Annotated in this window: 62 protein-coding genes, 1 tRNA gene and 1 pseudogene (2 of these 64 cut by a window edge); 31 read left to right on the top strand and 33 right to left on the bottom strand. The window is 64.1% G+C overall.

The genetic code is table 11. From position 1 onward, the window contains the following. The 6 genes from phoU to DPM33_RS28975 form a co-directional block, all read right to left on the bottom strand. A protein-coding gene (gene phoU / locus DPM33_RS28950; RefSeq protein ID WP_112100814.1) for a phosphate signaling complex protein PhoU crosses the window boundary here: on the bottom strand, nt 1–687 show its 5' portion. Its footprint begins 21 nt before the window's first position; 687 of the gene's 708 nt are visible here — the first part of the coding sequence; the start codon lies at nt 685–687; its stop codon lies off the left edge, out of view. A gap of 20 nt (nt 688–707) precedes the next feature. Next, entirely contained in the window at nt 708–1,511 is an 804-nt protein-coding gene (gene pstB, locus DPM33_RS28955) for a phosphate ABC transporter ATP-binding protein PstB (protein WP_112100815.1), read from the bottom strand. Then, nucleotides 1,508–2,359, bottom strand: a complete 852-nt coding sequence (gene pstA, locus DPM33_RS28960) for a phosphate ABC transporter permease PstA (protein WP_112100816.1) — start codon at nt 2,357–2,359, stop codon at nt 1,508–1,510. Before pstA ends, pstB begins: the two co-directional genes overlap by 4 nt. A 3-nt stretch (nt 2,360–2,362) precedes the next feature. Beyond that, nucleotides 2,363–3,346 carry a phosphate ABC transporter permease subunit PstC gene (gene pstC, locus DPM33_RS28965; protein ID WP_112100817.1) on the bottom strand — a complete coding sequence of 328 codons (984 nt, stop codon included), beginning with the start codon at nt 3,344–3,346 and terminating at the stop codon, nt 2,363–2,365. A gap of 65 nt (nt 3,347–3,411) precedes the next feature. Beyond that, a complete protein-coding gene (pstS, locus tag DPM33_RS28970) occupies nt 3,412–4,467 on the bottom strand; it encodes a phosphate ABC transporter substrate-binding protein PstS (RefSeq protein WP_112100818.1) in 1,056 nt (351 codons plus the stop codon). 495 nt (nt 4,468–4,962) lie between these two features. Continuing rightward, a complete protein-coding gene (locus tag DPM33_RS28975) occupies nt 4,963–8,319 on the bottom strand; it encodes a response regulator (protein WP_245442450.1) in 3,357 nt (1,118 codons plus the stop codon). A gap of 198 nt (nt 8,320–8,517) precedes the next feature. Between DPM33_RS28975 and DPM33_RS28980 the strand changes: the two genes are divergently transcribed. Both DPM33_RS28980 and DPM33_RS28985 read left to right on the top strand, forming a co-directional pair. After that, nucleotides 8,518–8,865, top strand: coding sequence for a hypothetical protein (locus tag DPM33_RS28980; RefSeq protein ID WP_245442452.1), 348 nt, complete (start codon nt 8,518–8,520; stop codon nt 8,863–8,865). Between the two features lie 216 nt (nt 8,866–9,081). Next, nucleotides 9,082–9,303 carry a hypothetical protein gene (locus DPM33_RS28985; protein WP_112100820.1) on the top strand — a complete coding sequence of 74 codons (222 nt, stop codon included), beginning with the start codon at nt 9,082–9,084 and terminating at the stop codon, nt 9,301–9,303. A gap of 73 nt (nt 9,304–9,376) precedes the next feature. Here the strand turns inward: DPM33_RS28985 and DPM33_RS28990 are convergent, their stop codons facing one another. Then, nucleotides 9,377–9,742, bottom strand: a complete 366-nt coding sequence (locus DPM33_RS28990; RefSeq protein WP_112100821.1) for a hypothetical protein — start codon at nt 9,740–9,742, stop codon at nt 9,377–9,379. On the opposite strand from DPM33_RS28990, the gene DPM33_RS36435 reads away from it, so the two are divergent. Beyond that, nucleotides 9,660–9,950 carry a hypothetical protein gene (locus DPM33_RS36435; RefSeq protein ID WP_167449257.1) on the top strand — a complete coding sequence of 97 codons (291 nt, stop codon included), beginning with the start codon at nt 9,660–9,662 and terminating at the stop codon, nt 9,948–9,950. The genes DPM33_RS28990 and DPM33_RS36435 overlap by 83 nt on opposite strands. A 40-nt stretch (nt 9,951–9,990) precedes the next feature. Here the strand turns inward: DPM33_RS36435 and DPM33_RS28995 are convergent, their stop codons facing one another. From DPM33_RS28995 to DPM33_RS29020, 6 genes are all read right to left on the bottom strand, one after another. Continuing rightward, on the bottom strand, nt 9,991–10,836 hold the full coding sequence (locus tag DPM33_RS28995) for a glutathione S-transferase family protein (RefSeq protein ID WP_112100822.1): 846 nt from the start codon (nt 10,834–10,836) through the stop codon (nt 9,991–9,993). Nucleotides 10,837–10,859: 23 nt separating this feature from the next. Continuing rightward, nucleotides 10,860–11,441: a VOC family protein gene (locus DPM33_RS29000; protein ID WP_112100823.1), complete on the bottom strand. Its 582-nt coding sequence runs from the start codon at nt 11,439–11,441 to the stop codon at nt 10,860–10,862. A gap of 146 nt (nt 11,442–11,587) precedes the next feature. Continuing rightward, a complete protein-coding gene (locus DPM33_RS35965; RefSeq protein ID WP_146770339.1) occupies nt 11,588–12,019 on the bottom strand; it encodes a hypothetical protein in 432 nt (143 codons plus the stop codon). Nucleotides 12,020–12,193: 174 nt separating this feature from the next. Then, nucleotides 12,194–12,268: transfer RNA gene (locus tag DPM33_RS29010), tRNA-Glu, on the bottom strand. A gap of 86 nt (nt 12,269–12,354) precedes the next feature. Next, nucleotides 12,355–12,783 (bottom strand): VOC family protein, encoded by a 429-nt coding sequence (locus DPM33_RS29015; RefSeq protein ID WP_245442453.1) that lies wholly within the window; start codon nt 12,781–12,783, stop codon nt 12,355–12,357. After that, complete coding sequence (locus DPM33_RS29020; RefSeq protein ID WP_112100825.1) at nt 12,780–13,163, bottom strand: fimbrial protein; 384 nt, start codon at nt 13,161–13,163, stop codon at nt 12,780–12,782. The genes DPM33_RS29015 and DPM33_RS29020 overlap by 4 nt, the downstream gene beginning before the upstream one ends. Nucleotides 13,164–13,188: 25 nt before the next feature. Between DPM33_RS29020 and DPM33_RS29025 the strand changes: the two genes are divergently transcribed. Both DPM33_RS29025 and rpoH read left to right on the top strand, forming a co-directional pair. Further along, the gene (locus DPM33_RS29025) at nt 13,189–14,259 is read left to right on the top strand and encodes an RluA family pseudouridine synthase (protein WP_112100826.1); all 1,071 of its coding nucleotides are present in this window, start codon (nt 13,189–13,191) and stop codon (nt 14,257–14,259) included. A 217-nt stretch (nt 14,260–14,476) separates the two neighbouring features. Then, complete coding sequence (gene rpoH, locus DPM33_RS29030) at nt 14,477–15,388, top strand: RNA polymerase sigma factor RpoH (RefSeq protein WP_112100827.1); 912 nt, start codon at nt 14,477–14,479, stop codon at nt 15,386–15,388. A 258-nt stretch (nt 15,389–15,646) separates the two neighbouring features. On the opposite strand, the gene DPM33_RS29035 is transcribed toward rpoH, so the two are convergent. The 3 genes from DPM33_RS29035 to DPM33_RS29045 all read right to left on the bottom strand — a co-directional run bounded on the left by DPM33_RS29035 (nt 15,647) and on the right by DPM33_RS29045 (nt 17,140). Further along, nucleotides 15,647–16,306, bottom strand: coding sequence for a peroxiredoxin (locus DPM33_RS29035; protein WP_112100828.1), 660 nt, complete (start codon nt 16,304–16,306; stop codon nt 15,647–15,649). A 190-nt stretch (nt 16,307–16,496) separates the two neighbouring features. Next, nucleotides 16,497–16,862: a cell division protein ZapA gene (locus tag DPM33_RS29040; protein WP_112100829.1), complete on the bottom strand. Its 366-nt coding sequence runs from the start codon at nt 16,860–16,862 to the stop codon at nt 16,497–16,499. 5 nt (nt 16,863–16,867) lie between these two features. Beyond that, nucleotides 16,868–17,140, bottom strand: coding sequence for a DUF4164 domain-containing protein (locus DPM33_RS29045; RefSeq protein WP_023763725.1), 273 nt, complete (start codon nt 17,138–17,140; stop codon nt 16,868–16,870). A 260-nt stretch (nt 17,141–17,400) separates the two neighbouring features. On the opposite strand from DPM33_RS29045, the gene tkt reads away from it, so the two are divergent. The 7 genes from tkt (at nt 17,401) to DPM33_RS29080 (ending at nt 26,827) form a co-directional block, all read left to right on the top strand. Further along, nucleotides 17,401–19,389: a transketolase gene (gene tkt, locus DPM33_RS29050; RefSeq protein WP_112100830.1), complete on the top strand. Its 1,989-nt coding sequence runs from the start codon at nt 17,401–17,403 to the stop codon at nt 19,387–19,389. Nucleotides 19,390–19,547: 158 nt separating this feature from the next. Then, nucleotides 19,548–20,558 (top strand): type I glyceraldehyde-3-phosphate dehydrogenase, encoded by a 1,011-nt coding sequence (gap, locus tag DPM33_RS29055; protein WP_112100831.1) that lies wholly within the window; start codon nt 19,548–19,550, stop codon nt 20,556–20,558. Nucleotides 20,559–20,752: 194 nt separating this feature from the next. Further along, on the top strand, nt 20,753–22,642 hold the full coding sequence (locus DPM33_RS29060; protein ID WP_245442455.1) for a potassium/proton antiporter: 1,890 nt from the start codon (nt 20,753–20,755) through the stop codon (nt 22,640–22,642). 161 nt (nt 22,643–22,803) lie between these two features. Continuing rightward, nucleotides 22,804–24,000: a phosphoglycerate kinase gene (locus DPM33_RS29065; RefSeq protein WP_112100832.1), complete on the top strand. Its 1,197-nt coding sequence runs from the start codon at nt 22,804–22,806 to the stop codon at nt 23,998–24,000. A gap of 119 nt (nt 24,001–24,119) precedes the next feature. Beyond that, entirely contained in the window at nt 24,120–25,145 is a 1,026-nt protein-coding gene (locus tag DPM33_RS29070; RefSeq protein WP_112100833.1) for a class I fructose-bisphosphate aldolase, read from the top strand. A 153-nt stretch (nt 25,146–25,298) separates the two neighbouring features. Continuing rightward, nucleotides 25,299–26,039 (top strand): DUF899 domain-containing protein, encoded by a 741-nt coding sequence (locus DPM33_RS29075; RefSeq protein ID WP_112100882.1) that lies wholly within the window; start codon nt 25,299–25,301, stop codon nt 26,037–26,039. Nucleotides 26,040–26,104: 65 nt separating this feature from the next. After that, nucleotides 26,105–26,827, top strand: coding sequence for an SGNH/GDSL hydrolase family protein (locus tag DPM33_RS29080; RefSeq protein WP_112100834.1), 723 nt, complete (start codon nt 26,105–26,107; stop codon nt 26,825–26,827). Between the two features lie 140 nt (nt 26,828–26,967). Here the strand turns inward: DPM33_RS29080 and DPM33_RS29085 are convergent, their stop codons facing one another. Beyond that, nucleotides 26,968–27,147, bottom strand: a complete 180-nt coding sequence (locus tag DPM33_RS29085; protein WP_042641561.1) for a hypothetical protein — start codon at nt 27,145–27,147, stop codon at nt 26,968–26,970. Between the two features lie 185 nt (nt 27,148–27,332). On the opposite strand from DPM33_RS29085, the gene DPM33_RS29090 reads away from it, so the two are divergent. The 3 genes from DPM33_RS29090 (at nt 27,333) to DPM33_RS29100 (ending at nt 28,854) form a co-directional block, all read left to right on the top strand. Continuing rightward, nucleotides 27,333–27,497 (top strand): hypothetical protein, encoded by a 165-nt coding sequence (locus tag DPM33_RS29090; protein WP_112100835.1) that lies wholly within the window; start codon nt 27,333–27,335, stop codon nt 27,495–27,497. Between the two features lie 208 nt (nt 27,498–27,705). Continuing rightward, nucleotides 27,706–28,116 carry a hypothetical protein gene (locus DPM33_RS29095; protein WP_167449262.1) on the top strand — a complete coding sequence of 137 codons (411 nt, stop codon included), beginning with the start codon at nt 27,706–27,708 and terminating at the stop codon, nt 28,114–28,116. Nucleotides 28,117–28,134: 18 nt separating this feature from the next. Then, nucleotides 28,135–28,854 carry a helix-turn-helix transcriptional regulator gene (locus tag DPM33_RS29100; protein WP_027166621.1) on the top strand — a complete coding sequence of 240 codons (720 nt, stop codon included), beginning with the start codon at nt 28,135–28,137 and terminating at the stop codon, nt 28,852–28,854. Nucleotides 28,855–28,925: 71 nt separating this feature from the next. Here DPM33_RS29100 and DPM33_RS29105 read toward each other — a convergent pair whose 3' ends face one another. The 3 genes from DPM33_RS29105 to DPM33_RS29115 form a co-directional block, all read right to left on the bottom strand. Continuing rightward, entirely contained in the window at nt 28,926–29,618 is a 693-nt protein-coding gene (locus DPM33_RS29105; RefSeq protein WP_112100836.1) for a DUF1013 domain-containing protein, read from the bottom strand. A 252-nt stretch (nt 29,619–29,870) separates the two neighbouring features. After that, complete coding sequence (locus tag DPM33_RS29110) at nt 29,871–30,011, bottom strand: DUF1127 domain-containing protein (protein WP_112100837.1); 141 nt, start codon at nt 30,009–30,011, stop codon at nt 29,871–29,873. A 365-nt stretch (nt 30,012–30,376) separates the two neighbouring features. Then, nucleotides 30,377–31,384 carry an NAD(P)H-quinone oxidoreductase gene (locus tag DPM33_RS29115; RefSeq protein WP_112100838.1) on the bottom strand — a complete coding sequence of 336 codons (1,008 nt, stop codon included), beginning with the start codon at nt 31,382–31,384 and terminating at the stop codon, nt 30,377–30,379. Between the two features lie 113 nt (nt 31,385–31,497). On the opposite strand from DPM33_RS29115, the gene DPM33_RS29120 reads away from it, so the two are divergent. The 3 genes from DPM33_RS29120 to DPM33_RS29130 all read left to right on the top strand — a co-directional run bounded on the left by DPM33_RS29120 (nt 31,498) and on the right by DPM33_RS29130 (nt 33,323). Next, nucleotides 31,498–31,692: a DUF1192 domain-containing protein gene (locus tag DPM33_RS29120; RefSeq protein WP_059189946.1), complete on the top strand. Its 195-nt coding sequence runs from the start codon at nt 31,498–31,500 to the stop codon at nt 31,690–31,692. Between the two features lie 76 nt (nt 31,693–31,768). Then, nucleotides 31,769–33,016 (top strand): MFS transporter, encoded by a 1,248-nt coding sequence (locus DPM33_RS29125; RefSeq protein WP_112100839.1) that lies wholly within the window; start codon nt 31,769–31,771, stop codon nt 33,014–33,016. Between the two features lie 31 nt (nt 33,017–33,047). Continuing rightward, nucleotides 33,048–33,323 (top strand): ArsR/SmtB family transcription factor, encoded by a 276-nt coding sequence (locus DPM33_RS29130; RefSeq protein WP_112100840.1) that lies wholly within the window; start codon nt 33,048–33,050, stop codon nt 33,321–33,323. Nucleotide 33,324: 1 nt separating this feature from the next. On the opposite strand, the gene DPM33_RS29135 is transcribed toward DPM33_RS29130, so the two are convergent. After that, entirely contained in the window at nt 33,325–33,981 is a 657-nt protein-coding gene (locus tag DPM33_RS29135) for a glutathione S-transferase family protein (RefSeq protein WP_112100841.1), read from the bottom strand. A 78-nt stretch (nt 33,982–34,059) separates the two neighbouring features. After that, a complete protein-coding gene (locus DPM33_RS29140; protein WP_425373598.1) occupies nt 34,060–34,887 on the bottom strand; it encodes an alpha/beta fold hydrolase in 828 nt (275 codons plus the stop codon). A 90-nt stretch (nt 34,888–34,977) separates the two neighbouring features. On the opposite strand from DPM33_RS29140, the gene DPM33_RS29145 reads away from it, so the two are divergent. Continuing rightward, a complete protein-coding gene (locus DPM33_RS29145) occupies nt 34,978–35,496 on the top strand; it encodes a winged helix-turn-helix transcriptional regulator (RefSeq protein WP_112100842.1) in 519 nt (172 codons plus the stop codon). A 233-nt stretch (nt 35,497–35,729) separates the two neighbouring features. Here DPM33_RS29145 and DPM33_RS29150 read toward each other — a convergent pair whose 3' ends face one another. The 3 genes from DPM33_RS29150 to DPM33_RS29160 form a co-directional block, all read right to left on the bottom strand. After that, nucleotides 35,730–36,131 carry a hypothetical protein gene (locus tag DPM33_RS29150; RefSeq protein WP_042641631.1) on the bottom strand — a complete coding sequence of 134 codons (402 nt, stop codon included), beginning with the start codon at nt 36,129–36,131 and terminating at the stop codon, nt 35,730–35,732. 342 nt (nt 36,132–36,473) lie between these two features. Next, the gene (rpmF, locus tag DPM33_RS29155) at nt 36,474–36,656 is read right to left on the bottom strand and encodes a 50S ribosomal protein L32 (protein ID WP_006203806.1); all 183 of its coding nucleotides are present in this window, start codon (nt 36,654–36,656) and stop codon (nt 36,474–36,476) included. Nucleotides 36,657–36,810: 154 nt separating this feature from the next. Next, on the bottom strand, nt 36,811–37,518 hold the full coding sequence (locus tag DPM33_RS29160; protein WP_208648463.1) for a biosynthetic peptidoglycan transglycosylase: 708 nt from the start codon (nt 37,516–37,518) through the stop codon (nt 36,811–36,813). Nucleotides 37,519–37,646: 128 nt separating this feature from the next. Between DPM33_RS29160 and DPM33_RS29165 the strand changes: the two genes are divergently transcribed. Beyond that, on the top strand, nt 37,647–38,564 hold the full coding sequence (locus tag DPM33_RS29165; RefSeq protein WP_112100843.1) for a polyprenyl synthetase family protein: 918 nt from the start codon (nt 37,647–37,649) through the stop codon (nt 38,562–38,564). 16 nt (nt 38,565–38,580) lie between these two features. Here DPM33_RS29165 and DPM33_RS29170 read toward each other — a convergent pair whose 3' ends face one another. Beyond that, a complete protein-coding gene (locus DPM33_RS29170; protein WP_112100844.1) occupies nt 38,581–38,973 on the bottom strand; it encodes a lysozyme inhibitor LprI family protein in 393 nt (130 codons plus the stop codon). Between the two features lie 333 nt (nt 38,974–39,306). Here DPM33_RS29170 and DPM33_RS29175 point away from each other — a divergent pair, with 333 nt between their 5' ends. Together DPM33_RS29175 and DPM33_RS29180 are read left to right on the top strand one after the other, a co-directional pair. Further along, on the top strand, nt 39,307–39,525 hold the full coding sequence (locus DPM33_RS29175) for a tautomerase family protein (RefSeq protein ID WP_112100845.1): 219 nt from the start codon (nt 39,307–39,309) through the stop codon (nt 39,523–39,525). 145 nt (nt 39,526–39,670) lie between these two features. Continuing rightward, nucleotides 39,671–42,016, top strand: a complete 2,346-nt coding sequence (locus DPM33_RS29180; RefSeq protein WP_112100846.1) for a response regulator — start codon at nt 39,671–39,673, stop codon at nt 42,014–42,016. Between the two features lie 15 nt (nt 42,017–42,031). Here DPM33_RS29180 and DPM33_RS29185 read toward each other — a convergent pair whose 3' ends face one another. From DPM33_RS29185 to DPM33_RS29200, 5 genes and pseudogenes are all read right to left on the bottom strand, one after another. Further along, nucleotides 42,032–42,478, bottom strand: a complete 447-nt coding sequence (locus tag DPM33_RS29185) for a chloramphenicol phosphotransferase CPT family protein (RefSeq protein WP_281004831.1) — start codon at nt 42,476–42,478, stop codon at nt 42,032–42,034. Between the two features lie 47 nt (nt 42,479–42,525). Continuing rightward, a pseudogene (locus tag DPM33_RS37525) lies at nt 42,526–42,579 on the bottom strand (hypothetical protein); the annotation flags it as partial. Nucleotides 42,580–42,615: 36 nt separating this feature from the next. Next, on the bottom strand, nt 42,616–43,476 hold the full coding sequence (locus DPM33_RS29190) for a lytic transglycosylase domain-containing protein (RefSeq protein ID WP_112100847.1): 861 nt from the start codon (nt 43,474–43,476) through the stop codon (nt 42,616–42,618). A gap of 3 nt (nt 43,477–43,479) precedes the next feature. Then, nucleotides 43,480–44,730, bottom strand: coding sequence for a flavodoxin-dependent (E)-4-hydroxy-3-methylbut-2-enyl-diphosphate synthase (ispG, locus tag DPM33_RS29195; protein WP_112100886.1), 1,251 nt, complete (start codon nt 44,728–44,730; stop codon nt 43,480–43,482). A 253-nt stretch (nt 44,731–44,983) separates the two neighbouring features. After that, nucleotides 44,984–45,163, bottom strand: coding sequence for a YdcH family protein (locus DPM33_RS29200; protein ID WP_027166662.1), 180 nt, complete (start codon nt 45,161–45,163; stop codon nt 44,984–44,986). Nucleotides 45,164–45,407: 244 nt separating this feature from the next. Between DPM33_RS29200 and DPM33_RS29205 the strand changes: the two genes are divergently transcribed. After that, entirely contained in the window at nt 45,408–45,611 is a 204-nt protein-coding gene (locus tag DPM33_RS29205; protein WP_040985243.1) for a YdcH family protein, read from the top strand. Between the two features lie 25 nt (nt 45,612–45,636). Here DPM33_RS29205 and DPM33_RS29210 read toward each other — a convergent pair whose 3' ends face one another. Next, nucleotides 45,637–46,437 carry an IclR family transcriptional regulator gene (locus DPM33_RS29210; protein WP_112100848.1) on the bottom strand — a complete coding sequence of 267 codons (801 nt, stop codon included), beginning with the start codon at nt 46,435–46,437 and terminating at the stop codon, nt 45,637–45,639. A gap of 121 nt (nt 46,438–46,558) precedes the next feature. Between DPM33_RS29210 and DPM33_RS29215 the strand changes: the two genes are divergently transcribed. The 8 genes from DPM33_RS29215 to DPM33_RS29250 all read left to right on the top strand — a co-directional run bounded on the left by DPM33_RS29215 (nt 46,559) and on the right by DPM33_RS29250 (nt 53,158). Then, the gene (locus DPM33_RS29215; RefSeq protein ID WP_112100849.1) at nt 46,559–47,431 is read left to right on the top strand and encodes a transporter substrate-binding protein; all 873 of its coding nucleotides are present in this window, start codon (nt 46,559–46,561) and stop codon (nt 47,429–47,431) included. Nucleotides 47,432–47,606: 175 nt separating this feature from the next. Beyond that, nucleotides 47,607–48,272, top strand: coding sequence for an amino acid ABC transporter permease (locus DPM33_RS29220; RefSeq protein WP_112100850.1), 666 nt, complete (start codon nt 47,607–47,609; stop codon nt 48,270–48,272). A gap of 1 nt (nt 48,273) precedes the next feature. Then, complete coding sequence (locus DPM33_RS29225; protein ID WP_112100851.1) at nt 48,274–48,924, top strand: amino acid ABC transporter permease; 651 nt, start codon at nt 48,274–48,276, stop codon at nt 48,922–48,924. A gap of 4 nt (nt 48,925–48,928) precedes the next feature. Beyond that, nucleotides 48,929–49,735, top strand: a complete 807-nt coding sequence (locus DPM33_RS29230; protein ID WP_112100852.1) for an amino acid ABC transporter ATP-binding protein — start codon at nt 48,929–48,931, stop codon at nt 49,733–49,735. A 69-nt stretch (nt 49,736–49,804) separates the two neighbouring features. After that, complete coding sequence (locus DPM33_RS29235; RefSeq protein WP_112100853.1) at nt 49,805–50,266, top strand: RidA family protein; 462 nt, start codon at nt 49,805–49,807, stop codon at nt 50,264–50,266. 18 nt (nt 50,267–50,284) lie between these two features. Further along, nucleotides 50,285–51,490: an aminotransferase class V-fold PLP-dependent enzyme gene (locus DPM33_RS29240; protein WP_112100854.1), complete on the top strand. Its 1,206-nt coding sequence runs from the start codon at nt 50,285–50,287 to the stop codon at nt 51,488–51,490. A gap of 97 nt (nt 51,491–51,587) precedes the next feature. After that, nucleotides 51,588–52,085, top strand: coding sequence for a 5-(carboxyamino)imidazole ribonucleotide mutase (gene purE / locus DPM33_RS29245; RefSeq protein WP_112100887.1), 498 nt, complete (start codon nt 51,588–51,590; stop codon nt 52,083–52,085). Then, complete coding sequence (locus DPM33_RS29250; RefSeq protein WP_112100855.1) at nt 52,082–53,158, top strand: 5-(carboxyamino)imidazole ribonucleotide synthase; 1,077 nt, start codon at nt 52,082–52,084, stop codon at nt 53,156–53,158. The genes purE and DPM33_RS29250 overlap by 4 nt, the downstream gene beginning before the upstream one ends. Nucleotides 53,159–53,162: 4 nt before the next feature. On the opposite strand, the gene DPM33_RS29255 is transcribed toward DPM33_RS29250, so the two are convergent. Next, nucleotides 53,163–53,389 carry the 3' portion of a lysozyme inhibitor LprI family protein gene (locus tag DPM33_RS29255; protein ID WP_112100856.1) on the bottom strand. The gene runs 196 nt beyond the window's last position, so 227 of the gene's 423 nt are visible here — the last part of the coding sequence; the start codon falls outside the window, past its right edge — the gene reads right to left on this strand; it ends in the stop codon at nt 53,163–53,165.

A 53,389-nucleotide genomic window follows, 5' to 3' on the forward strand; every position in this document is an offset into this window, starting at 1 on the left:
TGCCGTCTCGTCCTGTTTCGGACGGTTGGCGGGCAATTGCGTGCCGGTCAGCACATAATAGGCGTTCTCGGCGATGTTGGTCACATGGTCGCCGATGCGCTCGAGATTCTTGGCGCAGAACAGAAGATGCGTGCAAGCCGTGATGTTGCGCGGATCCTCCATCATATAGGTCAGGAGCTCGCGGAACACGGAGGTGTATTTGACGTCGATGCGCTCGTCGTCATTGCGCAGCTTGGCCAGTGCGGTGGCATCGCCCACCGTATATTCCTGGATCACGGCCTGGACCTGGATCAGCACCAGCTGCGCCATGGATTCGATCGAATGCGTGAGGTCGCGCGGCGCGGCGCTGATGCCGACGGCACCGACACGCTTGGCTATGTTCTTGGCCAGGTCACCGATGCGCTCGAGATCGCCCGCCATGCGGATCGAGCCGACCACGTTGCGCAGGTCGTCCGCCATCGGCTGCCGCTTGGCGATCAGCGTGATGGCGCGATCGTCGAGCTCGCGCTGGCGCGCGTCCATGATGGCATCGTCGGACACGACGCGCTGTGCCAGCGCGTTGTCGGTCTCCAGCAGGGCCCGGGTCGCCGCGCCGACCATCGAGCCGGCCAGGTCCCCCATGTCGTTGATCAGCCGGCTGATCTGCCTCAAATCCTCGTCGAAGGAGGCGACGGTATGTTCGGCCATGATGATGTCCTCGTATGAACTCAGCCGAAGCGGCCGGTGATGTAGTCCTGCGTGCGCTTCTCACGCGGCGAGGTGAAGATCTTCTCGGTCCGGTCGAATTCGACCAGCTCGCCCAGATACATGAACGCCGTCTGCCGCGACACGCGCGCCGCCTGCTGCATGTTGTGGGTGACGATGACGATCGTGTAGTCGGCCTGCAACTCGTCGATCAACTCCTCGATCTTGGCGGTCGACAGCGGATCGAGCGCCGAGGCCGGTTCGTCGAGCAGGATGACCTCCGGCTTCACCGCGACGGTACGGGCTATGCAAAGGCGCTGCTGCTGACCGCCGGAGAGGCTGAGGCCGCTGGCGTTGAGCTTGTCCTTGACCTCGTTCCAGAGCGCGGCGCGCTTCAGCGCCGACTCGACGCGGTTGTCCATCTCGGCCTTGCTGATCCTCTCATACAGCCTGACGCCGAAGGCGATGTTTTCGTAGATCGACATCGGGAACGGCGTCGGCTTCTGGAACACCATGCCGATCTTGGTGCGCAGCAGGTTGAGGTCCTGCGAGCGGTCGAGGATGTTCTTGCCGTCGAGCAGCACCTGCCCATCGGCGCGTTGCTTCGGGTAGAGCTCGTAGATGCGGTTGAGCACGCGCAGAAGCGTCGACTTCCCGCAACCCGACGGCCCGATGAAGGCGGTCACGCTGCGCTCGGGCAGGGACAGGTTGATGTCCTTCAGCGCCTTCGACTGGCCATAGTAGAAGTTGAGGCCCTTGACCTCGATCTTGGCCTTCTCGACGGTCGTGTCGGCTACGTTCAGGTCGGTGGACAACATCGGTTTCATCTGTCCTCTCTGCGTCCGGTTAGGCTGCGGGCGAAGATACTCAGCCCGAGAACCGTCAGGGTGATTATGAGTGCGCCGGTCCAGGCCAGTTGCTGCCATTCTTCATAGGGGCTCAGCGCGAACTGGAAGATGGTGACAGGCAGGCTGGCCATCGGGGCATTGAGATTGCTCGACCAGAACTGGTTGTTGAGCGCGGTGAACAGAAGCGGCGCCGTCTCGCCGGAGATGCGGGCGACGGCCAGCAGGATACCGGTGACGATTCCCGACATCGCCGCGCGCCAGGCGACCGAGCGGATCACCACCCAGCGCGGCGCGCCGATGGCGGTGCCGGCTTCGCGCAACGCGTTCGGCACCAGGTTCAGCATGTCCTCGGTGGTGCGCACCACGACCGGGATCACCAGGATCGACAGCGCGACGGCGCCGGCTATGGCCGAGAAGTGGCCCATCGGGCGCACCATCAGCTCATAAACGAACAGGCCGACGATGATCGAGGGCGCCGACAAAAGGATGTCGTTGATGAAGCGCACGACCGTGGTCAGCTTCGAGAAGCGTCCGTACTCGGCCATGTAGGTGCCGGCCAGCACGCCGATCGGCGTGCCGACGACGATACCGATGATGGTCATCACGATGCTGCCGTAGATGGCGTTGAGCAGACCGCCGGCATCGCCGGGCGGCGGCGTCATTTGCGTGAACACCGCCAGCGACACGCCGGACAGGCCCTTGTAGATCAGCGCGCCGAGGATCAGCGCCAGCCAGGCGAGACCGATGCCGGCGGCGACGACGCACAGCGCCATCATCACGCCGTTCTTGCGCTTGCGGCTCTGGTGGAGAGACAGGGCTGTCGACATGGATCAGGCTCCCGCGCGACTGTCGATGCGCAGCAGCATGTAGCGCGCGATGGCAAGGATGATGAAGGTGATGATGAACAGGATGAGCCCGAGCGCCACCAGCGACGAGGTGTAGAGGTCGCCGACGGCTTCGGTGAATTCGTTGGCGATGGTCGCCGAGATCGTCGTGGCCGGAGCAAACAGCGAGGCGCTGATGCGGTGCGCGTTGCCGATGACGAAGGTGACCGCCATGGTCTCGCCGAGCGCGCGGCCGAGAGCGAGCATGACGCCGCCCATGATGCCGACACGGGTGTAAGGGATGACGACGCGCCGGGTCACTTCCCAGGTCGTGCAGCCGATGCCGTATGCCGATTCCTTGAGCACCGACGGCACCGTGTCGAACACGTCCTTGGTGATCGAGGTGATGAACGGCAGGATCATGATGGCCAGGATCATCGCCGAGGTCAGCAGGCCGATGCCGTAGGGCGGGCCGGCGAACAGGCTGTTGAGGCCGGGAACCCCGTGGAACATCCAGATGATGAAGGGCTGCACCGTCGTCTGCAGGAACGGCGCGAAGACGAACAGGCCCCAGATGCCGTAGATGATCGACGGAATGCCGGCCAGAAGCTCGACGGCCATGCCGATCGGGCGCCGCAATGGCCGCGGGCAGAGCTCGGTCAGGAAGACCGCGATGCCGATGCCGATCGGCACGGCGATGACGATGGCGATCGCCGAGGTGATGATGGTGCCGTAGATGGGCGCCAGCGCGCCGAATTTCTCGGTGACCGGGTTCCAGGCCTCGGAGCCCACGAAGGACAGGCCGAAGGTCGAGAGCGCCGGCCAGGATCCCGCGATCAGCGAGATGGCGACACCGCCGAGCAGAACCAGAACCAGTATCGCGGCGCCTTTCGTCAGCGCACGGAAGATCGCATCGGTGAGGGCAAAGCGCCTGACCGTGGCATCGCGCGAACCGCGGGCGGCCGGCATCGCTTCCTGGACAGCACTCATGTCAGGTTCTGCTCTTTGGCTGGAGGAAGAAAAGGAGCGCCGCGATGCGGCGCTCCTTCATTTTGTTACTCGCCGGCGTAGACGGGCTTGCCGCCAGCCTGGATGTCGGCCTTCCACGAAGCCTTGATCAGGTCGACGACGCTGTCCGGGATCGAGACATAGTCGAGCGCCTTGGCGGTTTCCTTGCCGTCCTTGTAGGCCCAGGCGAAGAACTTGAGCGCTTCACCGGTGGCGGCGGCATCGTCCGGAGCCTTGTGGATCAGCACCCAGGTCGAGGCGGCGATCGGCCAAGTGGTGTCGCCGGGCTCGTCGGTGATGATGACGTTGAAGTTCTTCGCGCCCTTGAAGTCGGCATTCGAAGCGGCGGCGCCGAAGCTGTCGAGCGACGGCTCGACCACCTTGCCGGCGGCGTTCACCATCTTGGAGTAGGAAAGCTTGTTCTGCTTGGCGTAGGCGTATTCGACATAGCCAATGCCGCCATCGGTCTGCTTGACGGTGTTGGCGACGCCTTCGCTGCCCTTGGCGCCGACGCCCGTCGGCCACTCGACGGCCGTGTCCGAACCGACCTTGTCCTTCCAGTCGGGCGAGAGCTTCACCAGATAATTGGTGAAGTTGAAGGTCGTGCCCGAGCCGTCCGAACGGTGGACGACGGCGATGGCGGTCGACGGCAGGGTGAGGTTCGGGTTCAGCGCCTTGATCGCGGCATCATCCCAGGTGGTGATGGCGCCGAGATAGATCTGGGCAATCGTCTTGCCGTCGAGGACGAGTTCGCCCGGCTTGACGCCCTGCAGGTTGACGATCGGCACGATGCCGCCCATCACCATCGGGAACTGCACGAGGCCGTTCTTTTCGAGGTCGGCATCGGACATCGGCTTGTCGGTGGCGCCGAAGGTCACGGTCTTGGCGATGACCTGCTTGATGCCGCCGCCGGAGCCGATCGACTGATAGTTGAGGCCGGTGCCGGTGTCCTTCTTGTAGGTGTCGGCCCACTTGGCGAACACCGGATAGATGAAGGTCGAGCCGGCGCCGGAAAGGTCGGCGGCCATGGCCGCGGTAAGCGTAACGGTGGATGCCGCAGCCATTGCAATCGCAACGGCCGCCGAGCGGATGAAGTGTCTCATATGGCCTGCTCCTGTTCGGAATATGGTCTCTTGGCACCTGTCTCTGTCGGCGCCCGACGAGGGGCATAGCTTTCGATTATTACAGTCGCATGACAGTTTCATGTCAGCCCGGTAACGACTGGAGAGTGACGTGCGGAGACGACTCCGGCGGCCTCTCGAGGCCATCCGGAGTTTGCCGCGGGAATCAGCGACTTGTCTGACTTTTGAAACAAAATTTATCCCGGCGGCCGGATCACGGCCGCCGGGAAATAAAATCCGGACGAGAGCGCGTTGCCTGTACGCCAGAGCGGATCATGGCGTGGCCATCGCCGAAAACAGGTCCGTTGGGGTAGAGTCGACGCTGTTTCTTGTTGGCGGTCGCTTGCTCCCGCCCGTAACCGAGAAGCGGAATCAATGACGCCATTGTCCGAACTTGGCGTTTGCTTTGATATGGTGCGATCGCGCCATACGTATGCGTAAGCGTCTCGCTCCGTCGGCCGGCCCTCTTTGGCGTGGTTAGCCGGCGTTGCGCCGGGCCTCCGTGTCCGAGCCGAGCCAGCGCTCGAGCTTTTCGAGCAGCGCCCGGGGACTGATCGGCTTCGGCAGGTAATCGTCCATGCCGGCTTCCAGGCAGCGTTCGCGGTCGCCCTTCAGCGCGTGCGCGGTGACGCCGACGATCGGCACATGCGTGCCCATGTCCTGCTCGAGCTTGCGAATGGCCCCGGTCGCCTCCAGCCCGTTCATCTCCGGCATCGACACATCCATCAGGATCATGCGCGGATTGAGCTTGCCGAAAGCATCGAGCGCCTTGCGGCCGTTGCCGACGATCTCGAAGCGATAGCCGGTCTCGCCCAGGATCTGGGTGAACACCAGCTGGTTTACCTCATTGTCCTCGGCGACGAGGATGTCTAGCCCGCGCTCCGCATCGGTGGGGCGCGGACGCGCGCGCGCCGGCGGCGGCTGCAGCACGGCGCGGTCCGATGCCGCAACCGGCGCCAGCGTGCTCTGCGGCATGCCGGATCCGGTGGCCGGCTGCGCCCCGGCGCTGCTGTGGCGATGCCGCTGGATGGTCGCGACGAGCGTTTCCAAGAGGATGGAGGAGCGCGCCGGCTTGATGAGCTGCGCATCGATGCCGAGGTCGCGATAGGCCGTGTTGGCGAGCGACTGGTCGACCGAGGTCAGCATGACGATCGGCGTATGCGCGAGGCCCGCCGTGTTGCGCACGATGCGCGCCATCTCGGCGCCGGTCATGCCGGGCATCTGGTAGTCGAGCACGACGCAATCGACCGGCACGCCATAGGCGGCGGCGGCAATCAGCACCTTCAACCCTTCGGCGCCGCTTTCGGCCGCGCAGGCATCGAAGGTCCACGACGCCATCTGCTCGCTCAGGATCGAGCGGTTGACGGCATTGTCGTCGACGATGAGCACGCGCGCGCCAGTGACGTCGACCGGCGTGATGCGCTGCCCGCCCTGCTCGGCCTTGGGCAGCGTGACGGCGAACCAGAAGGTCGACCCCTTGCCTTCGGCGCTGTCGACACCGATCTCGCCGCCCATCATCTCGACCAGCCGCGAAGTGATGGCAAGGCCGAGCCCGGTGCCTTCGTGCCGCCTGGTCGAGGAGGTGTCGACCTGGCTGAACTTTTCGAACACCAGCTTCAGCTTGTCTTCCGGGATGCCGATGCCGGTGTCGGTGACCGATATGGTGAGCCTTGTTCCCGCCGGGATCCGCTCACCCGTCACGTCGACCAGCACATGGCCTTCGTCGGTGAATTTCACGGCATTGCCGAGCAGGTTGGTGACGATCTGCCTTATGCGGCCGACATCGCCGACGAACTGGCCGTCGAGTCCCGGCTGAACGCGGACGATGAGCTCGAGGTCCTTCTCCTTGGCGCGCGTCGATACCAGCGTCGCCACATCCTCGATCGCCTCGGCCAGATTGAAGGGCGCCGGGTCGAGCACCATCTGGCCGGCGTCGATCTTGGAGAAGTCGAGAATGTCGTTGATGATCGTGAGCAGCGCGTTGCCGGATTTGACGATGATGTCGGTGAACGTCTTCTGCTTCGGATCGAGATCGGATTTGGCAAGCAGTTCCGCCATTCCAAGGACCCCGTTCATCGGCGTGCGAATCTCGTGGCTCATATTGGCGAGGAACTCCGACTTGGCCCGATCGGCGAGCACGGCGCGCCGGCGCGCTTCGGTGAGCTCGGTCTCGCGCTGCTTGAGCTCGGTGATGTCGGTGGTGGAGCCGATGAGATAGAGCGAGCCATCGGAAGCGATCATCGCGCCCTTGCGCGCGAACTGATGGCGAACGCTGCCGTCGGGCATCCTCACCGTCTCTTCGATCTCCTGCGTCTCGCCGGTGCGCAGCACGGCAAGGTCGCCGGCGACGAAGGCTTCGCCGTCCGCGCCGAAAATCTCGACGTCGGTCTTGCCGACCGCCTGTTCCTGGCTGAAGCCGGTGAGATCGCACCAGCCCTTGTTGACGTAGAATTGCCTGAGATCCGAACGCTTGGCGTAGATCGACACCGGCACGTTGTCGATGAGGCTGCGGAACACCTCGTTCTCGCTCATGCTTTCCTTGAGCGCCTGTTCGCGCGCCTTGACGTCGGTGATGTCGGTGCTGGAGCCGACCAGGTGCACCGAGCCGTCGGTCGCCACCAGCCGGCTCTTGCGCGTCATCAATTGCCGCACCGTGCCGTCGCGGCTGGTAACGGCCTCCTCGACCTCGCGTCCCGCGCCAGTTGCCACGACTTCCGTGTCGTCATTGCTGAAGCCATCCGCCTCGTTGCCGGCGAAAAGCTCGCGATCCGTCTTGCCGATCACGTCTTCCTTGGTCAGGCCGGTCAGCGCGCACCAGGCCTTGTTGACGAATTCGATGGCGAGGTCGTCGGCCTTGATGAAGGCGGCGACCGGCAATTCGTCCATGACATGCCGATAGAGGTCGATCTGGCGCATCGAGTCGCGCAGCGCCTTCTCGCGCACCTTGATGTCGGTGATGTCGACGCGCACGCCAATGAACGTGCCATCGTCGGTGCGCATGTCGTAGACCTGGTACCAGCGCCCATCCGGATTGAGGCGCTCGTAGCAAGAGTTCGGCAAACGATACCGGCCGAGCATGGCATCAAGCCAGCGCTCGGTGTCGGCGCCATACAGACTGTCGATCTCGCTGTCGCCGCTGGAGCGGAAATAGCCGACGGAATGGCCGAGAGCCAATGCCTCTCGAAAAGTGCTGCCCGGCTGCCAGGCCGGCTTCAGCGCCGGCAGCGTGTCCTGCAGCTTGCGGTTGGCGAAGACGAAACGATCGTCACGATCGTAGATGATGACGGCGGCCGGCAGCGACTCAAGCACGGTGGCGAGGTTACGGCGCGCGTCCTCGGCTTCGCTCTCGCGCTGTTTCATGTCGGTGATATCGACATAGGAAATCAGCCTCTTGCCGCCGGCGAGCGGCGCCAGCGAAGCGATCAGCGTGCGACCGTCCTTGCGCGGCAACTGCCTTGAGCCCGCGGCGCCGGCCCGGATTTCGGCTTCGCGCTCGGCAACGTGGCCTTGCCAGGCCTGCTCCTCGCCGCCGAACGGATCGGCATCGCGGCTGGCTTCCATGAGATCGCGAAACGAGCAGCCTGGCGGAGCGCGCCGCGGATCGATCTTCCAGAAGTCGTAGAATGCCCGATTGACCACCTCCACCCGCAATTCGGCATCGAGAACGACGACGCCGATCGGCATCGAATCGACCATCAGGCTGAGATTGGCGAGCACCTGCGAAGTCCCGGCCATGTCGCGACCCTCACCGAGGGAGGCCGCGTTGCCGGGCATGTCCGCCTTGTTGAAATTCCGCGCGCCGTCCGCCCCGACAGTCCCGTCCGTATCCGCCATTCCCACCCCCAAGGCCGAACCGTGCCGGTCCGTCGGCGGAATGTGCCCGACAAGCATTAACGATCCGCTAACCATAATGAATTGCAGCCACGCGCCGCCCAATGCCGTTGAGACGATCACGACCGCGGCGCCGGCTGCGCTAATCCGCCTGTTGGCGATCATGGGAACGACGCATATAACGTGCCTGAGGTGTTGCTAATGTTCGGTCGATTCGCGGCTTTTATCCTGTGTCCGGCGCTGCTTGCGGCGGGCGGCTGCGCGCGCAGCGACGACGGCACGGTGATCGTTCCGAGCCGGATGGACGTCAGGCGTGTCTGGGACCGGGCGCCGCCGGGAACGACCGCGTCGAGGCAGATCGCCTCGGACGTGTTTCCCTTGCCGCCGAGCCCGCCGGCGAGCCCTGCTGTCCGGCGCCATTCCAGCCCCGCTTCGCCGAGGCCGTCCTTCAGCCAGGATCTGCCTGATCCGTCTTCCGACGAGCAGAGCCCCCTCACCTGCAGGAATGTCGGCGAAAACGGCAAGCGCTACCGCGTCGTCTGCGAATAACTTCGCTTCAATCTGTCGGTGGTGCCGGCCGGGCACCCTTGCTTCGAGACAGATGCCTCGAGGCAGAGACGCGCGTTTGAGACAGTGGCCGAAAACCCCTTTTGGCCCGGCGGGGACCGGTCCCGCCACGCGATCACGGACTGCTGATGAAACCTTTGGCCGGCGACGAACGTTCCTGGCGCTGATGTGATCCGCGCAGTGCAGAGGAGACTGAAGATGTCCATTCACTTCACCGTCTCTGGCCTGACCAGGAACCTGATCCATTCGCTTGGACTGGATCATGAGCAGGCGCCGAGACCCCTTACTCCCGAACAAAGCCTGCTCCTGGATTGTTATCTGGCCGGGCAGATCCCGGACTCCGCCTGGAGCGACTATGTCTTCGAGATGCCGGAACTGGAAAAGCATGCCCGGGTCAGGCGCACACGCGGTTCGACCTGAAAGCAATTCCAGGAAAAGTGTGTAGCGGTTTTCCGTCCGGAATTGCGTCCAAACAAATAATCAGGACTGCCGCTTATTTTTTCGGCGAATTGAACTGCAGCGTGAAGACGTTTCCGGCAACGCCTTGCGCCAGCGACGGCGAGAAGCTTAGCGGCAGGCAGTCCTGCAGGGCCTTGGCCGCCGCGTCGACATAGGCCTTGCGCGCCTTGTCGTCGCCGGTGACATGAATGGCGGTCGTTCTCGGTGGGCCGATCAGCGTGCCATCGCGTTTGAAGCTGAAGCTCAGCGTCACCGAGGCGTTGTCCGTATTGGCCGGCGGAGTCCAACAGGCGAGCACGGCGGCGCCGACATCGTTCATGCTGTTGAGCGACGCGGCCACCGATGGAAGGGGCACGGCCGATAGCGCACTCGCTATCGTCAAAAACCTAATCATCTTCATCGCGGTCCTCGTTGCCATCGCTCAGCCGCTTGGCGGCATGGTACGATCCATGACGAGGATGACAACACGATTTCAGCTTGGTAGCCGGCGACGCAATCATACTGTCGTGATTGGCGAAAAAGCAAAAGGCCGGCACGGAGCCGACCTTTCCCTTGTCTCGTCATGGCGCCAGTACATCCGTGGTCGCGGCGAGGACTGGGACCAGTAGACAGGCCTTGGGTAAACGAAACCTTAACCCCAGGGAGTTGCTACGCCCTGGCCTGCGATTTCACATGCGCGATGTAGCCGCGCACGTCGCCGGCCGGTTCCGCGTAAGCCTTGCCGAGCTTCTTCTCCAGCGCCGCCATATACTCCTTCGCCCATTGGGGCAGCGCGTAATCGACGACGGCCAGGAATTCGAGCGTTGCCGCCAGCCTTATGTCGGCGATCGATGGATTGTTGCCGCCGATGAACGGTTTGCCGTCGCGGAAGAAAGAGTGAAACACCTCGAGCGGCTCGGCGATCGCGGCCATCGCCGCTTTCTGCGCTTCCGATTTCTTGTCGGGATGGGCGTCGCTATGGCCGACCTCGCCGGCATATTGCGGGAAGCCGAGCGCCGGATAGGTTGCTCTCGCGACATAAGGATAAAGCGTGCCGACCAGATAGAACATGGCGCTGTCGATCATCGCCCGCTTGGCCGGCGCCTTCGGATAGAACTTCTCCAGCCCGTGCTTGTTGGCGAGATACTGCATGATGGCGCAGCTTTCCCACAGCACACCGCGCGGCAGGCCCTTGTCCTCGATCATCGGCGTCAGATGCGCCGGATTGCGCGCCAGAAACTCGGGCGAGCGCGTATGGCCCCAGGCGTCGGTCTCAGCGGGATCGAGACCGGCCGCGCGCGCGAACACCCGCACCGTCATGTTGTTGACGCTCGGCCTCAGCATGCTGAGTTTTATACCGGGTTTCTTGGCCGGCTTCGCCTTGGCCTTAGGCGCGGCTTTTGCCGTCGCTTTAGGCGCGGCTTTTGCCGTCGCCTTCGCGGCTGTTTTCGCCGCGGTCTTTGGCGCGGCCTTGGCCGCAGGTTTCTTCGCGCTTTTCGTTGCAGCCTTTGCCATCTGTTCCTCCCCTTATGGCTTGCTCAATATGGGTTCTTCGCCGTCCGCTCATCCGACAGGGTCGCGCGCGACCGCTCGACCAGCGCCTGGATGGCGTCGGCGAGATGGAGCTCGGCGATATTGTAGTCGCCGCGCGCCACGCGGATCTTGTGCGCCTCCATCAGCACGTCGGCATGGGCGAAGCCGGCCGGCGGCTCGAAGCGATAGGAAGCAAGTTCGATCAGCAGTCCCAGCGGATCCTCGAAATAGATCGAATCCATGAAGCCGCGATCCTTGACGCCGCTGTGCTTGATGCCGCGCTCGTCGAGCCGTGCGACCGCCTGCAGGAAAGTGACTCGCGACACCGAAAAGGCGATGTGGTGGACGCAGCCAGTATCGGTCGGCGTCCGCCGCTTGACCGGCGTGCGGCTCTCGTCGGTGAAGATCGTGATCAGCCGTCCGTCACCCGGATCGAAATAGAGATGGCTTTCGCTCGCCTTGTCGAGATTGGGCTGCTCGAAGATGAAGGGCATGCCGAGCACGCCTTCCCAGAAATCGATCGACGTCTGGCGTCCAGCGCCGACAAGCGTGATGTGATGCACGCCTTGCGACTGCAGCTTCCGCATTGGCTCCTCCCCGCCTGCACTCAACGCCTGGCATGCGACCGCCGCCCGACGCTCCGCATCTTGCTTGATTGCGGCCCGTGCATTCGTCGACGGATGCTAATTCAATCCGAGACGTTGCGCCAGAAGCGACGACACCTCAGCGAAGGTCAGGGGCCAACGGCGAAAAAGGTCGTGCGGCCACCGCGCACGACGCTGAAGGACGCACGAACGAAGCGCTGTTGCAGATCGGCCGGCTGGCGCGATCGAGCATCAAGTTCGTCAGCGCCAAAGCGGTGACGGGATCGTGGAAGCCTTTGCGGAGCTGGCGGAAACGATCCGCTGCCGGCAACTGTAGCTGGGGTCGGCGTTAAATCACGGACCTGGTTTTCAAGATGGCGGCTTCCCCTGCGGAACTCTCTGCCCGCCCGGCCGTTTAACGGTCGATGGCACTGGCTGACGACATCCAAATGGCGGAACGGCACGTCCTGCAAGCCGAACGGCACATCAAGTGCCAGCGGGCGCGCATTGCCGCGCTGAAACGTCGTCGACTGCCGCGGGGCAAGGCCTCCAACTTTCTGCAATTGCTTGAAGATGCCCAATCGATGCATCTCCAACACCTGTCGCGGTTGCTGGAGCAGGCGTCCCGCAAGAGAACCGAAGCCGGATACGCCGTCCCCGTCCCCCTGGCTGCCGAGTGACCCGATCTTCTCAGTCGGGTTTGAGCCCTGCTCAATCGGGTTGAGCCTGCTTGACCGGATTCTTTTTTAGAAGCTTGGTACGCCCAAGGGGAATCGAACCCCTGTTCCCGCCGTGAGAGGGCGGTGTCCTGACCGCTAGACGATGGGCGCGCTCAAGAACCGGCTACATAGGCTGGCGGCCGCGAAAAAGCAACTGGGGTTTCGACCGCTTCGCGCGCTTTGCCGAACGGCCCGGATCAGCCCTGCCGTTTCGGCTCGATCAGGTCCCAGAGATTGCCGTAGAGATCGGCGAAGACGGCCACTGTGCCATAGACCTCGTGGCGTGGTGCCTCGCGGAACTCGACGCCCTTTTCGAGCATCGCCTGATGGTCTCGGGAAAAATCGTCGGTCTCGAGGAACAGAAACACCCGTCCGCCCGTCTGGTTGCCGATGCGGCTCGCCTGCTCCTCGCCCGACGCCTCCGCCAGCAGCAGGCGCGCGCCTTGGCCTTTCGCCGGCGTGACGGTGACCCAGCGCTTGCCGCCGCCGAGGTCGATGTCGTCGGTCAGCGCAAAGCCGAGACGATCGACATACCAGGCGATCGCCTCGTCGTAATTGCCGACGACGAGCGCGACGGTCGCGACGCTGCGGTGTCCGGCAAAGCCGCGAATGTGTTGCGGGCTCATTTGTTGCGGATCGCGAACTGGCCGATGATGCGGCGTTCGGCGATGTCGTAGACGAAGATCGAACGGCTGCCGTCCGCAAGTTCGGCATCGATCGACAGGCGGTTGCCGGAGAGCGACTGGCTGATCACCTTGGCCCCCACGGGAAGCACGATGTCGCCCGAGAGCGGCGCGCCTGCCGGAGCCTGGACATCGCCGGCAGGCGCCGAGCCGACCACGGGCGCGTTGCGGGCTTTGTAGACAAGCGCCCCGATCACCACCATAAGGGCGAGGAACAGAAGGCCGAGATTGACGATCATGAAGCGGACGAGCTTCCGGCGCACGTTCTCGGCCGCGGGGTCGAGCGGCTTTTCCTCGTCTTCTTCGCCAAGAGGCGGGGCCATGCTAAGCAATCCGCAACGGGTTTCGATGAGCGCTCATAACGAAGACAGTTCCGGATTGATAGGGGAGGATCTGACGGACGATGAAGCGGCCGCGGGTGAATCTGTCCTCCTCGAAGCCGGCGCCGACGCCGCCGGCCAGCGTCTCGACCAGTGGCTCACCGCGCGGCTCGGGCCGGAACTCTCGCGCAGCCGCGTGCAGGCGCTGATCCGCCAAGGCGCGGTGTCCGTCGCCGGCAAGCCGGTGCTTGAAGCCAAGCGCAAGCTGACGGCCGGCGAGCGCGTCGAAGTTCTGGTACCCGCGCCGGAGCCTGCCGAGCCGCAGGGCGAGGACATCCCCCTCGACGTCCTCTACGAGGACGACGAGCTGATCGTCATCAACAAGCCGGCGGGGCTGGTCGTCCATCCCGGCGCCGGCAACTGGACCGGCACGCTGGTCAACGCGCTGATCCATCATTGCGGCGACAGCCTGTCCGGCATCGGCGGCGTCAGGCGTCCGGGCATCGTGCATAGGCTGGACAAGGAAACGAGCGGCGTCATGGTCGTGGCCAAGACCGACCGGGCGCATAAGGCGCTGTCGGAGGCGTTTGCCGACCATGGCCGCACCGGCGATCTCGAACGCGCCTATCTGGCGCTGGTATGGGGCATTCCGCAGCGGCCGACCGGCACGGTCGATGCCGCCCTGGGGCGCGCCGCCGATCGTGTCCGTCGCGCCGTGGTGCCCGAAAGCCGCGACGACGCCCGCCACGCCGTCACCCATTTCAGCGTCGTCGAGCGCTTCGGCGAAGGGCAGCGGGCTTTTGCCACCGCAAGCCTGGTCGAATGCCGGCTGGAGACCGGCCGCACCCACCAGATCCGCGTCCACATGGCCCATATCGGCCATCCTGTGGTCGGCGACCCGGATTACGGCCAGGCCTTCCGCACCAAGGCCAACCAGCTGCCGGAACCCTTGAAGGGCAAGGTCAACACCTTCCCCCGGCAAGCCTTGCATGCCTGGCTCCTTGAATTCGAGCACCCGACCACCCATTTAACGATGAGGTTCGAAGCGCCGATGCCGGGAGACATGGAGGAACTCGTCGACGACTTCCGGAAACTTTGAACCGACCCGCCACCAACAAGCTGCAAACCAGCCATCAAAAAACCTGACCGGCGTTGTTCACTTCAGCGTGACAGACTGTTTAGCGTTGAACAAATGCCTGTCTTTTCTGGTTTTGTTCCTATATACAACGGTTGTCTGCGGATGAGCCTTTGGCATCCGCGACGAATGCCCGCCGCGTTTCGGGGGCATCCACTCCAAAGAGAGAGGGGGCGCTATCATGGCCCAATCATTACCCAGTATCGTTTCCGGTGAAGGCGGCCTCGCCCGCTACCTGGAAGAAATCCGCCGCTTTCCGATGCTTCAGCCGCAGGAAGAGTACATGCTCGCCAAGCGTTATGCCGAGCATCAGGACACCACGGCTGCCCACAAGCTCGTCACCAGCCATTTGCGGCTCGTCGCCAAGATCGCCATGGGCTATCGCGGCTACGGTCTGCCGATCGGCGAGGTGATCTCGGAAGGCAATGTCGGCCTCATGCAGGCCGTGAAGAAATTCGAACCGGAGCGTGGTTTCCGGCTCGCCACCTATGCGATGTGGTGGATCAAGGCCTCGATCCAGGAATACATCCTGCGCTCGTGGAGCCTGGTCAAAATGGGCACCACCGCCAACCAGAAGCGTCTGTTCTTCAACCTGCGCAAGGTGAAGGGCAAGATCCAGGCGCTAGACGATGGCGACTTGAAGCCCGACCAGATCGCCGAGATCGCCACCCGCCTCAACGTTTCCGAGGCCGAAGTGGTGTCGATGAACCGCCGCCTGTCGGGCGACGCCTCGCTCAACGCCCCGATTCGGGCGAGCGAAGGCGAGTCCGGCGAATGGCAGGACTGGCTGGTCGACGACCACGAGAGCCAGGAAGAGATGCTGATCGAGCAGGACGAGCTGGAAAACCGGCGCTCGATGCTGTCGGGCGCGCTGTCGGTGCTCAACGAGCGCGAACGGCGCATCTTCGAGGCGCGCCGCCTCGCCGAAGAGCCGCTGACGCTGGAAGAGCTGTCGGCCGAATTCGACATCAGCCGCGAGCGCGTGCGCCAGATCGAGGTGCGCGCCTTCGAGAAGGTGCAGGACGCGGTCAAGGCCGCCGCCAAGCGCCAGACCCAGGCGCTGCGCACCATCGAAGCGCAGCCGGCGGCTTAAGCTAGCTGAAGGTAGAAATGAAAAAGGCGGCGCGCCGGCGCCGCCTTTTTTGTTTGGCGAAAGCGGCGAACCAGCCCTTTCTTCCCGTCACTATACGGGGAGAAACGTCCGGCAGGACAATGAGGGGCGGCGCCGACGCTGCGAGGTTTCCTGTCAGAACCATCCGATGAAGTTGCGGCGCGGTCCCCTTGGAACGCCGCGCCGCCCCTCATCCGCCCTTCGGGCACCTTCTCCCCGTTGAACGGGGAGAAGGAAGGCTCATGCCGAAGGCTGCTTGGTTTTCCTGAGATAAGGCAGCACCGTCTCATAGGCGCCAAAACGTTTGACGGCATCCTCGTTGGAGACGGCGGCAGTGATGATGACGTCCTCGCCCTGCTTCCAGTTCGCCGGCGTCGCCACCTGGTGCTTGGCGGTCAGCTGGATGGAATCAATGACGCGCAGGATCTCGTCGAAGTTGCGGCCCGTGGTCATCGGATAGGTCAGCACCAGCTTGACCTTCTTGTCCGGTCCGATGACGTAGACCGAACGCACCGTGGCGTTGTCGGCCGGCGTGCGGCCTTCCGAACTCTCGCCGGCGCCCGCCGGCAGCATTTCATAGAGCTTGGCGACATGGAGGTCTTTGTCGCCGATCAGCGGATAGTGCACCGTATGGCCGGTGGCGGTCTTGATGTCGGCCTGCCATTTGTCGTGGCTCGACACCGGATCGACCGAGATGCCGATGATCTTGACGTTGCGCTTTTTGAACTCGCCTTCGAGGCCGGCCATGGTGCCGAGCTCGGTCGTGCAGACCGGCGTGAAATTTTTCGGGTGGCTGAACAGCACCGCCCAGCCGTCGCCGATCCAGTCGTGGAACTTGATGCTGCCCTGTGTGGTCTCGGCCGTGAAATCCGGCGCGATGTCGTTGATACGAAGACTCATGGCCTGTCCCTACCCTTTTTGAAAAATTGTAGCCGGCTTGCGGCTGGCCGTCGCCGGCTCCGAAGCCTAGCACCATCATGGCGCCGGTAAAACGCCGCGCACGATGGCCACGACCTTCGCAGAGCAAAAATCTTCGGCGCCACCGGTAAGCCGCGGCAGAATTTTCCACTTCCGATCGAGGAGAAGCCGCTCAGGCCTTCTTTATGACGAGCGTGGCGCTGAGGTCTTCCATGCGCTGCGCCAGCGCGTCGAGCGCCGTGGTCAGCACGCTGTCGCTCTTGTCGGCCTTGGTCAGCGCCTCGTCGCGCGTCTTGCGCAAGGTCAGCACCTCGCTCTCCATGCCCTTGACGCGCTTGGTGAGCTCGGACAACTCGTCCATTACCATGATGCCGGCCATGACGGTGAGCCGCTGGTCGCCGATTTCGCCGAACGAATCCTTCAGATGCGAGACATAGCGGTCGAAGCGCTCGGCGAGATCGATCAGATGTTCTTCCTGGCCCTCGTCGCAAGCCATCCGGTACTGCTTGCCGTCGATGGAAACCGTGACCTGTGCCATTGGCCCTACCTGTCCAGAACCGCCCGGATGGTTTCCATGGCGGTCACCAGCCGGCGCGACACTTCCTTGTTGGCATCTTCCAGCCGTTCGGCGCGCGCCTCGGAATTGTCGAGTTCCTGCGCCAGGCGCGAGCGGTCGGCGTTCATGCGCTGCACCTCGGCCTCGGCTTCCGAATAATCGCGCTCGTGCTCGAGCTTCGCCGCCACGGCGTTCTCCAGGCCTTCCATGGCCTTGCCCAGCCTGGCGATGACTTCCTTGAGGGTCGTTTCCCCGGTCATGGCCTTCGTCCTATGCCCTGCCCATCACCGAATCGCTCGCGTTCAGAACGCGTTACCTGCGAAAGATTAGGCACCGGGTGAAGGGCGCGTCAACAAAGCTCTCGCGACTGTCCCCCGCTATCGCTAATGTAAGCCGCTCGATGCCATCACAAGCCCGGCAAAATCCACCCCGATTTGTTGACTAAAAGGCCGTGCCTGCTATGTGTCGCGCACCCTTTCCCTAGGGTTCTCCCAAGCCCAACCCCGTTCCCGGAGGATGCATGAGCTCGCGCGAACAACATGACCGGATGGCCAATGCGATCCGTTTTCTTTCCATGGACGCCGTCGAGAAGGCGAACTCCGGTCACCCCGGCCTGCCGATGGGCTGCGCCGACATCGCCACGGTGCTGTTCAGCCGCTTCCTGAAATTCGACGCCAAGGCGCCGCACTGGGCCGACCGCGACCGCTTCATCCTGTCGGCCGGGCACGGCTCGATGCTGCTCTATTCGCTCCTCTACCTCACCGGCTATGAGGACATGACGATCGACCAGATCAAGAGTTTCCGCCAGCTCGGCTCCAAGACCGCCGGCCATCCCGAATATGGCCATGCCGCCGGCATCGAGACCACCACCGGTCCGCTCGGCCAGGGCCTTGCCAATTCGGTCGGCTTCGCGCTCGGCGAGCGCATCATGAATGCCGCCTTCGGCAACGACCTCGTCAGCCACTACACTTACGTGCTGGCCGGCGACGGCTGCCTCATGGAAGGCGTTTCCCAGGAAGCCATCGCGCTGGCCGGGCATCTGAAGCTCAACAAGCTGATCGTCTTCTGGGACAACAACAACATTTCGATCGACGGTCCGGTGTCGCTTGCCGACAACACCGACCAGGTCGCCCGCTTCCAGGCTTCCGGCTGGAACGCCAGCCACATCGACGGCACCGATCCGGAAGCGATCGCCTACGCCATCGAGGCGGCGCGCCATTCCGACAAGCCGACGATGATCGCCTGCAAGACCACCATCGGCTTCGGCGCTCCGACCAAGGCCGGCACCAACAAGGCGCACGGCTCGCCGCTCGGCGCCGAGGAAATCGCCGGCGCGCGCAAATTCTTCAACTGGGACTCGCCGCCTTTCGAGATTCCGGCCGACATCCTCGATGCCTGGCGTGCCATCGGCAAGGGCGGCGCCAAGGCGCGGGTCGACTGGGAAGGCCGCCTCGCCAAGGCCGAGCCGAAGCTCAAGGCGGAGTTCGAGCGTCGCCTCGCCGGCAAGCTGCCCTCCAACTTCGACGCCGTCATCGCCGACTACAAGCAGAAGCTCTCGGCCGACAAGCCGAAGGTCGCCACCCGCAAATCGTCGGAAATGGCGCTGGAAGTCATCAACGGCGCGGTGCCGGAAACGATCGGCGGCTCGGCCGACCTCACCGGCTCCAACAACACCAAGACCAGCCAGACCAAGAACATCACGCCCGACGATTACGGCCAGCGCTATGTCCACTACGGCATCCGCGAGCACGGCATGGCGGCGGCGATCAACGGCCTGACCCTGCATGGCGGCCTCATCGCTTACGGAGGCACGTTCCTTTGCTTCTCCGACTATGCCCGCCCGTCGATGCGACTGGCCTCGCTGATGGGCATCCGCTCGATCTTCGTCATGACGCATGACTCCATCGGCCTCGGCGAGGACGGCCCGACCCACCAGCCGGTCGAGCACATGGCGGCGTTGCGCGCCATCCCGAACCACAATGTCTTCCGTCCGGCCGACGCGGTGGAAACCGCCGAATGCTGGCAGATCGCGCTCGAATCCGAAAAGACGCCGTCGACCCTGGCGCTCACCCGCCAGAACCTGCCGACCTTGCGCACCGAGCACACGGCCAAGAACCTGAGCAGCCAGGGCGCCTACGAGTTGGCCGCCGCCAGCGGCGAGGCGGTGGTGACGATCTTCGCCACCGGCTCCGAGGTGGAGATCGCGCTCGGCGCGCGCGACCTGCTCGAAAAGCACGGCCACCCGACCCGCGTCGTCTCGGTGCCGTGCTTCGAGCTGTTCGACCAGCAGAGCGACGATTACCGCAACAAGACCATCGGCAACGCCAAGGTGAAGGTCGCCATCGAAGCCGGCATCCGCCAGGGCTGGGACCACCTCATCGGCACCGACGGCATCTTCATCGGCATGCACGGCTTCGGCGCCTCGGGCACGATCGAGCAGCTCTATCCGCATTTCGGCATTACCGCCGACGCCGCGGCAAAGGCGGTCGAGGCCCGCCTGCACGGCTGATCGGGCTGCGTCAATTCGCGGGGCCGCAAATATGCGGCTCCGCTGCGCTGGACTAACCTAATCGATTTAAATTCGGCCTTCTGCGGCTGGATTCTTTGTTCCATGGCCGCTATGAAGCTGCGGACCCCAATCGCCTTCCAGCCCCTAGGGAGAGAAAAATGACCGTCAGAGTTGCCATCAACGGATTTGGCCGCATCGGCCGCAACATCCTGCGCGCCATCCATGAATCCGGCCGCAAGGACATCGACGTCCTCGCCGTCAACGATCTCGGCCCGGTCGAGACCAACGCGCATCTGCTGCGCTATGACAGCGTGCATGGCCGCTTCCCGCATGAAGTGACCGTCGACGGCGACCAGATCTCGGTCGGCAAGGAGAAGTTCAAGGTCACCGCGATCAAGGACCCCACCCAGCTGCCGTGGAAGGAACTCGGCGTCGACATCGCGCTCGAGTGCACCGGCATCTTCACGGCCCGCGACAAGGCCGCCGCTCACCTTACCGCCGGCGCCAAGCGCGTCATCGTCTCGGCTCCAGCCGAAGGCGCCGACCTCACCGTCGTCTACGGCATCAACCACGACAAGCTGAGCAAGGACCACATCGTCATCTCGAACGCGTCCTGCACCACCAACTGCCTGGCGCCGCTGGCGGCCGTCCTGCATGAGACCGTCGGCATCGAGAAGGGCATGATGACGACGATCCACTCCTACACCGGCGACCAGCCGACGCTGGACACCATGCACAAGGACCTCTACCGGGCACGCGCCGCGGCGCTCTCGCAGATCCCGACCTCGACCGGCGCCGCCAAGGCGATCGGCCTGGTGCTGCCCGACCTCAAGGGCAAGCTCGACGGCATCTCGATCCGCGTGCCGACCCCGAACGTCTCGGTCGTCGACCTCAAGTTCATCGCCAAGCGTTCGACCACGCCGCAGGAAATCAACGAGGCGCTGATCGCCGCTTCCAAGGGCAAGCTGAAGGGCGTGCTAGCCGTTACCCACCACCCGAACGTCTCGATCGACTTCAACCACGATCCGCATTCCTCGATCGCGGCGCTCGACCAGACCAAGGTGATGGACGGCAACTTCGTTTCGGTGCTGTCCTGGTACGACAACGAGTGGGGCTTCTCGAACCGCATGGGCGACACCGCGGTCGCCTTCGGCAAGACCATCGCCTGATCGCTGCCGCTCAATCGACGGTTCAAGCGCCCGGCTTCGGCCGGGCGTTTTCGTTTATACGGCCCGGGCCGCCAAAACCGCTGAAAATCAGCGGCATAAAGCGAAAAACCACGCTGTCGCCTTGCACTGGTCACGTCTTCGCCCCACTCTCCCGTAAAGCCACGGATAGAGGGATTCTGGAGGGGCAATAGCGGATGGAGCATGCGATCTATCTCGTGACGCTGGTCGGCACGGCTCTCATTGTCGCCGCCGCGTTTTCGAGCCTGATCGCGTTCCGCTTCGGCGCTCCTTTGCTGCTGCTCTTCCTCTGCATCGGGCTGGCCACCGGTGTCGACGGTCTCGGCATCGAATTCGACAATGCGCGGCTGGCTTATTTTGCCGGCTCACTGGCTCTGGCCATCATCCTGTTCGATTCCGGCTTCGGCACGCCGCTCAACGCGCTCAGGCAGGCGGCCGGGCCGGCGCTGTCGCTGGCCACGATTGGCGTTGTCCTGACCACCGGCATCTTTGCCGTCGCCGCGTCCTATGTTCTCAAACTCGATTGGCTGGAATCCTCGCTGCTCGGCGCCGCCGTCGCCTCGACCGACGCGGCCGCCGTGTTCTTCCTGCTGCGCGCTGGCGAGATCCATCTGCGCGAGCGCGTGCGCTCGACGCTCGAAGTGGAATCCGGCACCAACGACCCGATCGCCATCTTCCTCACCATCACCCTGGTCGAGATCATCGCCGCGCATGCCAACCCGGAAGCCAATGTGCTGGCCACCAACCTCTTGCTCGGCTTCCTTGCCAATATGGGGCTGGGCGCCGTCATCGGCGTGCTCGGCGGTCTTGGCATCGTGCGTCTCGTCGAGCGGCTCAATCTCGACCACGGACTGCTTCCGATCTTCGTGCTGACGCTGTCGCTGATGGTGTTCGCGGCGGCCGGCGCCATCGGCGGCTCGGGCTTCCTCGCCGTTTATCTTGCAGGGTTGATCGCCGGCAATTCCGACATCCGCGCCGTCACCATCCTGAAGCGCTTCCAGGACGGCATGTCGTGGCTGGCGCAGATCATCATGTTCCTGATCCTCGGCCTGTTCGCCACGCCGTCGCAGTTCCCGGCGATCCTGGTGCCGGCGGTCCTGCTCGGCCTGTTCCTGATCTTCGTGGCGCGCCCGGTCGCCGTCTGGCTCTGCCTGATCCCGTTCCGCCTGCCGCGACCCGAGGTCGCCTTCGTCTCGTGGGTCGGCCTGCGCGGCGCGGTTTCGATCCTGCTGGCCATCACGCCGCTGCTCGGCGGCCTCGAGCATGGCCGCCTGATCTTCAACGCCGCCTTCATCATCGTGCTCGTGTCTCTGGTGGTGCAGGGCTGGACGGTCGGTCCGCTGGCGCGCCGCCTCGGCCTGATCGTGCCGGCGCGTCTCGGGCCGCTCGACAAGGTCGAGCTCGAATTGCCGGGCTCGGCGCATCACGAATTGCTCGCCTATCGCGTGGCGCCCGGCAGCCCGGTGGCGCGCGGCGAGCGCATCCCGCGCTGGGCAAGGCCCTCGCTGGTGCTGCGCGACGGCCGCTCGATGCGCTTCCAGGACATGGGCCGGCTTGCGGCCGGCGATCAGGTCTACATCTTTGTCCCTGACCGCTATCCGCGCCTGCTCGACAAGCTTTTTGCCAGCCGCGCCGTCGTCGATCCCGAGGATGCCGATTTCTTCGGCGCCTTCGCCCTCGATCCCGCCCGCTCGGCGGCCGAGCTGGAAGCCGCCTACGGGCCAGGTCTGACCGAAGCCGAACAGAAGCTCACCGTCGCCGCGCTGGTTTCGGAGCGACTTGGCGGCCATCCCGAATATGCCGACCGCGTGGTGATCGGCCCGATCGAGCTGATCGTGCGCGATGTCGACGAAAAGGGCAGGATCACCGGGCTTGGCCTGTCCTTCGAGCCGACCGCGCCGGTGGCGCGCGTGCCGGTGTTCATGAGCGCCGGCGAGATCGGCGACCGCATAACGGCGCTTATCCGCAACTGGCGCAGGCCGGTGGAAAAGCAGGCGGTCGAGGACGTGCCGATCGATCCCGTGACGCCGGCACCGGACGGGCCGAAGGCAGCCAGCGAAGGCTGATGTCTCACGGCGACATTATTTTTGCACGCGCGCCTCAACGCGGCGCTTGCATCGTGGTTCGTGCCGGGTAAGGTCGCCCGCGTTTTCGCTAAAGCAATTCCAGGAAAAGTGTGGGCGGTTTTCCGTCCGGAATTGCGTCAAGGCACCAGGAAGGAACGACAATGGCCGGCTTCAAGACACTCGACGATATCGGCGCCGTCAGCGGCAAGCGCGTCCTGGTGCGCGTCGACCTCAACGTTCCCGTCGCCGACGGCAAGGTCACCGACGCCACCCGCATCGAGCGCGTCGCGCCAACCATCGCCGAGCTTTCCAGGAAGGGCGCCAAGGTCATCCTGCTTGCGCATTTCGGCCGTCCCAAGGACGGCCCCTCGGCCGAGTTCTCGCTGGAGCCGATCGCCAGGGCGACGGCCGAGGTTCTCGGCCGCCCGGTCGGCTTCGCCGCCGACTGCGTCGGCGACAAGGCCGCCGCTGCCGTTGCCGCCATGAAGGACGGCGACGTGCTGCTGTTCGAGAACACCCGCTTCTACAAGGCCGAGGAGAAGAACGAGCCGGCCTTCACCGAAAAGCTCGCCGCCAATGGCGACATCTATGTCAACGACGCCTTTTCCGCCGCGCATCGCGCGCATGCCTCGACCGAAGGTCTGGCGCGTCATTTGCCGGCCTATGCCGGCCGCACCATGCAGGCCGAGCTTGACGCCCTGGAGAAGGGTCTCGGCAATCCGGTTCGGCCGGTGGTGGCCATCGTCGGCGGCGCCAAGGTGTCGAGCAAGATCGACCTTCTGATGAACCTGGTGAAGAAGGTCGACGCGCTGGTGATCGGCGGCGGCATGGCCAACACCTTTCTTGCCGCGCGCGGCACCGATGTCGGCAGGTCGCTCTGCGAGCATGATCTCGCCGGCACCGCCAAGCAGATCATGATCGAGGCGGCGGAAGCCGGCTGCGCCATCATCCTGCCCGCCGACGGGGTCGTCGCCAGGGAATTCAAGGCCGGCGCCGCCAGCGAGACCGTCGCCATCTCGGACGTGCCGGCCGACGGCATGATCCTCGATGTCGGCGCAAAGACCGTGCAGAACGTCAATGACTGGATCGACCGCGCCGCGACGCTGGTCTGGAACGGCCCGCTCGGCGCCTTCGAAATCGAACCCTTCGACCGCGCAACGGTTGCGGCGGCAAAGCACGCCGCCGCGCGCACCAAGGCAGGCAAGCTGGTGTCGGTCGCCGGCGGCGGCGACACCGTGGCCGCGCTCAACCATGCCGGCGTGGCCGACGACTTCACCTATGTCTCGACCGCCGGCGGCGCCTTCCTCGAATGGATGGAAGGCAAGCCGCTGCCCGGCGTCGAGGTGCTGAAGCGGTAAACAGTCCGGGAGCTGGCAAAAGCGCCGGCGACTTTCAATCGATTCACGCTTTCCGGCGTCATTCCTTTGGCGGTAGTGTTCTGCTAGCGCGGAACAAACGCACCCGTAGGAGAGCACCCATGAGCGAACGTCTCGAAGATATCGCCACCGCGATGGTGAGCGGCGGCAAGGGCCTTTTGGCCGCCGATGAAAGCTCCGGCACGATCAAGAAGCGCTTCGACGTCATCGGCGTCGAATCGACCGCCGATAGCCGGCGCGACTACCGCGAGATGATGTTCCGCGCCAAGGACGCGATGACCACGTACATCTCCGGCGTCATCCTCTATGACGAGACCATCCGCCAGAAGGCCGCCGACGGCACGCCGCTGGTCGACATCATTAAGGCTTCCGGTGCCATTCCGGGCATCAAGGTCGATCTTGGCGCCAAGCCGCTGGCCGGCTATCCCGGCGACACCGTCACCGAAGGCCTGGACGGCTTGCGCGAGCGCCTGGCGGATTACTACAAGCTCGGCGCCCGCTTCGCCAAATGGCGCGCGGTGATCGACATCGACACCGGCAAGGGCGTCCCTTCGGCCAATTCGATCGCTTCAAACACCCATGCGCTGGCCCGCTATGCCGCGCTTTGCCAGGAGGCCGGCATCGTGCCGATCGTCGAGCCGGAAGTGCTGATGGACGGCGCGCACTCGATCGACACCTGCTACGACGTCTCCAGAGCGACGCTGGTGAAGCTCTATGATGAGCTCTACGCCGCCCGCGTCGTGCTGGAAGGCTCGATCCTTAAGCCGAACATGGTCATCTCGGGCAGAAAATCGGGCAAGACCGACAGCCCGGAGGAAGTCGCCGAGAAGACGATCAAGCTGTTCCGCGAGACAGTGCCTGCCGCGGTGCCCGGCATCGCCTTCCTCTCCGGCGGCCAGGAGGACGAGGAGGCGACTGCCAATCTCAACGCCATCAACGCCATCGGGCCGCATCCGTGGAAGCTCACCTTCTCCTACGGCCGCGCCCTGCAGGCCGCGCCGCAGAAGGCCTGGAGCGGCAAGGCATCGAACGTTGCCGCTGGCCAGGCCGCCTTCACCCACCGCGCCCATATGAACCATCTGGCGGCGCTTGGAAAATGGCAGCCGGCGCTGGAAAAGGCCGCCTGACGCTATCCTTATCGATCGGTTGAAAACCCGGGCTTTGCAGCCCGGGTTTTGTTTTTTGCTGATCGCATTCCTACCTGATGCAGCGAAACGCGGCAGCGATGTCGGATCGCGCCCATGTCGAACGTCCTTGGCAGGAGAGGACAGGAGATGGTCATGCATCGCAATGCCGTGGTTTCGCGCGACCACTGGTTCGAGGCGCACAGAAAGCACCTCGAGCGCGAGAAGGAGCTGACACGGTTCCGCGACCTTGTCGCAGCGGAGCGGCGGCAGCTTCCCTGGTTCAAGCTGCGCAAGGACTATGTCTTCGAGAGCGAAGCCGGGCCGAAACGGCTTGGCGAGCTGTTCGCCGGCAAGAGCCAGCTGATCGTCTATCATTTCATGATGGCGCCCGGTTGCGACCACCGTTGCCAGGGCTGCTCGTTCCTCGCCGACCATATCGACGGCGCCAACCAGCATCTGAAACATCACGACGTGTCACTGGTCGTGGTCGCGCGCGCGCCGCTGGCCGAGATCCTGCCCTACAAGCAGCGCATGGGCTGGAAGTTCGACTGGGTGTCGTCCTATGCGTCCGACTTCAACTTCGACCTGCAGGTTTCCTTCACCGACAAGCAGATCGCCGCCGGCGAAACCACCTACAATTTCGAGAAGCGTCCGTTGCGGTCGAAAGACCTGCCCGGCACCAGCATCTTTTATCGCAACGAGTGCGGCGACATCTTCCTCACCCTCATGTCGCGCGCCCGCGGCGGCGACGCTCTGATCGGCGCCTATCATTATCTCGACATGACGCCCAAGGGTCGCGACGAGGCCGGCCCCTATCACAGCCTGATGGACTGGGTGCGTCTCCACGACGAATACCAGGACAAGACCGAGGACCGGCCGGACTGCTGCGCGTAATCGGCCTCGTTCACCTTGGCCGAAACATGCGCTAATGGCTTTCAGGTCACGCCAACGGAACCGCCATGCAGCGCCTGCTTGCCCTCCTCACCTGGCTCGCCTTCCCGGTCTATGTCTGGCAGGGGCTTGGCGTGCGCCGCCGCACCAGCCGCATGTTGCCGGCGCAAGGCCCGGTCATGCATGAGATCGCGGGCAACGCCCCAATCATCTCCCTGCTGGTTTTGGGCGACTCGTCCGCCGCGTCGGTCGGCATCGAGCAATCCGAATATGGGCTCGCCGCGCAGCTTGCTCGCCTGATCGCCGAGCGCACCGGCAGCGCCGTGCGCTGGCGCGCCGCCGGCTTCAATTCCGCGACATCCGGCCAGATCCGCGATTATGTCCTGCCCAACCTGTCGGCCGACCCGTGGACGCATATCGTGCTCGCCATCGGCACCAACGACACCAAGAATTTTCATTCCGTGCCGCGCTTCAAGAAGGAATTCGGCGGCCTGCTCTACGCGCTGCGCGCCAAATGGCCGGAAGCGCGCGTGGTGTGGTCGCCGGTGCTGGAGTTCACCCGCGCGCCGGCAATGCCGCCATTGCTCGGCAAAATCCTCGAAATCCGCGCTGGCGCGATGAACCGCATGGGCGTGCGGCTCTGCAACGAGCGCGGCGCAATCGCCGCCGCCCGCCTGCCGATCACCAATCCCGAGGCCGGCTTTGCCTCCGATGGTTTTCATGCTTCGGCGGCGGGCTATCGCGCCTGGGCGGAGCATCTGCTGGATTTTGTGCTGGGCCAACTGCGCTGAGGTATGTTGAGATTCAGGTCAGGGCGAGCCGAGAATTGCGGCTTCCGAGAACCGGAGCGGAGCGTACTTAAGTACGTGAGCACCGGAAGCGCAGGAAGCTGCTATTCGCAGGCCGCCCTCACCTGAATATCGACGTACCTCTAGGCCCAGTGGCCGAGGACGGCGGCCAGCGAGATCGCGGCCATGGCAAGCAGCGCCAGCTTCCAGAAATCGCCGCGCCGCTTCAGCCCCGGCCAGCCGAGTGGCTTGATGACCTGGATCAGCATGATGCCGCAGATGACAAGGGCGAGCAGTTTCGTCATGCCGCCTTTGACCAGCAATGCCCGCGCCTGTCAAAGCCGTTCTCGGCGCCACTGCGCGGTCGCAACACCCTGACAAAATGCGCGTCTCCCAGCTTCTCGTCAGGCTTTGCGGCGCTTTCTTCCGTACACTGCCAACCTCCTGACAGACTGCTGTCAGGAGGGGTGTGAGATACTCTCCTCATCGAAAAGAGAGGAGTCAGGTTATGAACGGTTTCACCATCCTGCGCAGCGTGCAGCACTATGTCGGCAGGATCCGCACGGTGCGCAACGACCTCCGCACCCAGCGTTTTCTGAACACCTTGCCGGCGGATATCCGCAAGGACATCGGCTGGCCGGACCTTTACACCGGCCGCGTGCGCGAAAACTGAAATTTTGGCGCCGCGACTTGGATTGTGGCGGCGCCGCGCCCAGATGTAATGACAGCCAGTGATGTTGAGTTTCGGGAAAGAAGCGTTTGTTCGCCGGTAGCTTCGCCGCAGCCTCCTGACAGTATGTTGTCAGGAGGCATGCGGTATTTGGAGCAGCTTAGATCCTGACATCAACGAACATGAACCGACTATCCGGAGTAATCCGCGTATGGTGAAAAGCTGGAACGACAGGCTGAACACGGCGGGCATCAACGGCGTCAAGCCGTCGCCGCGTACGGTCGGCGATGTCGTTGAAGGCCAGCCGATGCTGGTGCCGACCGCACGCCAAGTCGACGACTTCATCCGCTCGATCCCCGAAGGGGTGGAGATGGATGTTCGTGCGCTGCGAACCGCTCTAGCTGTCGAGCATGGCGCCGAAGTGACATGTCCAGTCACGATCGGCTATCATCTTCGCACCGTTGCCGAGGCAGCTCACGAGGATCTTGAGCGCGGCATGGCGCTGAGCGATGTCGCGCCGTTCTGGCGTGTGCTGGATGCGCAAACGCCGACCACGGGCCGACTGTCCTTCGGGGCGAAATTCGTTGCCGCGCAGCGCAAGCGCGAAGGGCTGAAGCCATAAACCCCGGGGGAGAAACCGATGCGTCGCGCCGACAGGCTTTTCCAGATCGTCCAGCATTTACGGGGTGGCCGGCTGGTCACCGCGCAGAAGCTCGGCACGTGGCTCGAGGTTTCCGAACGCACCATTTACCGCGACATAGCCGACCTGCAGTCGACCGGCGTGCCGATCGACGGCGAAGCGGGCGTCGGCTACATGATGAGGGAGGGCTTCGACCTTCCGCCGCTGATGTTCACACGTGACGAGATCGTGGCGCTGGTTGCCGGCGCCCGCATGGTGCGCGCCTTTGGCGGCGCCGCAATGGCAAGGGCCGCCGACGAGGCGCTGGTCAAGATCGGCGCCGTATTGCCGGACACCGAGAAGGACCGCATCGCCCGTACCGAGATCCATACGCCGATGTGGGTGGTGAGCGACGCCGCGCGCGAGGCGATCGACCTCATCGAGCGCGCCGTCGAGAAGCGCCAAGTGCTGACCATCGACTATTCCGACGAGGCCGGCCGCGGCACCGCGCGCGACATCAGGCCCTTGGGCCTGTGGTTCTGGGGCAAGGTCTGGACCCTGGTCGCCTGGTGCGAGATGCGCGACGACTTCCGCGCCTTCCGCATCGACCGCATTGCTTCGGTCGTGATCGCCGGCCGCATCTTCAAGCCGGAGCGCGGCAAGCAGCTTGCCGATTTCTACCGCGCCGTCGAGCGCAGCGAGGATTACGGCATGGCGCCCGACCGCGCCGCCCGGACGTGACTTCCTCCCAAGCCATTGTCCAACAAAAAAGCCCGCTCGAAAGCGGGCTTTTTTGTTGAACCTCGAGACGCTCACTCCTCGTCTTCGTCCTTATCCTTCGACTTGAGCGCCGAGAGCTTGGCGAAGACGGCGTTGGCGTCGAGCTCCTGATCCTCGTCCTTCGGCTTCTCGGGCGCCGGCACCAGCCTTTCGGTAAGTGCTGCGGGCAGCAGCGTGTCGCCGACGGGCTGCGCCGGCTCGCGGCCGCGCGAGGCGCGGTTGACCTCGAGGTCGAGGTCGATCTGCGAGGTGAGGCCGAGCGTCACCGGATCCATCGGCTGCAGATTGGCCGAGTTCCAGTGCTTGCGCTCGCGGATCTGCTCGATCGTCGATTTGGTGGTGCCGACGAGACGGGAGATCTGCGCGTCCTTGAGCTCCGGATGGTTGCGCACCAGCCAAAGGATAGCGTTCGGACGGTCCTGGCGCTTCGACAGCGGCGTGTAGCGGGGACCCTTGCGCTTCGATTCCGGCACGCGAACCTTGGGATCGGACAGTTTAAGCCGGTGGTTCGGGTCCTTCTCGCTGCGCGCGATCTCGTCGCGGGTGAGCTGACCGGTGATGATCGGGTCCATGCCCTTGATGCCCTGCGCCGACTCGCCGTCGGCGATCGCCTTGACCTCGAGCGGGTGCAGCCCGCAGAACTGCGCGATCTGCTCGAAGGAGAGCGCGGTGTTGTCGACCAGCCAGACGGCGGTCGCCTTGGGCATCAGCAGCGAATTGGCCATATCAAAAATCCTTCTCGTTCGCCCGCGTTCCCGCGCGGGCGGTGGTTTTAGAGCCACCAAAATGGGAAATTCGCGGCCTGTATAAACGCTCCCTCAAATTTTCGCAATGTTTTTGGGAAGGGCAGTGAACCGCCCTAAAAAGACAAAACCCGCTGGACGAGGTCCAGCGGGCTTGGAACCGGAAACGAAGCAAGCGTCTCGACGGCTCTGGCTTGCCTGTCCAGCCCGGCCTTGCGGTCGGGCTGCGTCTGATTACACCGCCTGGCGGGCGATGCGCTCGATGTCGGCGCGGCTGATGCCGAGGTCGCTCAACTGACGGGCGTTGAGCTTGTTCAGCTCACGCACGGTTTCGTTGTACATGCGCCACTTACGGAAAGCATTGATCGGATTCATTGAATTTCTCCAGTCGTTTGATGAAATCGTTCGATGCCGTGTAAATAGGCATGACTGCCCAAGAAATGAACGGACGCTTTTGCATGGCCGCAATGCGTTTTGTGCATTGCAGCATTAAGCTTCGTTCAGCTTGGAACTAGCGACATGCGCCGACCCAGGATGGGTCGAGATTCAGGTCAGGCCGAGTCGAAAATGGTGGGCTTTGAGAACCGGAGCGGAGCGTACTTAAGTACGTGAGCACCGGCCTACGCCGGCCGTAGCCCTAGTTTAATTGCTGCGCCACAATGAATGGCTTCGGCCGGCGAAGGCCGGAAGCGCAGAAGGCTGGCATTTGCAGGCCGGCCTCACCTGAATATCGACCCATCCTAGCCGACGTCGAGGACGATCTTGCCGATATGCTCGCCCTCTTCCATCCGCTCATGCGCCCGCCAGGCTTCGGTCAGCGGAAAGATCATGTCCATGACGGGGGCAACCTTGCGCGTGCCGAGCAGCGGCCACACCTGCGCTTCGAGCGCAGCAGCGATGGCGGCCTTGAACTCGACGGTGCGCGGGCGAAGCGTCGAGCCGGTGTGCGTCAGCCGCTTCACCATGATCTTGGAAAAGTCGGCGCTGGCCACGGCACCGGCCTGGACCGCGATCTGGACGATGCGCCCTTCAACGGCCGCGGCATCGTAGTTGCGCCCGACATAATCGCCGCCGACCATATCGAGGATGACGTCGGCGCCTTTCTTCTCGGTCGCGTCCTTCACCGCGGCGACGAAATCCTCCTCGCGATAGTTGATAGCCCGGTCGGCGCCGAGCGTCAGACAGGCGTCGCATTTCTCCTTGCTGCCGGCGGTCGTGATGACATAGGCGCCGAAGGCCGAGGCGAGCTGGATGGCGGTGGTGCCGATGCCGGACGAGCCGCCATGGACAAGCAGCGTCTCGCCCTTCTTAAGGCCGCCGCGTTCGAACACATTGTGCCAGATGGTGAAGTAGTTTTCCGGCACCGCCGCGGCTTCCGAATGCGTGAAGCCTGCAGGCAACGGCAGCACGCTGCCGGCGTGCACCTTGACATATTCGGCATAGCCGCCGCCGGGCGTCAGCGCGCAGACCCGGTCGCCGATTCGCCAGCGCGATATCTGGTCGCCAAGTGCCGCGATTTCGCCCGAAGCTTCGAGACCGGGCAGGTCGGAAGCGCCGGGCGGCGGCGGATAGGCGCCCTTGCGCTGCTGCACGTCCGGCCGGTTGACGCCGGCCGCGTGCACCCGGATCAGCACTTCGCCCGGACCAGGGACAGGCACGTCACGGGTTTCCGGCTTCAACACCCTGGGACCGCCGGGCTGCGAAATCGCGATGGCCGTCATCTTTGCCGAAATCTTCACACTTGCCATGGCTTTCCGTCTTTCCTCATGCCGATCCGTCGCCGGCCGTTTGCGTCGACGCCCATGCCCTATGTATGCTTATTGCCAAACCAGGCAAATGGCCAAGTAAGGGAGGAGCGACGATGGCGATCTTCGACGACGAACCCAGGAAAAAGCCGCGGCCGCACGAGATCGGCCAGGACCTGTCGCTGCTGTCCGTCGACGAGTTGTCGGAGCGCATCGCGCTGCTGCGCGACGAGATCGCCAGGCTGGAAGCCGAGCGGGCCGCCAAGGGCGCCACCAAATCCGCCGCCGACGCGTTGTTCCGCCGCGGATGATTTTGTCGGCGCGCGCCGCCGAAAAGCCCCAATACGTCTGTCTTCAGACCCTGCGCCCCGAACCCCGGACCAAGCGATGTTTGCAACCTACCGACCGATCCTCTCGCTGCTGCGCGGCACGGCATTCCTGCTCGCCGCCTCCGGCCTGCACGGCCTGCTGCTGCCGTTGCGCGGCCAGATCGAGGGTTTTTCGACCGCATCGCTCGGTCTGATGGGCACGGCCTGGGCCGGCGGCTTCGTCGCCGGCTGTTTCTTCGCGCCGCGTCTCGTGCGCCGTGCCGGCCACGTACGGGCCTTCGGCGCCTTCGCCGCGTCGGGTGCCATCATCGCGCTGCTCACCGGCCTCATCGTCGACCAGTATTTCTGGATCCTTCTGCGCGCCTTCACCGGCTTCACCATGGCCGGCGCCTTCATGGTGATCGAAAGCTGGCTGAACGAGAAGGCCACCAACGAGAATCGCGGCACCGTCTTCGGCCTCTATATGATGGTCACCTATGCCTCGATCATGGGCGGCCAGATGATCGTCGCCGGCGGCGACGTACGATCAGCCTCGCTATTCATGATCACCGGCATCCTGTTTTGCCTGTCACTGATCCCGACGGCGGTATCGACCCAGTCGACGCCGAGGCCGTTGCAGGACGTCAAGCTCGACGTCAAAGGCCTTTACGCGAATTCGCCGGTGTCCGCGGTGGCCTGCCTCCTGATCGGCATCGCCAACGGCGCCTGGGGCACGCTGGGCGCGGTCTACGGCGCCCGCATCGGCATCTCGACCGCCGAGATCGCGCTGATGATGAGCCTTGTGGTCGTCGCCGGCGCCGCCATGCAACTCCCGGCGGGACGCCTTTCCGATACAACCGACCGCCGTTTCGTGCTGGCCGGCGCGGCCTTCGGCGCGGCTTTGGTCGCGGTGCTGATCTTCCTGGTCGCGCCGCGTTCTGGTGTCTTCGTCATCGTGCTCACCGCCGCCTATGGCGCCTTCGCCTACACGCTCTATTCGATCGCCGTCGCGCATGCCAACGACCACGCCCGCGCCGAAGATTTCGTCAAGGTTTCCGGCGGCCTGCTCCTGCTCTACGGCTTCGGCACCATGATCGGCCCGCTTTTGGCGGCGGCCTTGATGGGCTCGGTGCGTCCGGAGGGGCTTTTTCTTGCAACCGCGCTCGCGCATCTCAGCCTCACCGGCTACACGCTGCTGCGCATCCGTGCCCGCGCGCCGGTGCCGATCGAAAACCGCGATGCCTTCAAGACGCAGCCCGCGGACCGCGCGCTCACGCCCGAGGCCACGCGGCTCGATCCGCGCAGAAAGGTTGAAACCGACGGTTGAGATTTGGAAAACTTTGTCCCACAAATAAGGCATGATCTTTTCCGATGCCTTCGTGGCGATCGCCGATCCCAACCGGCGCTATCTGTTGGAAGAACTCCGGCGCGGCCCGAAGACGGTGAACGAGTTGGCGGCCGGATTGCCCGTCTCGCGCCCTGCCGTTTCCCAGCATCTCAAAGTCCTGCTCGACGCCGGCCTGGTCAATGCCAAGGCTGAAGGCACAAGGCGCGTCTATACCGTCAGCAGCGCCGGCTTCCTCGGGCTCAACATCTGGCTCGACCAGTTCTGGGAGACAGCGCCGGGGGAGTGATCTAGCCGTCATTGTATGGAAAGAACTTGAAATAGGGCTGCGCTTCTTCGATCACGCGGGCGAAGGATGGGCGCGCCAGCAGCCGGTCGTGGTAGCGTTTCACAGCCGGAAACCTGTCGCCGAACGGCTCGACCTTGTTGGCGTAGAACAGCGCCGGCGAGGCCGAACAATCGGCCATGGTGAAGGTCTCGCCGACCGCCCAGGTTTTTCCCGCAATCTCCTCTTCGACGATGGCATAGGAATCGCGCAGCTGCGCGCGACCCTCCTCGACGCCGAACGGGTCAACTTTGTCCTGCGGCCGTAGCCTGTCGCCGACGATCTTCTGCATCGGATGCTGCACATAGAAGTCGTAGAAGCGATCGGCCTGACGGACCTGGAGGGCGAGATCGACATCGGCCGGGATGAGTTCGACCGGCCCGGGACAATGCGCGGCGAGATATTCCACGACGATGGTCGATTCCAGCACCGTGCGGTCCCGCGCATCGTCACGCAGCGCCGGCATCTTGCCCGTCGGCGACACTTTCAGGAATGCCGCGCGCGAAGCCTCATCGCCGAGATCGACGATGACTGGCCTGAACGGCGTGTCGTTCTCATAGAACGCAATGAGCGGCTTCCAGCAGAACGAAGCCAACGGGTGGAAGTGGAAGGTCAGGGACATGCTTGGCCTCTCTGTCGCTATTCAATCACTGTCGAAGAATTCACCTGTCGCATCACAGCCGCGTCAAGCTCCTAATGGTCAGCCATGCATCGCGATGGCATCGATGATTTGCCGCCAGTCGTCGGGATGCAGTTCGTGGCCGCCACCTTCGATCTCGACCAGCCTTGCGACCGGAACCACGTTCGCCAGCGCCGCGCCATGTTCGACCGGAAAGATCGGGTCGGACGTGCCGTGGATGACCAGCAGCGGCACCGCGATATCCCTGATGCTGCGCTTCGGACCGCCGCCCTTGAGCGCAAAGTGGTTGGCAGCACTTGCAAGGCCGCCGGAGCGCTCGTAATCCGCCTCGATCAGCGCACGCGCCTGTTCGGCGTCGAACGGATGCAAGGTGCTCGCCAAAGCGCGCGCGTCCTTTGCCATATAGGCAAGCACCTGGGTCCGATCGGCCCAGTCCACGTCGCCGCCTTCTGCAGCATGCTTGCCATAGGCCTCGGTCATTCCGGGCAGGCCGGACGTATCGACGCCGAGCGGCGAGCTCGAGATCACGGTGAGCGCGCTGACGCGTTCGGGATATTTCAGCGCCACGTTCTGCGCGATAATGCCGCCCATCGACATGCCGGCGACATGCGCCTCGGCGACGTCATGGTCGTCCAGCACGCGCACGGCATCGTCCACCATGTCCTCGAACGCGTAGGGCGGCGCGCCGGGAGCGTACTTCGTCGACAGGCCGGTATCGCGGTTGTCGTAGCGGATGACGAAACGGCCACGCCCGGCGAGTTGCCGGCAGAAGTCTTCCGGCCACCACTGCATCGAGGCCATCGCACCCATGATCAGCAGGATCGCCTGATCCGCCGGGTCACCGAAGGTCTGCGAAACGATTTTCGGCCGCTGTGTCGACATCGTCATATGCTCCTCCAATCCGGTTGCATTTTGCAATCAGTTGCACGATAATCAAACCGATATCATAATGCAACTGGTTTTTCTGGAGAGAATGCCATGAGCATCGACCGTCGATCCGGCTGCCCGATCAATCTGTCGCTCGAGGTCTTCGGCGACCGCTGGAGCCTGATCATCCTGCGCGACATGATCTTTGGCGGAAAACGCCATTTCCGCGAGTTGCTCAACGGCTCGCTGGAAGGCATCGCTTCCAACATCCTGGCCGACCGGCTGAAGCGGCTGATGGAGCTCGGGCTTCTGACCAAGGCCGACGACCCTAGCCACAAGCAGAAGGCGATCTACAGCCTGACCGAGATGGCGATCACGCTGGTGCCGATCATGGCGCAGCTCGGCGCCTGGGGGCGGGTCTGGCTGCCGGTCACGGAAGAATTGTCGATCCGCGCCGAGCTGCTCGAAAAGGGCGGCCCGCCGCTATGGGAGCAATTCATGGACGAGCTGCGCCAAGAGCATCTCGGCGCGCCGTCGAAGACGCCGCCGAACACGCCGACCGTGCGCCGGCAATTGCGCGCTGCCTATGAGGAAGTGGTTGCGCGAAAGGCTGAAGCCGTCACTGAGTAAACTCCGCCTGGAGCTGCAACGCCCCGGATGTGTCGAGATTCAGGTCAGGCCGAGCCGAGAACGATGGCTTCCGAGAACCGGCCTTCGCCGGCCGTAGCCTTCATAGAGCGGAGACCCTTATGAGGGCTTCGGCCGGCGAAGGCCGGAGCGGAGCGTACTTGAAGTACGTGAGCACCGGAAGCGCAGGAAGCCGTCGTTCGCAGGCCGGCCTCACCTGAATATCGGCACATCCCTCAGTTTAAATTGATATCCCGGCTTGCCGACCGCATCGACACCGAGAAGCCTGCAAGCACATCGAACAGCGCGATGATCATCAACGTGAAGAACACCGAATGCGCCGCGCCTTTGACCAGCAGGAACTCGACCAGGAAGGCGATGAAGACCAGCGTCGACAACAGATGATCCAGGATCGACGCGTTGGTCGTACGTACCGATTTTGAGATCTCGATGAACAGGAAGATCAGCCCGATCAGCACCATCAGGTCGCCAAGCGTCATCGAGAAGACGCCGCCCGACATCATGCGGAACGAGAACATTTCCGTCATCCAGGGATCGTCGCCGCCGCCGAACAATCCGAGCAGGCCGAGATTGTAGAGGACGAAGGGCACGATCAGCAGCGGGATGGCACCGAACATCTGGGCGACTCCAATGGGGCACCCCCTCTTGTAAAATCCGCGGCAAGCGCGCCGTCAAGGTTTTTCGCTGGCCGCAGTGAACACGCTGTAAGACCTAATGAAATAACGATGTCAGCCGGTTGCCTAATGATGTGGCCCGGAAGTGTACAGGGGTTCTGGGATTGCGACATGCATCAACAATAAAGACCTAAAGCGCGTCGCCTGAATCCGTTTCAGCGCGACGCGCTTTGGCCACCGGCGGCGCCGGCGATCCATTCCGAACGCCCGTCATCCCCGGCACCAAAAACAAAAAAGACCGGCCAGAGGCCGGTCTTTTGAAACGTCAAAAACTGTGGAAGCTTCTCAGCTTTCCTTCGGCTCCAGCACCTGGCGGCCGCGATACATGCCGGTCTTCAGGTCAATGTGGTGCGGGCGGCGCATTTCGCCGGAGTTCTTGTCCTCGACATAGGTCGGGGCCTTGAGGGCGTCGGCCGAGCGGCGCATGCCGCGCTTCGACGGAGAGGTTTTTCTTTTTGGAACGGCCATGGATATGCTCCACTACATGGTCAAAATGCCCCGGCAACCCTCGCGAAAGGGCCGCATCGAGGCCATAATCTGAGAAAGTCGGGTGCCTATACACGCCTTGCGCCGTTTTGGCCAGCGTCGCCCGTGAATTTTTTTGAGCCGGCGACGCTTCGTCCTAATCGAGGCAGCCGACATAGGCGCCGGACCTGCTCGCACGGCGCTCAATCAAGCTCGCAAGACGCCTCAGTCCAGGCCCCGGCTTGGCCGGATTGCGCGCGATCGGATTGGGCAAGGAAACGGCAAGCAGCGCAGCCTGCCGCCGCGACAATTGCTTGGCCGAGACACCGAAATGGTGTTGCGCAGCGGCCTCGATACCGTAGATGCCCGGCCCCCATTCGGCGATGTTGAGATAGATCTCCATGATCCGCCGCTTCGACATCACCGCGTCGAAATAGACCGCCAGGGGCAGCTCGACGACCTTGCGCACGCTGCCCAGCGGCCGCGACCACAGGAAAAGGTTCTTCACCGTCTGCATGGTGATGGTGGAGGCGCCGCGCGTCGCCTCGCCGGCCAGCGCATCGTCGACCACGCCGCGCAATTCGCCGAGATCGACGCCGCGGTGGAAGCAGAACTGCCCGTCCTCCGACATGATCACCGAATGCGCCAGCACCGGCGCCACGTCGTCGATCGACACCCAGCGCCGGTCGTAGCCGGAGAAGGTGACGAGATCCTTCAGCATCAGGGTCGAAACCGGGTGCACGAAGGACGGCAGATAGAGGAAGGTCAGCACGACCGGTATAGCCGCGAGCACGAGCGCCACGACCAGGCAGCGCCGGGCGATGCGCTTCACACCGGCGCGGTTCAGGCGCCGACGTCGCGCCATGTCCAGCCCTTCGCTTTCATATCCGACGATCGGTTCCGTCAAGCCGTCCCACCCGTGCCTCGCCCTCTCCGGCATAAAGGCGCGCGCCTGCTTGCGCAATGTCTGAGTGTCGGCTACCGCTCCCGGCCATGAGCAAAGACGACCAGATCGCCTTCGAATCCGCGCTTTTTGTGCGCGCAGCAGCCGTCGAGGCCGAGCTGCGGCGCATCCTCGACGCGCGTCCGCTTTCCGGCGAGATCGCGCGGCCGGAGCGCCTGATGGCGGCCATGCGCCATGGCGTGCTCAACGGCGGCAAGCGGCTGCGGCCTTTTCTGGTCATAGAGAGTGCCGCGCTGTTTTCGGCCGACGGTGACGCGGCGCTGCGCGTCGCCGCTGCGCTGGAATGCGTGCATTGCTATTCGCTGATCCATGACGACCTGCCGGCGATGGACGACGACGATCTGCGTCGCGGCCAGCCGACGGTGCACAAGGCCTTCGACGAAGCGACCGCGATCCTCGCCGGCGACGCGCTGCTGACGTTAGCCTTCGACATCGTCGCCGACGAGGCGACCGCACTGTCGGCGGAGCGTCGCGCCAATCTCGTTCTCGCACTTGCCCGCGCGGCCGGCGCCGGCGGCATGGTCGGCGGCCAGACGCTCGATCTCGAGGCCGAGCGCAAGCGGCCGGACGAGGCCGGCATCATCACCTTGCAGGCGATGAAGACCGGCGCGCTGATCCGCTTTGCCTGCGAGGCCGGCGCGATCGTTGCCGGCGCGCCGCTCGCCGACCGCGAGCGGCTGGCCGAGTTCGGTTCGGCGATCGGCCTTGCGTTCCAGCTCGCCGACGACCTGCTCGACCTCACGGCGGACGCCAAGCAGATGGGCAAGGCGACGAACAAGGACGCCGCCGCCGGCAAGGCGACGCTTGCCGCGCTGCACGGCCCCGACTGGGCGCGCGGCCAGCTCCACGGCCTCATCGACCAGGCGCATGCGCTGCTCGAGCCTTATGGCGAGCAGGCGGCACTGCTCAAGGCCGCCGCGACCTTCGTGGCGACACGCAATAGCTGACAGCGTCGGCAATTGCCTAAGGATTTCTCTGGACACGCTTTTCGAGTTCGACCGTGCGTGTGCTCAAATCGTCCAGTTCAAACCCTTGAGACGTGAGGAAGGCCGCCGATCCGTTGTCGGGATCGGCGGCAAGACGGTGCGCTTCCTGCAAATGATGCTTCAGCCAGGCGCGTTGCTCGCGCTGCAACCGTGCGCGTTCGGGGCCATGTTCGCCCTGCATCAGTGTGTTGTAGGCCGCGTTCAGCCGGACATCGAACTTGTCGATCTCGGCTTTCCCGCAATTCAGCATCGCCTCGGTGACGCCGGCGGACCGGTCGATGCACGCTTTCATTTCGGCATCGCTCTGCGCCATCGCGGGATGAACAGTTGCCATGGCGACAATGCCGAGAACGCAAACATATCGGAGCATGGAGGCACTTCCTTGAAACCGGAATGCAGGTCTGGGCATGTCTGGTTCTGGCAAGCTAACATTCGCCTCGGATTGGCAACAAGGCAGGCCCATCTGCGCGTCGGACACGATATGTTGAGCAGGCAAGGTCGAATTGGCGGCCGATGGGAACAGTGATCTAGCCAGCGATCCTGCCGGATTGTTCGCGCTGTCCGAATACTGCTGTCGACAGAGCGCTGATTATCCCGCGGCGCCAGCAGCCTATATCCGCCCCGGAACAACGAATGGAGCGTTTCGGCCTCGCCGACCGTCTCTGTCCACCGCCGTGACATCCGCCCAGAAAGGAGCCAGGAAATGCCCTTTGCCAACTTCAAGACCCCCGAAGCCGCCCTAACAAAAGCGCAGAAGGAGGACCTCGTCCACAGGACCACGCAGATGTTCGTCGACTATTTCGGCGAAGGTGTGCGCCCCTACACCATGGTGCTGATCGAGGAAGTTCCTGATGGAGGCTACGGCCGAGCCGATGAAGTCTTTATTCTTCCCGACGCCTACCGGGCGAAAGATACCGACTGATTGACCTGGACGGAGCCGCTTGGCGAATGGCTCGCTTCAACTTGATCCGCCAGCACCAAGTAATCATACCCCCACCAACGAAATCTTAATGTAAATCAAGCGTAATCCCGACCATTAAAATTGTGCGTATGTGTCGGGGTTGCGCATGCCGGAATACTCTTCCTTCCTCCGGTCGATCCGGATCCGCTACATTTCGGGATTGCTGATCTTCGCGCTGGCTTCGGCCGCGGTGATGTATGCGCTCAACCGCGTGAATTCCTTCCGCCATGAGGTCGATGCGCTCAGCGGCAATTTCGTCATCTTCGCCCGCGACCTGCGCAACGCCACCAATTTCGCCGAAACGACCGGCACCGCCTGGCGCAGCGAGACACGCGACGCGCTGACCACCGCCGCGCGCGGCCATTCCGAGCGGCTGACGGCCGAGATCGAGATCCTCAACGCCGAGCTTGCCGCGATCAGGCCGCGCCTGTCCAGGAACACCACCAACGCGCTGGATACCGCCTCGGTGAATGACGACCTGTTCTGGTCGGCGCGCGACATGGTGCGCAACTTCAATCTGATGTCGACCGCCCAGAAGGTCGACGAATGGAGCTACCGCGAGATCCGCAACCAGAACGACCTCTTCGCCCAGCCGATGCTGGTGAAGGTGCGCACCGCGCTCGACGAGGAGCGCCGCCTCGCCGACGCCTCCAACGACCGACTGCTTCTGTGGGCGAGCGGGCTGCTGTTTGCCGTGCTCGCAGTCGCCGCGGTCCTGATCTTCCGGCCGATGGAGAATGCGATCCGCCGCGCCTTCGCCGAGACCGCCGCGTCCTTGTTCAAGGCCGAGGCCGCCGACCGCGCCAAGTCGGAATTCCTCGCCAATATGAGCCATGAGATCCGCACGCCGATGAACGGCGTGCTTGGCATGGCGGAGCTGCTCGCCAAGACCGAGCTGACACCGCGCCAGAAGACTTTCACCGACGTCATCGTCAAATCCGGCAACGCCCTGCTCACCATCATCAACGACATCCTCGATTTCTCCAAGATCAATGCCGGCCAGCTGACGCTCGACCCCGCCCCCTTCCGCCTGGCCGAAGCGGTCGAGGACGTGGCGACGCTGGTGTCGGCGCGCGTCGCCGAAAAGAACCTCGAGCTCATCGTGCGCGTCGACCCACGCCTGCCGGCCTTCGTCGTCGGCGACGCCGGGCGCTTCCGCCAGATCGTCACCAACCTGCTCGGCAACGCCGTGAAGTTCACCGAGAAGGGACACGTGCTGGTCGATGTTGGCGGCGACGTTGTCGACGGCGTGGTCCAGCTCAAGGTCCGCGTCGAGGACACCGGCATCGGCATCCCGGCCGAGAAGCTGCAAAGCGTGTTCGAGAAATTCGCCCAGGTCGACGGCTCCTCGACCCGCCGCCACGAAGGCACCGGACTTGGGCTTGCGATCGGCGCCCGGCTGGTCGACCTGATGGGCGGCAAGATCGGCGTCGAAAGCGAGATCGGCCGCGGCTCCGTCTTCTGGTTCGCCGTGCCGCTGCCGGCACATGACCAGCAGGCCCGCGACGAACTCGTGCCGGTCGACGTCACCGGCGCCCGGGTGCTGGTCATCGACGACAATCCGGTCAACCGCGAGATCCTGCTGGAGCAGCTCAGAAGCTGGAGCTTCGACTGCGCGGCCGCCGAGAGCGGCGCCGTCGGCCTCGCCTTCCTCGACCGTGCCTGCCAGCTCGGCGCCTCGGTCGACTGCATCATCCTCGACTACCAGATGCCGGGCATGAACGGCGCCGATGTCGCCAAGGCTATCGCCGCCGACAGCCGCCTTTCCTCCATTCCTGTCGTGCTGCTCACCTCGGTCGACCAGGTCGATTTCGGCCGGATGGTGATAGATTTCGGCATCGTCGCGCATCTCACCAAGCCGGCACGCTCGGCGGTGCTGCTCGGCACCGTCATCTCCGCCATCCAGAAGGCGCGCACGCAAGGCGCCAAGGCGGCGCATTTCGTGCGCGAGCCGGTCGTGGTCCAGGCGGCCCCGGTGGCGCCGCCGGCCTTCACCGTCATCCGCGGCCCGACCGTTCCGGTCCCGGCAGCGTCGGAATCGGTCGCCGCGCCGAGCGGCCCGGTCGATATCCTGATCGCCGAGGACAATGACGTGAACCAGCTGGTCTTCGGCCAGATCCTCAACGGTTTCGGCCTCAGCTACCGCATCGCCGGCAACGGCCGCACGGCGGTCGAGATGTACCGCTCGCTGCGCCCTCGCCTGGTGCTGATGGACGTCTCGATGCCGGAGATGAACGGCTATGAGGCAACCCGCGCCATCCGTGCGATCGAAGCGCAGAGCGGCGGCCACACGCCGATCATCGGCGTCACCGCGCATGCACTGAAGGGCGACCGCGAAAAATGCATCGAGGCCGGCATGGACGACTACCTGCCCAAGCCCGTCTCGCCCGACCGCCTCGGCGCCAAAATCGGCACCTGGCTCAGCGAGACGGTAGCGGCCAAGACGGCGTAAGGGCGGCAGTCACGCTTACAGCTGGAATTCTGCCTTTACCCTCTCGGCACATTCGAGCGGGGTAAGCCGGCTGGTATCGACTTCGAGGTCGTACACGATCCCCTCATGCACGCGCCCGAACCGCCAGCGCGCAAGCCCGGGCAGTCTGTCGCCACGGGCGCTTTCGCGGGCTTCGAGTACATCGAGCGGTGCGAAAACGCCGACACTGAATATCTCGAAATCGGCGAGCAGCCGGCGGTACTCCGCCATCTCCTCGCCCAGCATCACGTCATCGACGATGAGGTTGTTGCCTTGCCGCGCCATGGCGGCGATGGCGTGCCGCATGCCTTGCATTACCCGGATGCCGGCCGGCCCGGCCTGGATGGCGACGAATGGCTTGCCGTCTTCCCAACCGGTCTCGAAGGCGAAGCCCGGCATGGTCTCCTGCAGCGCTTGCGGCAGCATCTCCAGGAAGGCGTCCATCTGCACAGGAAGGGCTCGGCGGTCATCGCCTGCAACGCTTTGGCTATCGAACTCTTGCCCGCGCTGCCGACGCCATTGAGCAAGACGATCCTGGCTGTCATGTCGGTCCTGTCCCCCTGGCCAAACCAGCCCGCCGTTCACCGGTTGCGCATCACCACGCAGGCGCCGCCGACGCTTTGCAGCTTGTTGCAGATGCCGTTGGCCTCGCCGCGCGAGTCGGCGCCGATCCTGACCGCATAGATGCCGCGCCGGCCGATCGGCGTGCGCACCCGGCTGACCACCGGATCATGGCTGGCAAGCAGCGCCGGGAACCGGCCTCTGACCCTCAGCCATTGTCCGATGGCGGCCGAGCGGCGGAAATTGCCGGCCACCTGGACACCCCATGGCTTGACGTTGATCGAGGCCATGGCGACGGTTTGCGACATGATCACCGGCAGCCTGCGGCACGCCACCGCGAAGCTCATCTTCGGATCGAGCGGCCGGATGGTGCCGGCATAGGTCGTGTCGGAAAATTTGTCGACGGGCTCGCCCATGATGTCGAAGACATAGCTTTCCGTCTCCATCGGCAGGAAGCCGCCGGAACTCAGCCACCTCGAGACCCGATTCTCGCCGGCATTGTAGGCGGCCGCCGCGAGGCCGAGATTGCCGTAGCCTGTCTTCATCTCGGCAAGATATTTCGCTGAGGCCGGGAGCGCCTGCTCGATGTCGAAGGAGTTGGCCAGGCCGCGCATCTTGGCGGTGCCCGGCATGAACTGCGCGATGCCTTCGGCGCCGACCGGGCTCACCGCGCTCGGATCAAAGCGGCTTTCCTTCCAGATCAGCCGGGCGAAGTAATCCTTGGGCAGGCCGTTCTTGCCGGCCTCGGTCTCGATCAGATCGCAGACGCGGCCGATCAGCCTTTTTGCGGCTGACTTCGACTGCGGCGGATCGGCCAGCGCCTGGCCGACCGGGATCAGCGCGCAAGCCAGGATCAATGCTGCCCTCAACGAGCGCTGCATCGGCTACTCGGCCGCGGCTTTGCCGTGTCCGTACCGCTGCTCGATATAGTCGGCGACCATTTTCTCGAAATCCTGCGCGATCGAGGGGCCGCGCAAAGTCGCCGCCTTCTTGCCGTCGATGAAGACGGGCGCCGTCGGCGTCTCGCCTGTGCCGGGCAGCGAAATGCCGATATCGGCATGCTTGGATTCGCCGGGGCCGTTGACGATACAGCCCATCACCGCGACCTTGAGGTTCTCGACGCCGGGATATTTCTCGCGCCATACCGGCATGTTCTTGCGGATATCGGCCTGGATGCCCTGGGCGAGTTCCTGGAACACGGTGGACGTCGTGCGGCCGCAGCCGGGACAGGCCGCGACGATCGGCACGAACTGGCGGAAGCCCATGGTCTGCAGGAGTTCCTGCGACACCTGCACCTCGCGCGTGCGGTCGCCATTCGGCTCCGGCGTCAGCGAGATGCGGATCGTGTCGCCGATGCCCTGCTGCAGGAGGATGCCCATGGCGGCGGACGAGGCGACGATGCCCTTGGTGCCCATGCCGGCTTCGGTTAGCCCGAGATGCAGCGCATGGTCGCAGCGCGTCGCGAGTTCGGTATAGACGGCGATCAGATCCTGCACGCCGCTGACCTTGGCCGACAGGATGATCTTGTCGCGGCCAAGTCCGATCTCTTCCGCCATCTCGGCCGACAGGATGGCCGACTGCACGATCGCCTCGCGCGTGACTTCCTGCGCGGTAAGCGGCGAGCCCTGAGCCTGGTTCTGGTCCATCAGCCGGGTCAGCAACTCCTGGTCGAGCGATCCCCAGTTGACGCCAATGCGCACCGGCTTGTCATGCCTGATCGCCATCTCGACGATCGCCGCGAACTGGCGGTCCTTCTTGTCCTTGAAGCCCACATTGCCGGGATTGATGCGGTATTTCGCCAGCGCCTCGGCGCAAGCCGGATGATCGGCCAGAAGCTTGTGGCCGATATAATGGAAGTCGCCGACCAGCGGCACGTCGATGCCGAGCCGCAACAGCCGCTCATGGATGCGCGGCACCGCCGCGGCGCTCTCGTCGCGGTCGACGGTGATACGCACGATCTCGGAGCCGGCGCGATGCAGCGCCGCGACCTGGGCGACGGTCTGGTCGATGTCGGCGGTGTCGGTGTTGGTCATCGACTGCACGACCACCGGCGCGCCGCCACCGACCGAAACGCCGCCGACCGAAACGCCGACCGACGTGCGCCGCGGGAAGGGAGAGGAAAAATATCCGGTCATGCCGGCCGCCTTCATCTGAAAGTTCCGGGCATGAGGTGGCGGAGCAAAGATGGCTTGTCAATGGCAAGCGACGGCTATGTCCGCAAATCAGCCGTACTGATCGGCAAATGTGCGAACAATAATACCGTGTCGGGCCGCGAGATCAGCGCCCGAACTTTGCGATGATTTCAGTTAAAAGCACCAAGCCGGCGGCACACTTTGCCACCGGAGGTCTCACCGCGGCGGGTTGCGGTGATGGTGCCTGGAAGAGCTTTTAGTGCGTGGTCGGGCTTCCCTTCAGCTTTTCAATCTCGTCCTTGATTGCCAGCTTGCGTCGCTTGAGATTCACGATCTCGAGGTCGTCCACCGATGGATGGTTCATCGCGTCGGTGAGCTCGCGCTCGATGTCACCGTGTTTCCGCTGCAACTCATCAAGATGGGATGCAAGAGACATGATTGGTTCTCCCTTTCATGGTTTTCCTCGATTGCAGCCGTCGCGGGCGCCTCCACCGCAGGTTGCGACTGTGACGGCACGATGACACTTTGCCACCAACCGATCTCGATGTCGAATGCCACGTGGTAGCATTCCACGACAAAGTGAAATGTGATAAGGGCTGCCCGCCGGTCACAGACAGACAAACCCGACCGGCCCCGCCCAGACAGCCCGATTGGGCGATGCATACGCTAAACGGTTGATAATGTCCGAACAGGAACAGGCTGAAATACGCCTCGAATATTCCCGGCTCAAACAGGAACACGCCGATTTCGACGCCGCCATCAACGCGATGATCGCCACCGGCTGTGACCCGCTTCAGATCCAGCGCATGAAGAAGAAGAAGCTGATGCTGAAAGACCGGCTATCGGCGCTGGAAGACCGAATCATTCCAGACATCATCGCCTAGGCGGTCGCCTCACCGCCCTGCTCCATCACGAGATCGACAGCAGCGCCGCGCGCTCGCGCAGTACGGTGAGCAGTTCGCCTGTCCGTTCCTCGGACGTGTCGATCGGCACCACCAGGCACATCGTCGCCTCGACCTTGCCGGGCGCCGAGAACACGGGCGCCGCGAGGCATTTGGTGTAGGCATCGACAAGGCCCGATGTGACGCAATAGCCGGTGACGCGGGCCTTTCCGATATCGTCGATGAAGTCGTCTAGCTCGATCTTGCGGCCGTCCGGCAGCACGAGATCGTCCTCTGTGACCATCGCTTCGATCCGGCCGCGGTCGAGGCCGGCAAGCAGCAGCCGTCCCGACGCAGTCCAGGGCAGCGGGATCTGCAGGCCGGTGGCCGAGCTGATGCGGAAAGGCCTGTTGCCGGGGCTCGAATGGACGATCGTATAGCGGCCGCTCTGCAGCATGCAGAGCTCCGACGTCTCGCCGGTTTCGCGCGACAGCGTGTCGACCTCCTGGCGGCCGCGCCTGAGCAGGTCGTTGCCACGCATATAGGCCATTCCATAGAGATACAGCTTCTTGCCGAAATAGACGCGGTTGCCGTCGCCGGCCATTTCCAAGAGCCCGGCTTCGACCAGCTCGCGCACCAGCGTGTAGGTCGTCGAGCGCGGCGCATTCAGCCCCTTGGCCAACTCGCCGATCCCGATCGCGCGCTGGTTGGCGTGCAGGAATTCCAGCATGTTCAAGACCCTGTTGAGGCCCTTTTCGCGCGAGCCCGCAGGACGCTCTTCACCCGCGCCCTCGCCCGGCCACCCGGTCTGCGTTTCACCATCTTGCATTGTCGATTCCTGGTGTTAGTATCTGTCTTGTACAGGATACACACGTCTCTTGTAAGAGACAATCGCTGTCGCGATGCGTGTTTCTGCTGCATTGGGGAACAAACCATCAAAGGAGGTCGCCGTGAACGACACATCCGGCAGACGTGATTTTCTGAAACTGGGAATGGCAGGGCTGGCCACCGCCGGCGCGCTCACCGCAATCAGCGCCGAGAAGGCGGCGGCGCAGGCCGCGTCGGACAGCGTGCTGCGCACCGCGCTCGACCGCGGCAAGCTGATCGTCGGCACCGGCAGCACCAATGCGCCGTGGCATTTCGAGAACGATGCCGGCGAGCTGGTCGGCATGGACATCACCATGGGCCGCATCCTCGCCAAGGGCCTTTTCGACGACCCGACCAAGGTCGAGTTCGTCCCCCAGGATCCGGCGCAGCGCATCCCGAACGTGACGACCAACAAGGTCGACATCACCATCCAGTTCATGACCATGACGGCGCAGCGCTCGCAGCTGATCCACTTCTCGCGGCCCTACTACGTCGAAGGCGTCGCGCTGCTGACCCTGCCCGGTTCCGAGAACAAGACTTTCGACAAGTTGTTGGCGAACGGCGCCAATACCCGCATCTCCATCCTGCAGAATGTCGACGCCGAAAGCTCGGTGCATTTCGCCTTGCCGCAGGCGCAGGTGATGCAGATCGACACCCAGGCCAACGTCCTGCAGGCGCTGGAATCCAAGCGCGTCGACGCAGCCGCGGTCGACCTCTCCACCGTGCGCTGGCTCGCCTCGCGCAATCCCGACAAATATTTCGACGCCGGCAAGAGCTGGTATTCGATGCTCTACGGCGCGGCCGTCCGGCAGGGCGACCTAGACTGGCTGACCTTCGTCAACCAGACCTTCACCATCGCCATGTTCGGCCATGAGACGGCGCTCTACGACGCCGCCTTCAAGGAATATTTCGGCCAGGAGCCGCCGCCGCGTCACCCGGGCTTCCCGGTCATCTGACCAGGCATACGGCCAACCGGCGGAAGGGCGGGCAACGTTCTTCCGCCTGTTTTTCCTCGACACCGGCCATGCGGATGACGAATCCTAGAGCAATTTCAGGAAAAGTGTGAAGCGGTTTTCCGTCCGAAATTGTCAAACAAAGAGATCGTTCACCGCGGGCCATTGAGACGGACGCATGGGCTATACGCTCAATTTCAACCTGATCTGGCGGCATTTCGACAAGCTGTGGGGCGGCCTACTGCTCAGCCTCGAGCTCGCCGTGATCTCGATCGCCATCGGCATCGTCATCGGCCTGGTGCTGGCGGTCTGGTACGTCTCGGCCGGACGCGTGGTGCGCGCCATCATCGCGGCCTATGTCGAATTCATCCGCAACGTGCCGCTGATCCTGCTGGTCTATCTGGTCTTCTACGGCCTGCCGACCGTCGTCGACCTCGCCTACAGCGCCCAGACCTCTTTCGTCGCGACGCTTGCACTCTACAGTGGTGCCTATCTGGTCGAAGTGTTCCGCTCCGGCCTCGAAGCCGTCCCCCGTGGCCAGCTAGATGCCGGCAAGGCGATCGGGCTGACGCCCTGGCAGCGGCTCATCCATGTGCGCCTGCCGACGATGATGCGCATCACGCTGCCGGCGCTGTCCAACACCTTCATCTCGCTGTTCAAGGACACCTCGGTGGCCTCCGTCATCTCGGTGCCGGAGCTGACCTATGGCGCGCAGTGGATCAACTTCAACACCTTCCGCATCGTCGAGGTCTATCTGGTGGTGACGGCGATGTATCTCGTCACGGGCTATGCCCTGCTCTTCGCGCTGCGCCTTGTCGAGCGCTGGTACAGGACGGCGCGCTGAGATGCTGGGTCAGATCGCTTACGCCCTGCCATTCCTCGCCCAAGGCTTCGCGCTTACACTCTGGGTGTCGCTTCTGGTCGTCGTGCTGTCGCTGATCGCCGGCGTCATCCTCGGCGTCGGCCTGGTCTATGGACCGACGCCGGTGCGCTGGGCGGTGCGTATCTTCTCGGACACCATCCGCGGCATCCCGATCCTGGTGCTGATCTTCTTCGTCTATTACGGCCTGCCGGCGGTCGGCATTCACCTGCAGTCCTTCTGGGCCGCCGTGCTGGCGCTCACTCTGTTCAAGACGGCGCAGGTCGTCGAATATCTGCGCGGCGCCGTCGCCTCCATTCCGAAGGGCCAGTCGGAAGCCGCGATGGCGATCGGCCTCACCTTCCGACAGCGCCTCGCCTACGTCATCTTCCCGCAGGCTTTCCGCCGCTTCCTGCCGCCCTGGATCAACGGCGTCACCGATGCCGTCAAGGGCAGCGCGCTGGTCTCGCTGCTCGGCATCACCGACCTTATGCAGGCGATCAACCAGGTGATCGGCCGCACCTATGAGGCGATGCCGCTCTATATCCTCGGCGCCTTGATCTACTTCGCCGTCAACTATGCGCTTTCATACGCCAGCCGGCGGCTGGAACGGCGCTTCGCTTTCATTCGGGACTAACGCGATGGCCAGTTCGAACAAACCTCCAGTGCTGCTCGACATTGCCGAGGTCTCGAAATCCTTCGGCGCCGTCAACGTGCTGCGCTCGGTCAGCCTGACGGTGGACAAGGGCGAGGTCGTCACCATCATAGGCCCGTCCGGCAGCGGCAAGACCACGCTCCTGCGCTGCGTCAACTTCCTTGAGAGCTATGACTCGGGCTCGATCCGTATCGATGGCAAGGAGGTCGGTTTTCGCCCCGGTCCTGCTCGCGACTCCGGCGCGCGCCAGCGGCGCAGCGAACGCGATTTGGCCTCAATGCGCGCCGAGACCGGCATGGTGTTCCAGGGCTTCAACCTGTTCCCGCATCTGACGGCGGCCGGCAACATCATGCTCGGCCTGACCAAGGTGCGCGGCAAGAGCAGCGCGGAAGCGCGCTCGATCGCCGAGCATTGGCTCGGCCGCGTCGGCCTCGGCCACAAGGCCGACAGCCTGCCCGCCGAATTGTCCGGCGGTCAGCAGCAGCGCGTCGGCATTGCCCGAGCCGTCGCCATGGAGCCGAAGATCCTGCTGCTCGACGAGATCACCTCGGCACTCGACCCCGAGCTCGTCGGCGAGGTGCTGGCGGTGGTGCGCAGCCTTGCCGAAGACGGCATGACCATGGTGATGGTCACACACGAGATGGCCTTTGCCCGCGATGCCTCGAGCCGCATCGTCTTCATGGCCGATGGCGGCGTCTCGGCGGTCGGCCCGCCGAAGGAGGTCCTTGCCGCGGAGACCACCAATGAGCGGCTGCGCGCCTTCCTGGCGCGCTTCCGCGCCTCGCATTTCTGACATCGGATGGCTTGAAGCCGTCCATTATCGACATCGGATGGCTGAAGCCATCCAGGGGAGCATTCTTCCATGACGCCTTACACCCGGCTCGCCGAACTCGGCCTGACGCTGCCCGAGCCGCCGACGCCAATTGCCAATTTCGTTACCCATGCCGAAAGCGGCCGGCTGATCTTCCTTTCCGGCCAAGGCCCGCTGCGCGCCGACGGCACGCTGTGCACCGGCAAGGTTGGCGACGACGTGACCGTCGAGCAGGCCTATCAGCATGCCCGCCTCACCGGCCTCAATCTGCTTGCCGTCATGCATGCGGCGGCAGGCGATCTCGGCCGCATCGTGCGCGTGGTAAAACTGCTCGGCTTCGTCAACGCGACGCCGACCTTCAGCGACCACCCAAAGGTGGTGAATGGCTGTTCGGACCTTTTCGCCGATGTCTTCGACAAGATCGGCGGCCATGCGCGCTCGGCGATCGGCGTCGGCTCGCTGCCTGGCAACATCACCGTCGAAATCGAAGCGGTCGTCGAGATCGCCGCCTGACCCTAGGAGTTCACCCTCATGAAAACCTATTCCGACTCCGGCTCCAACACCACGATCCGCGAGCGTCTGGGGCTGAGGCCCATCATCAACGTCTCGGGCACCATGACGGCGCTGGGCGCCTCGATCATCGTTCCCGAAGCGATCAGCGCCATGGCCGAGATCGCCTCGCAATGGGTGGAGATGGACGATCTGCAGCGCGCCGCGAGCGCGGTAATCGCGCGCCTCACCGGCGGCGAGGCCGGCTTCATCACCGCCTGCTGCGCCTCAGGCATCACCATGGCGATCGCCGGCGCGATGACCGGCACCAACCTTCTGGCGATCGAACGCCTGCCGGACGACACGGAAGGGCTGAAGTCGGAAGTCGTCATCCAGCTCGGCCATATCGTCAACTACGGCGCGCCGATCGACCAGTCGATCCGCGTCGCCGGCGCCAAGGTCATCCCGGCGGGCACGGTCAGTGTCACGCAGGACTATCACGTGCGCGAGGCGATCAATGAGCGTACGGCGGCAGCCCTTTACATCGTCGCGCATCATACGGTGCAATACGGCATGCTTTCGCTCGAGGAATTCTGCGAGATCTGCCACGCCAAGGGTGTGCCGGTGATCGTCGACGCGGCCTCGGAATACGATCTGCGCAGCTTCCTTTCACGTGGCGCCGACATCGTGGTCTATAGCGGCCACAAATTCCTCTCCGGCCCGACCAGCGGCATCGTCACCGGCCGCAAGGACCTGGTGCGCGCCGCCTATCTGCAGAACCGCGGCGTCGCACGGGCCATGAAGGTCGGCAAGGAAAGCATTGCCGGCACCATGGCGGCGCTCGACGCCTGGGAAAAACGCGACCATGCCGGCATCCGCGCCCGCGAGGAGGCCGCGCTCAACCTATGGAAGGATGCCCTGCAGGCCATTCCGGGCATCGGCGCCGAGATCATTCCGGATCCGACCAACAATCCGCTCGACCGCCTTCAGGTCTTCGTTCGGCCGGAAAGCCGCTTCACCGCCGCCGGCCTCGCCTCCGCGCTCGCCGCAGGATCGCCGCCCATCATCGTGCGCAACCACGAGGTCGAGCGCGGCCATTTCTTCCTCGACCCCTGCAACCTGCATCCTGGCGAGGCGGAGGTGGTTGCCCAGCAGTTGCGGGCCGTATTGACCGCGAAGGAGCGTCCCGCCGATGCGATGAAGGTCGCCCGCAAGGACTCGGCGGGCTCGCTGCGCTGGCCGGACTGACTTCCGGCGGCAAACCCGGCACGCAGCAGCTGCGACAATCCTTGCGGCCCTTGGCGAATTCCGCTAAGGCGCGCCTTTGCCGCCGGGGAGCGATACCTTGACCGATCAGCGTGCCGACGTCGCCATCATCATGGGCAGCCAGTCCGACTGGGCGACGATGCGCCACGCGGCGGAAACGCTGGAGGCGCTCGGCATTCCGCACAAAAGGCTGATCGTCTCCGCCCACCGCACGCCCGACCGCCTCTATGACTTCGCCAAGGGCGCCAAGGCGGCCGGCTTCAAAGTGATCATCGCCGGCGCCGGCGGCGCGGCGCATCTGCCAGGCATGACGGCGGCGATGACGCCGCTGCCGGTCTTCGGCGTTCCGGTCGAATCCAAGGCGCTGTCCGGCCAGGACTCGCTGCTTTCCATCGTCCAGATGCCGGCCGGCATCCCGGTCGGCACGCTGGCGATCGGCAAGGCGGGCGCCGCCAACGCGGCGCTTTTGGCCGCCGCCGTGCTGGCGCTCAACGACGACAAGCTCGCGGCCCGGCTCGACGCCTGGCGGTCGGCACAGACCGCCAAGGTCGCCGCCGAACCGACGGACACGCCGTGAGCCTGGCCCCCGGATCGACCATCGGCATCATCGGCGGCGGTCAGCTCGGTCGCATGCTGGCGATGGCTGCCGCCCGCCTCGGCTACCGCATCCTCGTCCTGGAGCCCCAGGCCGACTGCCCGGCCGCGCAGGTCGCCAGCCGGCAGATCGTCGCCGCCTATGACGATACGGCGGCACTCGCAGAACTCGCTGCCGCCAGCGACGTCGTGACCTACGAATTCGAGAATGTCCCGGTCGCCGCCGCCGAAACGCTGGCGGCAAGGGTTCCGGTCTATCCGCCGGCACGCGCGCTCGAAGTGGCGCAGGATCGCGTCATCGAGAAGAGTTTTTTGAACGGCATCGGCATTCCCACAGCCGAATTCTGTCCGGTCGACAATGACGACCAACTGACCGAGGCGTTGCGGAAGTTCAACGGCAGCGGTGTGCTGAAAACCCGCCGCATGGGCTATGACGGCAAAGGCCAGCGCGTCTTCCGCAATATGGAAACCAGCGGCTTTGCCGGCATCTGCGAGGCGATGGGCAATGTGCCGCTGATCCTGGAATCGCTCGTTGCCTTCGAGCGCGAGATTTCGGTGATCGCCGCGCGCGGCCGGGACGGCAACGTCGCCGCCTTCGATCCGGCCGAGAACGTGCATCGCGAAGGCATTCTGCGCACGTCGACGCTGCCAGCCGCGATCGGGCCTGAAACGGCAGCGGCGGCCAAGGATGCGGCCGCGAAAATCCTTGCGGCGCTCGACTATGTCGGCGTCATCGGCGTCGAGTTCTTCGTCCTCGCCGATGGTTCGCTGCTGGCAAACGAGCTGGCGCCGCGCGTGCACAATTCCGGCCACTGGACCGAGGCTGCCTGCGTTATCTCGCAATTCGAGCAGCATATCCGCGCCGTCGCCGGCCTGCCGCTGGGCTCGCCCGCCCGGCATTTCGACTGCGTGATGGAAAACCTGATCGGCGACGACATGCTGAAGGTCCCGGCGCTGCTGGCCGAGCCCGACCTGATGCTGCATCTCTACGGCAAGGCCGAGTCGCGGCCCGGCCGCAAGATGGGCCATTTCACCCGCCTCATCAGGCCGAAATAACGCCCTACTGAAGATCCTGGTCGTCGCCCGCGTCCGAGCCGGCGCAGCTCGGATCGCTCAGCTTGCAGTTGGCATCGGAGGTGAGCTGCTTTGTGCGCTCCGTGGTGAGCTTCGTCAGGCACTGCGACACCTCCATCGGGTGGATGGAGCCGCCTTCGCTGTCGGCGGTCGCATAAGCGCATTCGGCGTCGCGAAAAACGATCCAGGCGCGCTGCGCCGTCTGCAACAGCT

The sequence above is a fragment of the Mesorhizobium hawassense genome (assembly GCF_003289945.1).
Taxonomy (GTDB): Bacteria; Pseudomonadota; Alphaproteobacteria; order Rhizobiales; family Rhizobiaceae; genus Mesorhizobium; species Mesorhizobium hawassense.

Excerpts from the sequence above, each read along its gene's own strand:
- DPM33_RS29230 (WP_112100852.1), top strand. The coding sequence starts at position 48,929 with ATGGCCAGTTCGAACAAACCTCCAGTGCTGCTCGACATTGCCGAGGTC.
- DPM33_RS28980 (WP_245442452.1), top strand. The coding sequence starts at position 8,518 with ATGTTCGGTCGATTCGCGGCTTTTATCCTGTGTCCGGCGCTGCTTGCG.
- DPM33_RS36435 (WP_167449257.1), top strand. The coding sequence starts at position 9,660 with ATGCTGTTGAGCGACGCGGCCACCGATGGAAGGGGCACGGCCGATAGC.
- DPM33_RS29110 (WP_112100837.1), bottom strand. The coding sequence starts at position 30,011 with ATGAATCCGATCAATGCTTTCCGTAAGTGGCGCATGTACAACGAAACC.
- DPM33_RS29020 (WP_112100825.1), bottom strand. The coding sequence starts at position 13,163 with ATGGCCCCGCCTCTTGGCGAAGAAGACGAGGAAAAGCCGCTCGACCCC.
- rpoH (WP_112100827.1), top strand. The coding sequence starts at position 14,477 with ATGGCCCAATCATTACCCAGTATCGTTTCCGGTGAAGGCGGCCTCGCC.
- DPM33_RS29185 (WP_281004831.1), bottom strand. The coding sequence starts at position 42,478 with ATGGACGCCTTCCTGGAGATGCTGCCGCAAGCGCTGCAGGAGACCATG.
- DPM33_RS28995 (WP_112100822.1), bottom strand. The coding sequence starts at position 10,836 with ATGGCAAAGGCTGCAACGAAAAGCGCGAAGAAACCTGCGGCCAAGGCC.
- DPM33_RS28985 (WP_112100820.1), top strand. The coding sequence starts at position 9,082 with ATGTCCATTCACTTCACCGTCTCTGGCCTGACCAGGAACCTGATCCAT.
- DPM33_RS29200 (WP_027166662.1), bottom strand. The coding sequence starts at position 45,163 with ATGTCTCTTGCATCCCATCTTGATGAGTTGCAGCGGAAACACGGTGAC.
- DPM33_RS29025 (WP_112100826.1), top strand. The coding sequence starts at position 13,189 with ATGAGCGCTCATAACGAAGACAGTTCCGGATTGATAGGGGAGGATCTG.
- pstB (WP_112100815.1), bottom strand. The coding sequence starts at position 1,511 with ATGAAACCGATGTTGTCCACCGACCTGAACGTAGCCGACACGACCGTC.
- DPM33_RS29035 (WP_112100828.1), bottom strand. The coding sequence starts at position 16,306 with ATGAGTCTTCGTATCAACGACATCGCGCCGGATTTCACGGCCGAGACC.
- DPM33_RS29115 (WP_112100838.1), bottom strand. The coding sequence starts at position 31,384 with ATGGCAAGTGTGAAGATTTCGGCAAAGATGACGGCCATCGCGATTTCG.
- DPM33_RS29090 (WP_112100835.1), top strand. The coding sequence starts at position 27,333 with ATGAACGGTTTCACCATCCTGCGCAGCGTGCAGCACTATGTCGGCAGG.
- DPM33_RS29205 (WP_040985243.1), top strand. The coding sequence starts at position 45,408 with ATGTCCGAACAGGAACAGGCTGAAATACGCCTCGAATATTCCCGGCTC.
- DPM33_RS29240 (WP_112100854.1), top strand. The coding sequence starts at position 50,285 with ATGAAAACCTATTCCGACTCCGGCTCCAACACCACGATCCGCGAGCGT.
- DPM33_RS29130 (WP_112100840.1), top strand. The coding sequence starts at position 33,048 with ATGATCTTTTCCGATGCCTTCGTGGCGATCGCCGATCCCAACCGGCGC.
- DPM33_RS29120 (WP_059189946.1), top strand. The coding sequence starts at position 31,498 with ATGGCGATCTTCGACGACGAACCCAGGAAAAAGCCGCGGCCGCACGAG.
- DPM33_RS29040 (WP_112100829.1), bottom strand. The coding sequence starts at position 16,862 with ATGGCACAGGTCACGGTTTCCATCGACGGCAAGCAGTACCGGATGGCT.
- DPM33_RS29015 (WP_245442453.1), bottom strand. The coding sequence starts at position 12,783 with ATGAGCCCGCAACACATTCGCGGCTTTGCCGGACACCGCAGCGTCGCG.
- DPM33_RS29175 (WP_112100845.1), top strand. The coding sequence starts at position 39,307 with ATGCCCTTTGCCAACTTCAAGACCCCCGAAGCCGCCCTAACAAAAGCG.
- pstA (WP_112100816.1), bottom strand. The coding sequence starts at position 2,359 with ATGTCGACAGCCCTGTCTCTCCACCAGAGCCGCAAGCGCAAGAACGGC.
- DPM33_RS29165 (WP_112100843.1), top strand. The coding sequence starts at position 37,647 with ATGAGCAAAGACGACCAGATCGCCTTCGAATCCGCGCTTTTTGTGCGC.
- DPM33_RS29060 (WP_245442455.1), top strand. The coding sequence starts at position 20,753 with ATGGAGCATGCGATCTATCTCGTGACGCTGGTCGGCACGGCTCTCATT.
- DPM33_RS29225 (WP_112100851.1), top strand. The coding sequence starts at position 48,274 with ATGCTGGGTCAGATCGCTTACGCCCTGCCATTCCTCGCCCAAGGCTTC.
- pstC (WP_112100817.1), bottom strand. The coding sequence starts at position 3,346 with ATGAGTGCTGTCCAGGAAGCGATGCCGGCCGCCCGCGGTTCGCGCGAT.
- gap (WP_112100831.1), top strand. The coding sequence starts at position 19,548 with ATGACCGTCAGAGTTGCCATCAACGGATTTGGCCGCATCGGCCGCAAC.
- rpmF (WP_006203806.1), bottom strand. The coding sequence starts at position 36,656 with ATGGCCGTTCCAAAAAGAAAAACCTCTCCGTCGAAGCGCGGCATGCGC.
- ispG (WP_112100886.1), bottom strand. The coding sequence starts at position 44,730 with ATGACCGGATATTTTTCCTCTCCCTTCCCGCGGCGCACGTCGGTCGGC.
- DPM33_RS29235 (WP_112100853.1), top strand. The coding sequence starts at position 49,805 with ATGACGCCTTACACCCGGCTCGCCGAACTCGGCCTGACGCTGCCCGAG.
- DPM33_RS29220 (WP_112100850.1), top strand. The coding sequence starts at position 47,607 with ATGGGCTATACGCTCAATTTCAACCTGATCTGGCGGCATTTCGACAAG.
- DPM33_RS29190 (WP_112100847.1), bottom strand. The coding sequence starts at position 43,476 with ATGCAGCGCTCGTTGAGGGCAGCATTGATCCTGGCTTGCGCGCTGATC.
- DPM33_RS29160 (WP_208648463.1), bottom strand. The coding sequence starts at position 37,518 with ATGGCGCGACGTCGGCGCCTGAACCGCGCCGGTGTGAAGCGCATCGCC.
- DPM33_RS29045 (WP_023763725.1), bottom strand. The coding sequence starts at position 17,140 with ATGACCGGGGAAACGACCCTCAAGGAAGTCATCGCCAGGCTGGGCAAG.
- DPM33_RS29095 (WP_167449262.1), top strand. The coding sequence starts at position 27,706 with ATGGTGAAAAGCTGGAACGACAGGCTGAACACGGCGGGCATCAACGGC.
- DPM33_RS29100 (WP_027166621.1), top strand. The coding sequence starts at position 28,135 with ATGCGTCGCGCCGACAGGCTTTTCCAGATCGTCCAGCATTTACGGGGT.
- DPM33_RS29210 (WP_112100848.1), bottom strand. The coding sequence starts at position 46,437 with ATGCAAGATGGTGAAACGCAGACCGGGTGGCCGGGCGAGGGCGCGGGT.
- DPM33_RS29065 (WP_112100832.1), top strand. The coding sequence starts at position 22,804 with ATGGCCGGCTTCAAGACACTCGACGATATCGGCGCCGTCAGCGGCAAG.
- DPM33_RS28975 (WP_245442450.1), bottom strand. The coding sequence starts at position 8,319 with ATGGCGGATACGGACGGGACTGTCGGGGCGGACGGCGCGCGGAATTTC.
- DPM33_RS29140 (WP_425373598.1), bottom strand. The coding sequence starts at position 34,887 with ATGACGATGTCGACACAGCGGCCGAAAATCGTTTCGCAGACCTTCGGT.
- DPM33_RS29000 (WP_112100823.1), bottom strand. The coding sequence starts at position 11,441 with ATGCGGAAGCTGCAGTCGCAAGGCGTGCATCACATCACGCTTGTCGGC.
- pstS (WP_112100818.1), bottom strand. The coding sequence starts at position 4,467 with ATGAGACACTTCATCCGCTCGGCGGCCGTTGCGATTGCAATGGCTGCG.
- DPM33_RS29170 (WP_112100844.1), bottom strand. The coding sequence starts at position 38,973 with ATGCTCCGATATGTTTGCGTTCTCGGCATTGTCGCCATGGCAACTGTT.
- DPM33_RS29180 (WP_112100846.1), top strand. The coding sequence starts at position 39,671 with ATGCCGGAATACTCTTCCTTCCTCCGGTCGATCCGGATCCGCTACATT.
- DPM33_RS29105 (WP_112100836.1), bottom strand. The coding sequence starts at position 29,618 with ATGGCCAATTCGCTGCTGATGCCCAAGGCGACCGCCGTCTGGCTGGTC.
- DPM33_RS29145 (WP_112100842.1), top strand. The coding sequence starts at position 34,978 with ATGAGCATCGACCGTCGATCCGGCTGCCCGATCAATCTGTCGCTCGAG.
- tkt (WP_112100830.1), top strand. The coding sequence starts at position 17,401 with ATGAGCTCGCGCGAACAACATGACCGGATGGCCAATGCGATCCGTTTT.
- DPM33_RS29075 (WP_112100882.1), top strand. The coding sequence starts at position 25,299 with ATGCATCGCAATGCCGTGGTTTCGCGCGACCACTGGTTCGAGGCGCAC.
- DPM33_RS29080 (WP_112100834.1), top strand. The coding sequence starts at position 26,105 with ATGCAGCGCCTGCTTGCCCTCCTCACCTGGCTCGCCTTCCCGGTCTAT.
- DPM33_RS29135 (WP_112100841.1), bottom strand. The coding sequence starts at position 33,981 with ATGTCCCTGACCTTCCACTTCCACCCGTTGGCTTCGTTCTGCTGGAAG.
- DPM33_RS29150 (WP_042641631.1), bottom strand. The coding sequence starts at position 36,131 with ATGTTCGGTGCCATCCCGCTGCTGATCGTGCCCTTCGTCCTCTACAAT.
- DPM33_RS29125 (WP_112100839.1), top strand. The coding sequence starts at position 31,769 with ATGTTTGCAACCTACCGACCGATCCTCTCGCTGCTGCGCGGCACGGCA.
- DPM33_RS29070 (WP_112100833.1), top strand. The coding sequence starts at position 24,120 with ATGAGCGAACGTCTCGAAGATATCGCCACCGCGATGGTGAGCGGCGGC.
- DPM33_RS28990 (WP_112100821.1), bottom strand. The coding sequence starts at position 9,742 with ATGAAGATGATTAGGTTTTTGACGATAGCGAGTGCGCTATCGGCCGTG.